48 protein-coding genes and 3 tRNA genes (1 of these 51 cut by a window edge) are annotated in these 57316 nt (G+C 67.4%); 32 read left to right on the top strand and 19 right to left on the bottom strand.

Going from position 1 to position 57316, the window contains the following annotated elements:
* Positions 1-107 precede the first annotated feature (107 nt).
* The 5 genes from AC3WTC_RS03870 (at position 108) to AC3WTC_RS03890 (ending at position 6487) form a co-directional block, all read left to right on the top strand.
* Positions 108-1394 (top strand): DUF445 domain-containing protein, encoded by a 1287-nt coding sequence (locus tag AC3WTC_RS03870; protein ID WP_025875354.1) that lies wholly within the window; start codon positions 108-110, stop codon positions 1392-1394.
* A 487-nt stretch (positions 1395-1881) separates the two neighbouring features.
* Complete coding sequence (locus AC3WTC_RS03875) at positions 1882-4107, top strand: TonB-dependent siderophore receptor (protein WP_492710671.1); 2226 nt, start codon at positions 1882-1884, stop codon at positions 4105-4107.
* A gap of 108 nt (positions 4108-4215) precedes the next feature.
* Complete coding sequence (locus AC3WTC_RS03880; RefSeq protein WP_025875358.1) at positions 4216-4536, top strand: DUF3649 domain-containing protein; 321 nt, start codon at positions 4216-4218, stop codon at positions 4534-4536.
* Positions 4533-6161, top strand: a complete 1629-nt coding sequence (locus AC3WTC_RS03885) for a PepSY-associated TM helix domain-containing protein (RefSeq protein WP_492710674.1) — start codon at positions 4533-4535, stop codon at positions 6159-6161. The genes AC3WTC_RS03880 and AC3WTC_RS03885 overlap by 4 nt, the downstream gene beginning before the upstream one ends.
* A complete protein-coding gene (locus tag AC3WTC_RS03890) occupies positions 6158-6487 on the top strand; it encodes a DUF3325 domain-containing protein (RefSeq protein WP_032975662.1) in 330 nt (109 codons plus the stop codon). Before AC3WTC_RS03885 ends, AC3WTC_RS03890 begins: the two co-directional genes overlap by 4 nt.
* A 121-nt stretch (positions 6488-6608) precedes the next feature.
* On the opposite strand, the gene rlmKL is transcribed toward AC3WTC_RS03890, so the two are convergent.
* Positions 6609-8747, bottom strand: coding sequence for a bifunctional 23S rRNA (guanine(2069)-N(7))-methyltransferase RlmK/23S rRNA (guanine(2445)-N(2))-methyltransferase RlmL (gene rlmKL, locus AC3WTC_RS03895; protein WP_080149528.1), 2139 nt, complete (start codon positions 8745-8747; stop codon positions 6609-6611).
* 144 nt (positions 8748-8891) lie between these two features.
* Positions 8892-9419: an alpha/beta hydrolase gene (locus AC3WTC_RS03900; protein WP_025875362.1), complete on the bottom strand. Its 528-nt coding sequence runs from the start codon at positions 9417-9419 to the stop codon at positions 8892-8894.
* A 72-nt stretch (positions 9420-9491) separates the two neighbouring features.
* Here AC3WTC_RS03900 and AC3WTC_RS03905 point away from each other — a divergent pair, with 72 nt between their 5' ends.
* Positions 9492-10058 carry an N-acetylmuramoyl-L-alanine amidase gene (locus AC3WTC_RS03905; protein WP_025875363.1) on the top strand — a complete coding sequence of 189 codons (567 nt, stop codon included), beginning with the start codon at positions 9492-9494 and terminating at the stop codon, positions 10056-10058.
* A gap of 174 nt (positions 10059-10232) precedes the next feature.
* Here AC3WTC_RS03905 and AC3WTC_RS03910 read toward each other — a convergent pair whose 3' ends face one another.
* The 3 genes from AC3WTC_RS03910 to AC3WTC_RS03920 all read right to left on the bottom strand — a co-directional run bounded on the left by AC3WTC_RS03910 (position 10233) and on the right by AC3WTC_RS03920 (position 12763).
* A complete protein-coding gene (locus tag AC3WTC_RS03910; RefSeq protein ID WP_093817787.1) occupies positions 10233-11132 on the bottom strand; it encodes a sulfurtransferase in 900 nt (299 codons plus the stop codon).
* The gene (locus tag AC3WTC_RS03915; RefSeq protein WP_025875365.1) at positions 11129-11932 is read right to left on the bottom strand and encodes a CoA pyrophosphatase; all 804 of its coding nucleotides are present in this window, start codon (positions 11930-11932) and stop codon (positions 11129-11131) included. Before AC3WTC_RS03915 ends, AC3WTC_RS03910 begins: the two co-directional genes overlap by 4 nt.
* Before the next feature lie 129 nt (positions 11933-12061).
* A complete protein-coding gene (locus AC3WTC_RS03920) occupies positions 12062-12763 on the bottom strand; it encodes an FKBP-type peptidyl-prolyl cis-trans isomerase (RefSeq protein WP_025875366.1) in 702 nt (233 codons plus the stop codon).
* 166 nt (positions 12764-12929) lie between these two features.
* Between AC3WTC_RS03920 and AC3WTC_RS03925 the strand changes: the two genes are divergently transcribed.
* From AC3WTC_RS03925 to rnt, 16 genes are all read left to right on the top strand, one after another.
* Positions 12930-13724 (top strand): enoyl-CoA hydratase/isomerase family protein, encoded by a 795-nt coding sequence (locus AC3WTC_RS03925; RefSeq protein ID WP_025875367.1) that lies wholly within the window; start codon positions 12930-12932, stop codon positions 13722-13724.
* Between the two features lie 4 nt (positions 13725-13728).
* Entirely contained in the window at positions 13729-14082 is a 354-nt protein-coding gene (locus AC3WTC_RS03930) for a hypothetical protein (protein WP_033830735.1), read from the top strand.
* The gene (gene nth, locus AC3WTC_RS03935; RefSeq protein WP_025875369.1) at positions 14082-14771 is read left to right on the top strand and encodes an endonuclease III; all 690 of its coding nucleotides are present in this window, start codon (positions 14082-14084) and stop codon (positions 14769-14771) included. Before AC3WTC_RS03930 ends, nth begins: the two co-directional genes overlap by 1 nt.
* A gap of 229 nt (positions 14772-15000) precedes the next feature.
* Positions 15001-16212 (top strand): OprO/OprP family phosphate-selective porin, encoded by a 1212-nt coding sequence (locus AC3WTC_RS03940; protein WP_025875370.1) that lies wholly within the window; start codon positions 15001-15003, stop codon positions 16210-16212.
* Between the two features lie 110 nt (positions 16213-16322).
* A complete protein-coding gene (locus tag AC3WTC_RS03945; RefSeq protein WP_492710680.1) occupies positions 16323-17102 on the top strand; it encodes a PA3715 family protein in 780 nt (259 codons plus the stop codon).
* Between the two features lie 136 nt (positions 17103-17238).
* Entirely contained in the window at positions 17239-18258 is a 1020-nt protein-coding gene (pstS, locus tag AC3WTC_RS03950; RefSeq protein WP_025875374.1) for a phosphate ABC transporter substrate-binding protein PstS, read from the top strand.
* A 380-nt stretch (positions 18259-18638) separates the two neighbouring features.
* Positions 18639-19727 (top strand): phosphate ABC transporter substrate-binding protein PstS, encoded by a 1089-nt coding sequence (pstS, locus tag AC3WTC_RS03955; protein WP_492710683.1) that lies wholly within the window; start codon positions 18639-18641, stop codon positions 19725-19727.
* Between the two features lie 82 nt (positions 19728-19809).
* Positions 19810-20778, top strand: coding sequence for a phosphate ABC transporter permease subunit PstC (gene pstC / locus AC3WTC_RS03960; protein ID WP_025875378.1), 969 nt, complete (start codon positions 19810-19812; stop codon positions 20776-20778).
* Positions 20778-21641 carry a phosphate ABC transporter permease PstA gene (gene pstA, locus AC3WTC_RS03965; RefSeq protein ID WP_032951813.1) on the top strand — a complete coding sequence of 288 codons (864 nt, stop codon included), beginning with the start codon at positions 20778-20780 and terminating at the stop codon, positions 21639-21641. The genes pstC and pstA overlap by 1 nt, the downstream gene beginning before the upstream one ends.
* A gap of 19 nt (positions 21642-21660) precedes the next feature.
* A complete protein-coding gene (gene pstB, locus AC3WTC_RS03970; RefSeq protein ID WP_025875381.1) occupies positions 21661-22491 on the top strand; it encodes a phosphate ABC transporter ATP-binding protein PstB in 831 nt (276 codons plus the stop codon).
* A 64-nt stretch (positions 22492-22555) separates the two neighbouring features.
* Positions 22556-23263, top strand: a complete 708-nt coding sequence (gene phoU, locus AC3WTC_RS03975; protein ID WP_025875384.1) for a phosphate signaling complex protein PhoU — start codon at positions 22556-22558, stop codon at positions 23261-23263.
* Positions 23264-23443: 180 nt separating this feature from the next.
* Positions 23444-23794, top strand: coding sequence for an HvfA family oxazolone/thioamide-modified RiPP metallophore (locus AC3WTC_RS03980; RefSeq protein ID WP_025875386.1), 351 nt, complete (start codon positions 23444-23446; stop codon positions 23792-23794).
* Entirely contained in the window at positions 23781-24656 is an 876-nt protein-coding gene (locus AC3WTC_RS03985) for an HvfB family MNIO-type RiPP peptide maturase (RefSeq protein ID WP_492710686.1), read from the top strand. The genes AC3WTC_RS03980 and AC3WTC_RS03985 overlap by 14 nt, the downstream gene beginning before the upstream one ends.
* Positions 24649-25404, top strand: a complete 756-nt coding sequence (locus tag AC3WTC_RS03990) for an HvfC family RiPP maturation protein (RefSeq protein ID WP_280884153.1) — start codon at positions 24649-24651, stop codon at positions 25402-25404. The genes AC3WTC_RS03985 and AC3WTC_RS03990 overlap by 8 nt, the downstream gene beginning before the upstream one ends.
* A 23-nt stretch (positions 25405-25427) precedes the next feature.
* Positions 25428-25949, top strand: coding sequence for an HvfX family Cu-binding RiPP maturation protein (locus tag AC3WTC_RS03995; protein ID WP_059063625.1), 522 nt, complete (start codon positions 25428-25430; stop codon positions 25947-25949).
* Positions 25950-26373: 424 nt separating this feature from the next.
* Entirely contained in the window at positions 26374-26958 is a 585-nt protein-coding gene (gene rnt / locus AC3WTC_RS04000; protein WP_032951815.1) for a ribonuclease T, read from the top strand.
* A gap of 285 nt (positions 26959-27243) precedes the next feature.
* On the opposite strand, the gene AC3WTC_RS04005 is transcribed toward rnt, so the two are convergent.
* The 3 genes from AC3WTC_RS04005 to AC3WTC_RS04015 all read right to left on the bottom strand — a co-directional run bounded on the left by AC3WTC_RS04005 (position 27244) and on the right by AC3WTC_RS04015 (position 32604).
* Complete coding sequence (locus AC3WTC_RS04005) at positions 27244-30264, bottom strand: two-component regulator propeller domain-containing protein (RefSeq protein ID WP_492710687.1); 3021 nt, start codon at positions 30262-30264, stop codon at positions 27244-27246.
* Positions 30265-30477: 213 nt separating this feature from the next.
* The gene (locus tag AC3WTC_RS04010) at positions 30478-31869 is read right to left on the bottom strand and encodes an ATP-binding protein (protein ID WP_025875397.1); all 1392 of its coding nucleotides are present in this window, start codon (positions 31867-31869) and stop codon (positions 30478-30480) included.
* Between the two features lie 6 nt (positions 31870-31875).
* A complete protein-coding gene (locus AC3WTC_RS04015) occupies positions 31876-32604 on the bottom strand; it encodes a response regulator (RefSeq protein ID WP_025875399.1) in 729 nt (242 codons plus the stop codon).
* A 205-nt stretch (positions 32605-32809) separates the two neighbouring features.
* On the opposite strand from AC3WTC_RS04015, the gene AC3WTC_RS04020 reads away from it, so the two are divergent.
* Genes AC3WTC_RS04020 through AC3WTC_RS04030 form a run of 3 tightly spaced genes read left to right on the top strand, consistent with a single transcriptional unit; the run spans position 32810 to position 37439 of the window.
* Entirely contained in the window at positions 32810-34048 is a 1239-nt protein-coding gene (locus tag AC3WTC_RS04020; RefSeq protein WP_025875401.1) for an efflux RND transporter periplasmic adaptor subunit, read from the top strand.
* The gene (locus AC3WTC_RS04025; protein ID WP_032975817.1) at positions 34045-36003 is read left to right on the top strand and encodes a MacB family efflux pump subunit; all 1959 of its coding nucleotides are present in this window, start codon (positions 34045-34047) and stop codon (positions 36001-36003) included. Before AC3WTC_RS04020 ends, AC3WTC_RS04025 begins: the two co-directional genes overlap by 4 nt.
* A complete protein-coding gene (locus AC3WTC_RS04030; RefSeq protein ID WP_492710689.1) occupies positions 36000-37439 on the top strand; it encodes an efflux transporter outer membrane subunit in 1440 nt (479 codons plus the stop codon). Before AC3WTC_RS04025 ends, AC3WTC_RS04030 begins: the two co-directional genes overlap by 4 nt.
* A gap of 146 nt (positions 37440-37585) precedes the next feature.
* On the opposite strand, the gene rlmB is transcribed toward AC3WTC_RS04030, so the two are convergent.
* The 3 genes from rlmB to rnr form a co-directional block, all read right to left on the bottom strand.
* Positions 37586-38329, bottom strand: coding sequence for a 23S rRNA (guanosine(2251)-2'-O)-methyltransferase RlmB (gene rlmB / locus AC3WTC_RS04035; protein ID WP_025875407.1), 744 nt, complete (start codon positions 38327-38329; stop codon positions 37586-37588).
* 129 nt (positions 38330-38458) lie between these two features.
* Positions 38459-38944 (bottom strand): GFA family protein, encoded by a 486-nt coding sequence (locus tag AC3WTC_RS04040; RefSeq protein WP_025875409.1) that lies wholly within the window; start codon positions 38942-38944, stop codon positions 38459-38461.
* Positions 38945-39111: 167 nt separating this feature from the next.
* A complete protein-coding gene (rnr, locus tag AC3WTC_RS04045; RefSeq protein WP_279208500.1) occupies positions 39112-41571 on the bottom strand; it encodes a ribonuclease R in 2460 nt (819 codons plus the stop codon).
* A 128-nt stretch (positions 41572-41699) separates the two neighbouring features.
* Between rnr and AC3WTC_RS04050 the strand changes: the two genes are divergently transcribed.
* Together AC3WTC_RS04050 and AC3WTC_RS04055 are read left to right on the top strand one after the other, a co-directional pair.
* Positions 41700-41784 (top strand) — tRNA-Leu (locus AC3WTC_RS04050).
* A gap of 159 nt (positions 41785-41943) precedes the next feature.
* Positions 41944-42030, top strand: a tRNA-Leu gene (locus tag AC3WTC_RS04055).
* A 60-nt stretch (positions 42031-42090) separates the two neighbouring features.
* Here AC3WTC_RS04055 and AC3WTC_RS04060 read toward each other — a convergent pair.
* Positions 42091-42837, bottom strand: coding sequence for a sulfite exporter TauE/SafE family protein (locus tag AC3WTC_RS04060; RefSeq protein ID WP_492710691.1), 747 nt, complete (start codon positions 42835-42837; stop codon positions 42091-42093).
* 96 nt (positions 42838-42933) lie between these two features.
* On the opposite strand from AC3WTC_RS04060, the gene AC3WTC_RS04065 reads away from it, so the two are divergent.
* Positions 42934-43845, top strand: a complete 912-nt coding sequence (locus AC3WTC_RS04065; RefSeq protein WP_033830728.1) for a LysR family transcriptional regulator — start codon at positions 42934-42936, stop codon at positions 43843-43845.
* Positions 43846-43895: 50 nt separating this feature from the next.
* A tRNA-Leu gene (locus AC3WTC_RS04070) sits at positions 43896-43982 on the top strand.
* A 181-nt stretch (positions 43983-44163) separates the two neighbouring features.
* Here AC3WTC_RS04070 and emrB read toward each other — a convergent pair.
* From emrB to emrR, 4 genes are read right to left on the bottom strand one after another with little or no spacing between them, the layout of a single operon-like run.
* Positions 44164-45750 (bottom strand): multidrug efflux MFS transporter permease subunit EmrB, encoded by a 1587-nt coding sequence (emrB, locus tag AC3WTC_RS04075; RefSeq protein WP_025877622.1) that lies wholly within the window; start codon positions 45748-45750, stop codon positions 44164-44166.
* Positions 45751-45758: 8 nt separating this feature from the next.
* The gene (gene emrA / locus AC3WTC_RS04080) at positions 45759-46937 is read right to left on the bottom strand and encodes a multidrug efflux MFS transporter periplasmic adaptor subunit EmrA (RefSeq protein ID WP_025877623.1); all 1179 of its coding nucleotides are present in this window, start codon (positions 46935-46937) and stop codon (positions 45759-45761) included.
* Positions 46938-46948: 11 nt separating this feature from the next.
* Positions 46949-48442, bottom strand: coding sequence for a multidrug efflux transporter outer membrane subunit EmrC (emrC, locus tag AC3WTC_RS04085; RefSeq protein WP_025877625.1), 1494 nt, complete (start codon positions 48440-48442; stop codon positions 46949-46951).
* Entirely contained in the window at positions 48439-48882 is a 444-nt protein-coding gene (gene emrR, locus AC3WTC_RS04090) for a multidrug efflux system transcriptional regulator EmrR (protein ID WP_025877626.1), read from the bottom strand. Before emrR ends, emrC begins: the two co-directional genes overlap by 4 nt.
* 145 nt (positions 48883-49027) lie before the next feature.
* Between emrR and AC3WTC_RS04095 the strand changes: the two genes are divergently transcribed.
* Positions 49028-49936 carry an AraC family transcriptional regulator gene (locus AC3WTC_RS04095; RefSeq protein WP_032975809.1) on the top strand — a complete coding sequence of 303 codons (909 nt, stop codon included), beginning with the start codon at positions 49028-49030 and terminating at the stop codon, positions 49934-49936.
* A 59-nt stretch (positions 49937-49995) separates the two neighbouring features.
* Complete coding sequence (parC, locus tag AC3WTC_RS04100) at positions 49996-52239, top strand: DNA topoisomerase IV subunit A (RefSeq protein WP_032975808.1); 2244 nt, start codon at positions 49996-49998, stop codon at positions 52237-52239.
* A gap of 253 nt (positions 52240-52492) precedes the next feature.
* On the opposite strand, the gene bfr is transcribed toward parC, so the two are convergent.
* Positions 52493-52981, bottom strand: coding sequence for a bacterioferritin (gene bfr, locus AC3WTC_RS04105; protein WP_025877631.1), 489 nt, complete (start codon positions 52979-52981; stop codon positions 52493-52495).
* A 125-nt stretch (positions 52982-53106) separates the two neighbouring features.
* Here bfr and AC3WTC_RS04110 point away from each other — a divergent pair, with 125 nt between their 5' ends.
* A complete protein-coding gene (locus tag AC3WTC_RS04110; RefSeq protein ID WP_492710697.1) occupies positions 53107-55437 on the top strand; it encodes a penicillin acylase family protein in 2331 nt (776 codons plus the stop codon).
* A 103-nt stretch (positions 55438-55540) separates the two neighbouring features.
* Here AC3WTC_RS04110 and AC3WTC_RS04115 read toward each other — a convergent pair whose 3' ends face one another.
* Together AC3WTC_RS04115 and asnB are read right to left on the bottom strand one after the other, a co-directional pair.
* Complete coding sequence (locus AC3WTC_RS04115; protein ID WP_492710698.1) at positions 55541-56929, bottom strand: cation:proton antiporter domain-containing protein; 1389 nt, start codon at positions 56927-56929, stop codon at positions 55541-55543.
* Between the two features lie 108 nt (positions 56930-57037).
* On the bottom strand, positions 57038-57316 hold the 3' portion of the coding sequence (asnB, locus tag AC3WTC_RS04120; RefSeq protein WP_492710700.1) for an asparagine synthase B. Its footprint extends 1413 nt past the window's final position; the window shows 279 of its 1692 coding nt (coding positions 1414-1692); the start codon falls outside the window, past its right edge; its stop codon occupies positions 57038-57040.

The raw sequence follows: 57316 nt of genomic DNA on the forward strand, positions 1-57316 counted from the left end.
CCCCCCCCCCCCCCCCCCCCCCCCCCCCCCCCCCCCCCCCCCCCCCCCCCCCCCCCCCCCCCCCCCCCACTACCGGGTACTCACCGGCCTGCGGGTAGACTTCGGGCATGACGTCTGCCATCGATCCGCGCCGCGCCCAGCTGCGGCGCCTGAAAACCCTCGCCCTTGGCCTGCTGCTGCTGATGCTGGCCGGTTTCGCGGTCAGCCACTGGCAGGGCGAGCGTGGCATCTGGGCCTGGGTCTCGGCCTTCTGCGAGGCCGCCGCGGTTGGCGCGCTCGCCGATTGGTTCGCGGTGGTTGCCCTGTTCCGGCGGCCGATGGGCCTGCCGATTCCGCATACGGCGATCATTCCGCGCAGCAAGGAACGCATCGGCGACAGCCTGGCCCTGTTCGTGCGTGACCAGTTCCTGGAACCGACGGTGCTGCTGGCCAAGCTGCAGGTATTCGATCCAGCCAGCCGCCTCGGCAGCTGGCTGGCCGATCCCGCGCGTTCACGGATGCTGGCCGACATGGCCCGTGGCTGGGCGCTGCAGGCGCTGGACTTCTTCGATGAAGCTGCGGTGCGGCGGCAGCTGCACAGCTTCGTGGTGCAGCAGCTGCGGCAGTGGAACGCCGCAGCCACCGCCGGCGAACTGCTGGGCCTGCTGACCGCCGACGGCCGCCATCAGCGCGTGTTGGACGAAGGCCTGCAACGGCTGGGGCGTTGGCTGGAGCAGCCGGAAGTGAAGGAACGCGCCTCGCAGCTGATCGTGCGCTACATCCAGCGCGAATGGCCGACGCTGTCGAGCACGGTGAACTGGGTCAAGCCGATCGATGAGATCGGCGACAGCCTTGCCGAACGCCTGGCGCGCGCGGTGCTTGAGGAACTGCAGCAGGTGCTGGCCGAGCCGCAGCACCCGCTGCGCCAGGACTACGAACAATGGCTGGGCAACTACGTGCAGCGCCTGCGCGAAGACCCGGCACTGGCCGAGCGCATCGAGCAGCTCAAGCAGGAAATGATCGACCACCCTGCCCTGCAGGACTACGTGCAGGGCCTGTGGTCGCGCATCCATGCCAGCCTGCGCGGCGATCTGCAGCGCGAGGATTCGGCACTGGTCGGTCATCTGCAGCGCAGCCTGGCTTCGCTGGGTGACAGCCTGCAATCGGACCCGGCGTTGCGCGAGGCATTGAACCAGCACCTGCTGGAAGGCGCGCAGCGGCTCACCGGGCGCCTGCGCGAGGGCGTCACCACCCATATCGCGCAGACGGTGAAGAGCTGGGACGAGCGTCATCTGGTCGAGCAGCTGGAACTGAGCGTGGGCCGCGACCTGCAGTTCATCCGCTTCAACGGCACCCTGGTGGGTGGGCTGATCGGGCTGCTGCTACATGCGGCTACGGTGCTGTTCCGGTTCTGAGGGGGGTTCCCGGCCGGGCTGCGCCCGGCACCCGCAGAGGCGGGAGCCAGAGCAACAGCCACAGCTGGTTTCCTGCGGGATGGCAGGGCGCTGTGGGTTTGCGGGGCCGCCGTGTACCCATCCCTGGGGCTTGGTCGCCGCATCCATGCGGCTCACACCCCGCAAACCCACAGCGCCCCGCCTTCGACCGTTTCCCTCGATCTGCCTGGATCCACATGTTCGGGGGACGAATGGGGCTGTCACACTTGCTTAACGAAATGCGAATGCCTATCATTTACTGATCGGTTGTACGCTTAGCCAAGCGGGGCACGGAAGCACGCGCCCACCCGCCCCTTCGCCCGTGTACATCCCCCGACCACTGGGTCGCCTGCCTGCCGCAGGTGGCGCGCCGTCGATGGGAATCACGCTGGGTGACGTGCGCGGAGCGCATGGCTGCCATGGGTGCGTTTGCCATCGCCTGTTTTTTGTCCTGCATGGAATCGCACCGATGGCTTCTCCCCTGAATACTCCCCGCCCAACCCTGCTGGCCCTGGCCCTGACCGCTGTGATGATCGCTCCGCTGGCCCACGCCGATACCCCGCTCGCTGCCGATGCGCGCACGCTGGACACGGTGAAGGTGACCGCTGACGGCGAGATCGCAAACGGCTACACGGTGAAGAACACCCGCAGCGCGACCAAGCTGGATCTGTCGCTGCGCGAGACGCCGCAGTCGGTCACCGTCATCACCCGGCAACGGCTGGATGACATGGGGCTGTTCTCGTTGTCCGACGTGATGGGCCAGGTCACCGGGGTCAGCGTGTCGGTCACCGACAGCGAGCGCATCAGCTATGTTTCGCGTGGCTACACGATCGAGAACTTCCAGATCGATGGGATGCTCAACACCTTCGGTGGGTCGATCAAGACCAACACCGACAACGTCATCTACGAACGCATCGAAGTGATCCGCGGCGCCACCGGCCTGACCACGGGCGCCGGTGATCCGTCCGGCACCATCAGCATGGTGCGCAAGCGCCCCACCGACACCTTCCAGATGAGCAGCAACCTGACCGTGGGGCGCTGGGGCAACCAGCGCCTGGAAGCCGACCTGGGCGGTCCCGTGGCGTGGGACGGGCGCATCCGCGCACGCGTGGTCGCGGCCAAGCAGCAGAGCGATTCGTTCCGCGATGTCTACAAGCTCGACAAGGACGTGTTCTACGGCATCGTCCAGGCCGACCTGACCGACAGCACCCTGTTCGAACTGGGCTATGAATACCAGTCACCGCACACCACGGGCGTGACCTGGGGCGTGGTGCCTTACTGGGGTGCTGACGGCAACCCGGCCAACCTGCCGCGCTCGACCAATCTGTCGGCGTCGTGGAGCGAATGGCCGATCATTGAAAAGACCACCTTCGCCCGCCTCGAACAGCAGCTGGGCAGCGGCTGGTCGCTGAAAGGCAACGTCAGCCATGCCGTGCGTGATACCGATGGCAGCGTCTGGTACGGCGCAGCCGGCTACCCGCGCGCGGACGGCACCGGCGTCACCGCCTACGTCTCGCACTTCAACGAACACAGCACGATGGACGTGTTCGACGTCAACGTCGGCGGCCCGTTCCAGCTGTTCGGCCGCGAGCATGAACTGGTGTTCGGGCTGGGCCAGTCCGTGCGCAAGGGCGAATCCGAAGCGACCAGCTTCGACACCAGCGCACCGGGCTACATGCAGGTTCCCGACTGGCGCAACTGGACCGGCAAGGTGCCGGTCCTGCCGGTGACACGCTACGGCCGTCTTTCCTCGGAAAACGAGCTGCGCCAGCGCGCCGCCTACATCGCCGCGCGCCTGCGCCTGGCCGACCCGCTGCTGGCCGTGGTCGGCGCCCGCTATGGCAGCTGGGAAACCCGCCAGTGGGGCTACGGCTACGACACCAACGGCAACCGCAACCGCACCACACGCACCGGCTACAAGCCCGACGACACGCTGACCCCGTATGCCGGCCTGGTCTACGACTTCAATTCGATGTTCAGCGGTTATGTCAGCTACACCGACATCTTCAAGCCGCAGAACTACCGCGACCGCAACGGCAACTACCTTGAGCCGGTGGTCGGCGACATGTACGAGGCGGGCGTCAAGGCTGAATTCTTCGGTGGCCTGCTGAACGCCTCGGCCGCCGTGTTTGAAGGCAAGCAGGACAACGTGGCCGAGATCGATGATTCGGTGCCGCTGAACTCGCTGCCCGATGGCGGCCAGGCCTATCGCTCGACCGGCAAGGGCAACAAGGTGAAGGGTTGGGAACTGGAAACCCAGGGCAGCATCGGCGAGCAGTGGAACATCTCGGCCGGTTTCGCCCGTACCCGGATCCGCAACGCCGCGGGTGTGCTGCAACGGACCACCACCCCGCAGGAAACCTTCCGCCTCAACACCAGCTGGCGGCCGGGCGGCATCGAAGGCCGCTTCTGGCTGGGCGGTGGCGTGACCTGGCAGAGCCGCATCTGGAACAACAGCACCAAGCCGACGGCCGACTACCTGACCACCGGCCGCACCGAAAGTGCGCGCATCACCCAGGACGCGTTCTACCTGCTGAACCTGGCCGGTGGCTACCGCTTCAACGAGAACTTCAGCGCCCAGCTCAACATCAGCAACCTGCTGGACAAGAAGTACTACAACAACGTCGGCTTCTACCAGGGCGTGTACTGGGGCGAACCCCGCAACGTCAGCGTGACGCTGCGCTGGAAACTCTGATGATCTGATGGATGGTGCCGGTTCTGCGACCGGCATCCGGCCACGGATGGCCAACCCCGGCGCGCTTCGGTGCGCCGGCCTTCTCTTCATTCAACCTGCAGGACCGCCGTGGACCGCTCGCCCGCAACCGCCAGCCCCCGCCTCAGCACCTTCTTCGCCAACCCGCGATGGGGCGTGCTGTCCCGATCCCTTGCCGCCATCTTCGGCGGCTACGCGCTTGCCTCGATGACCACGGTGTTCTGTGCGCTGGCGCTGCCGGGCGCGCGCGGCCAGGCCGTGCTGACCGGCATGCTGCTGGCGATCCTGGTCGCCGCCTGCGCCGCGCTGTGGGCGTTCGCCACGCGCAGTGCGCTGCGTGCCTGGGTCGGCATTCTCGCCCCCACCCTGCTGATGGCCGGCATTTCGCGCCTGCTGGGGGCGTGGGCATGAAGAATGGATTCCGCCAATCCATGGCCTGGCTGCATACCTGGACCGGCCTGCTGGTCGGCTGGTTGCTGCTGCTGATCTTCATGGCCGGCACCGCCAGCTACTACCGCGAGGAAATCAGCCGCTGGATGCGCCCGGAGCTGCCGCGCAGCACGGTCAGCACCGACGAAGCGGCGCAACGCGCGGCCGACTACCTGCTGGCCAACGCACCGCAGGCCGAGAGCTGGTTCGTCACCCTGCCGCAGCCACGCAATCCGGCCATGCAGATGTTCTGGCGGTTGCCGGCCGAGCTGGCCGACCCCAGCAAGGGCCGGCGCGGCGCCTTCGGTGATGCCACCCTGGACCCGAACACCGGCACCGAGCTGAAGGCCCGCGAGACCCGTGGCGGCGACTTCTTCTACCGCCTGCATTTCGACCTGCACTACATTCCCGTGCTGTGGGCGCGCTACCTGGTGGGCTTCTGCGCGATGTTCATGCTGGTGGCCATCATCACCGGCGTGATCACCCACAAGAAGATCTTCAAGGACTTCTTCACCTTCCGGAAGGACAAGGGCCTGCGTTCCTGGCTGGACTTCCACAACGTCAGCGCGGTGATGGCCCTGCCTTACCACGCGATGATCACCTACACCGGCATCGTCACGTTGATGATCATGTACCTGCCGTGGGGAGTGAACGTGGCCTACGGCACCGACCAGGATGCGTTCTATGCGGAGGCCTTTGGTGGCCTGCCCGAGGTCACCGCGCCCGCCGAAGGCAAGGCTGCCCCCCTGCCGCTGCGGCAGCTGCTGGACAGTGCCCGCACGCATTGGCACGGCACCGAGGTCGCCGGTTTCAGCGTTGCCAATCCCGGTGCCGCCAATGCAGTGATCGACATCCGCCAGCGCGATGGCAAACGCCTGTCCATCGATACCCCGGCGCTGCGCTATGACATGGTCACTGGCGCGCTGCTGCAGGAAACGCCGCCCTCCGGTGGCGCCACCGCCACCCGTGGCGTGCTGTATGGCCTGCACCTGGCCCGCTTTGCCGATTGGGGCCTGCGCGCGTTGTTCTTCCTGTCCGGCCTGACCGGCTGCCTGATGGTGGCCAGCGGCGTGGTGCTGTGGGCGGTGAAGGAGCGGCCGAAGCATGCCAAGAGCGGTCGCACCGGCTTCGGCCTGCGCCTGGTCGATGCACTGAACATCGGCGCCGTGGCCGGTCTGCCGATCGCCTTTGCCGCCTATTTCTGGGGCAACCGGCTGCTGCCGCTGGGCCTGGCCGAGCGCCCCAACGCCGAAGCGAACGTGTTCTTCTACGCGTGGGGCGCCTCGCTGCTGGCAGCCTTCATCTGGCCCAAGCGGATGATGTGGGCCTGGCAGCTGTACATCGGCGCGGCCGCGTTCGCGCTGATTCCGGTAGTGAACGCGCTGACCACCCACGCGCACCTGGGCGTCACCTTGTTCAACGGTGACTGGGCATTGGCCGGTTTCGACCTGTCGATGATCGCCTTCGGCGCGATGCTGGCCCTGTGCGGCTGGCGCATGCAACGCTGGACGCCGCCGCTGACTGCCGCCGAGAAGAAGAAACGCGCGGCGGCCGCTGCAGCGACGAAGGCACCGGCCGATGCAGTGGAAGCGGAGGCCAGCGCATGATGCTGCTGGTACTGGGGTTGTCGTTCACGGCGTTCACCGCGCTGTCGCTGGCGATGGAAAAGCATCAGCAGGAACTGCACGGCAAATCCGCGGCATCACCGGCACGGCGCACGCAATGGCGGGTGCTGGGCTGGGTGCTGCTGACGGTGGCTTTCGCACTGTGCGTGGTCGACCACGGCTGGGCGATGGGCCCGGTGCTGTGGCTCGGCGCACTCACCCTGGGTGGAATCGTGCTGGCGTTCGCGCTGTACCCGTACCGGCCGAAATGGATCGCGCCGCTGGCGATCGCGTTGCCGGTGATCGGGCTGGTGGTGGCGCTGTTGTAACCCGTGCGGTGTACCGCATCCACGCATGGCGTGGATCTACCGGACCCACGCTCGCCGGGCATGGCCCGGCGCTACCGTTCTGCGCGCACGTGGGTAGCGCCGGGCCATGCCCGGCGACGCGTCACGCCAGGCGCTTCAGCTCCCACGCACGATGGATGCGCGCATTGCGCTCGAAATCCGGGCCGATGGTGCTGGCGCTGATCTCGCGGCACTGGGCGAATTCGGCGATGGCGTTCTCTTCCAGCTTGAAGCGGCGGAAGTTGTTGGAGAAGTACAGCACGCCACCCGGCGCCAGTCGCGCGACGGCCGCACGCAGCATCTTCACCTGCTCGCGCTGTACGTCGAAGTCCTCGGCGCGGGCCGAGTTGGAGAACGTCGGCGGGTCGCAGAAGATCACGTCGTACTGGCCGCGATCACCTTCCAGCCATGCCATCGCATCGGCCTGCACCAGCAGGTGCTGATTGCCGCCCTGCCCGTTCAAGGCCAGGTTGTCGTAGCACCACTGCAGGTAGGTGGCCGACAGGTCGACGCTGGTGGTGCTGGCCGCACCGGCCACCGCCGCCTGCACGCTGGCCACGCCGGTGTAGCAGAACAGGTTGAGGAAGCGCTTGCCGCGCGCCTGCTCGGCCATCAGCCGGCGCAGCGGGCGATGGTCGAGGAACAGACCGGTATCGAGATAGTCGAACAGGTTCACCTGCAGCAGCGCGTTGTTCTCGCGCACCACGAGGAACTCATCGCGCTGCTCGAAACGGCCGTACTTGCTGCCGCCCTTGCCACGTTCACGCGATTTCATCGATACCTGTTCCGGCGGCACACCGAACACCTCGCGCGCAGCGGCCAGCAGTTCATTGCGGCGGCGGCGCACGTCGTTCTCGGGAATCGCGGCCGGTGCAGCGTATTCCTGCACATGCAGGAACGTGCGGCGCTGGCCGCCATCTTCCTCGTACACGTCGATGGCCGCTGCGTATTCCGGCAGATCGGCATCGTAGGCACGGAAACAGGTGATGCCTTCGCGCGCGCGCCAGCTCTTGAACTTCTTCAGGTTCTTGCGCAGGCGGTTGGCCACCATCTGCGCGCCTTCGCTCAGCTCGCGCACCTGTGCCGGGTCGCGGCCCGGCACCGCGATCGGATCGCAGACGATCAGTGCGCATTCCAGCGCACCATTGAACATCTGGTATTTCTTGCCCGCACGCAGGCCGGTGGCGAAGGCCAGTTCGTCATTGCCGCACAGCAGGCTGGCGCGCCACTGCGGCACGGCCTTCTGCAGGGCATTGCCCAGCTTGCGGTACAGCGCCGGATCGGCGGCCAGGCGCTCGTCATACGGCGGGTTGCAGACCACCGCGCCGATCTCCTGCTCCGGGGTGGGCAGGTCAGCCACATCGGCGCGGGTGAAGCGGATGGCATGGGCGACGCCGGCAACTTCGGCGTTCTCGCGCGCGGCCTGGATCGCCACCGGGTCGATGTCGCTGCCGTGGATGACCGGCTTCAGCGCGGCAAGGCCGGCCGCTTCGCGATCACGTGCTTCGCTCTGGATGGTTTTCCAGGCGGCCTTGTCGAAGCCCAGCCAGCGGCTCGGCGGCAGGCTGCCATGGCGCATCAGGCCGGGGGCGACATCGGCCGCCATCAGCGCGCCTTCGATCAGCAGGGTGCCGCTGCCGCACATCGGGTCCAGCAGGCCGCCACCGGCAGCGTGCAGGCGCGGCCACTGCGCGCGCATCAGCAGCGCGGCAGCCAGGTTTTCCTTCAACGGCGCGTCATGCGCCGCACCGCGCCAGCCGCGGCGATGCAGCGGGCCGCCGCCGAGGTCGATCGACAGCGAGGCGCGGCCCTTGCGCAGCGACAGGTTGACGCGCACGTCCGGCAGGTCGGTGTTGACCGAAGGGCGCTCCAGGCCTTCGTCACGCATGCGGTCGACGATGGCGTCCTTGATCCGCTGCGCGGCGAAACGGGCATGGGTGATCTTGTCGCCGGACACATGCGCGTCCACCGCCAGGGTCATCTCCGGCTTGATGTGTTCGTGCCACGGCAGCGCACGCACGCCGTCGTACAGCGCCTGCTCGTCCGGGCATTCGAATTCGTCGATCGGCCACAGCACGCGGCTGGCCAGCCGCGACCACATCACGATCCGCAGCGCCTGCTCCAGTTCGCCATCGGCGTTGACGCCGGCGATGGTGGCAGTGGCCTTTTCCAGGCCCAGGGCCGACAGCTCATCGGCAAGCAGGTATTCCAGGCCCTTGGCGCAGGAGACAAAAAATTTCACGGGATCGGTTCGCAGGTGGTCAGGCACGGCAGGGGGCCGGGCCATTCGGAAGGGAGGGCCGTGGACACGGCCGGCAGGCCCGCGCCGGGGGCGGCGGGGCTGCCATTGTAGTCAATGCGGGCGGGCGCGCCGTGCGCCCGGGCTTCACAGCTGGCGCAGCAGGCGCTCGAAGGCCTGCGCAGAGGCTTCCACGTGGTGCTCCAGGCGATGGCCATCGTCCACCAGCAGCAGCTGCGCCGAGCGCGCCTGCGCCCAAGCGATGACTCCGGCGGCCGGCACCACCTCGTCATGCCAGGCCTGCACCACCGTGGTCGGCACCGGCGCGGCATCCAGCGCCGGCATCGGGCCCATGGTGGTGGGCGGCACCATCAGGAACAGGCCGGCCACCGGCACCTGCAGCGAGGCGATGGCAGAGATGTAGGCGCCCAGGCTGGAGCCGGCCAGCACCACCGGTCCCTGCGCAGCGGCAGCGGCCGTGCGCTCGATCAGGCGTTGCAGGCGTGTGCGCACATCGCCAACGCGGCTGACCTGGCTCATCGCGTCCAGGTCGGTGTAATCGGGGCGCTCATGGGTCCAGCCCAGTCGCTCGGCGACTTCGGCCAGCGCGGTGACCTTGGTCGCCTCCGGGCCGCTCTCGAAGCCGTGGGACAGGATGCAGTGACCGCGGCTCATGCGTGCGCTCCCACGGAGCGGATCGACAGCAGAAGGGAAGGCAGTTTCATCCGGCAATGCTAGCATCGCCGCATGCCCAAACCGCTCCTGCCCGGCCTGCAGCTGCAGCCGTTGCCCTACCACGACCGCCTGCCACTGCGCGATCCATCCAGCCTGGCGATGGTGGTGATCCACTGCACCGAACTGCCCGACCTGGCGACCGCCCGGGAGTACGGCGAGCGCGTGCTGTACGACAGCGGCGCAGGCAACAGCGGGCATTTCTACATCGACCGCGACGGCAGCGTGGTGCAGTACGTGGCGCCGGAGCGCATCGCCCACCACGTGCGCGGCATGAATGCCGATACCGTGGGCATCGAACTGGTCAATTCGGGGCGCTACCCGCACTGGCTCGACAGCCGCCACCAGGCTATGGACGAGCCGTACACCGAAGCGCAGCTGCTGGCGCTGGAACAGCTGCTGCAGGCACTGGTGGCTCGTTACCCGTCGCTGCGGCGGATTGCCGGACATGACCAGTTGGACCTGGAGCAGGTGCCGGCCAGTGATGACCCGGCGGTGACCGTGGCGCGCAAGCGTGATCCGGGCCCGTTGTTCCCGTGGGCGCGGGTGCTGGCGAAGGTGCCGTTGCAGGGGTTGGAGTAAGCGTCGGCAGGGCTGCGCCCTGCACCCGCAGAGGCAACAGCCGAAGCAACAGCAAACACTGGGTATCCTTGGATGGCGGGGTGGGTCCCGCGGCTGTTGGTAGGTGTCGACCTTGGTCGACACGTAGATCCACGCCATGCGTGGATGAACGTCAAATCGACCAACCCGCTTTGCTCAGGCGCCGGTGGCGACCGGGCGGCTGCTGTCGCTGACCCAGCCACTCCATGAGTCCGCGTAGATGCGTGCGCCGGACAGGCCCGCGCTTTCCATCGCCAGCAGCAGGTGGCAGGCGGTCACGCCCGAGCCGCACATCAGCACCACGCGTTGCGGGTCCTGGTTGCCGATCACGCCCTGCAGTTCGGCACGCAGTTCCTGTGCATCGCGCAGGCGGCCGTCCAGCACGTTCAACGCAAACGGGCGATTGACCGCGCCCGGCACATGGCCGGCGACCGGGTCCAGCGGCTCCACCTCACCGCGGAACCGCTCGCCCGCGCGGGCATCGACCAGCCAGCCCGGCGCATGCTTGAGGCGTGATTCGATCTCGTCCGCGCTGGCAACCTGGCTGCCATCGAAGCGCCCCGGATACGCGGGCAACGCGGTGACCTCGCTGCTGCCGGTCGCCAGCGGCTGGCCGGCGGCCTGCCAGGCGGCGATGCCGCCATCGAGTACGGCCACGTTCGCATGCCCGATCAGGCGCAGCAGCCACCACAGGCGCGCGGCGGCCATGCTGCCATCGCTGCCGTCATACACCACCACCTGCGTGTCGGTGCCGATGCCCCATTGCCCCAGTCGTGCGGCGAACGCATCGCTGTCGGGCAACGGATGGCGGCCATGACCCACCCGCGTCAGATCGGACAGGTCGCGGTTGAGATCGGCATGCACTGCGCCGGGAATGTGTCCCTGCGCGTAGAGGCTGTTGCCCGCCTGCGGGTCGGCCAGCGATGCACGCGCGTCGACCACGCGCACGGTACTTGCGGTCGCGCGGGCATCGACCACGCGTACCCCATCGCCCAAGGCCGCAGCCAGGGTCGCAACATCGACAAGGGTGGTCCACGGCGGGTCGATCGGCTTCATTGCACTTGCTCCAGGCGGCGACGCAGGTTGTACAGGATGGCCGCGGTGGCGCCCCAGATGCGCTGGCCGGGCCAGCCATATTCAAGGACATGGCGGACGCGGCCGCGATGGTTGATTTCGACCTGGCGCAGGTTGTCGGCGGCCATCAGATAGTCCAGCGGCACTTCGAACACCTCGGCCACTTCGCTGGGCTGCGGGACCGCCACGAAATCCGGATCGATCACTGCCACCACCGGGGTCACGCGATAGCCGGTGATGGTCACGAACGGATCGAGATATCCCAGTGCCTGCACCTGTGTCGGTGCCAACGCGATTTCTTCCTGGCTTTCGCGCAGTGCGGCAGCCAGCGCATCGCGATCATCGGGCTCGGTACGGCCGCCGGGGAAGCCAACCTGGCCACCATGTTGCCGCAGGGTTTCGGTACGCCGGGTCAGGATCACCTGCGCACCGTTGGCGCGCGGCACGATGCCAGCCAACACCGCCGCCTCGACCGGTGGGCCCGGAGGCAGCAGGTCATCCAGTTCACTGCGGTTCCAGCCGTCACCTGCCGGCGGCTCGGCCAGCGGATGCAGCGCGCGCAGCAGCCGCTCATGATCGGCCAACGACCCTCGCAGCGACTGCTGCAGCTGTTGGCGCAGGGGCAGCACACGCTGCAGGATGTGGCTGCGTTCGCTGTCGCTCATCGACGACCACCGTGCGATTTCGTCGATATGCCGCCCGCACCCGGCGCAGAGCCGGTTGCGATCCAGCTTGCAGACGTTGATGCAGGGGCTTGCGACAGCACGCGCCGTTTCTTCCATTATTTGCACCGGTCAACAGTAGCGCGAATGGGCTGAATTTGGGATGGGCCCCGCACGGCTGCAGCCTGGTGCAGAAACAAAAACGCGCCGGTGGGTTCACCGGCGCGTTGATGTTGACGCTGTTTCTTCTTACTTGACGCTGATCAGCTTGATCTCGAACTGCACAGCCACGTTCGGCGGGAACGGGGTGCGCGGGTCGGCGCCGTAGGCCTGATCCGGCGGCAGCGAGACTTCCCACTTCGAGCCTGCCGGCATCTGCAGCAGGGTCTCACGCATGGCCTTCATTTCGACTTCGCTGACCTTGATCGACGGAATCTGCTGAGCCGGACGGGCTTCGGTCGGGCGCTGGCCGTACGGGAATGGACCGGCCACTTCCAGCTGCACGGTGCTGGCCTGGGTCGGCTTGGCACCCTTGCCGGCTTCGATCACACGGTACTGAACGCCGCTCGGCAGGGTCTGCACGCCCGCCTTTGCCTTGTTCTGCGCCATGAACTGATCGCTCTTGGTCTTGTTTTCGGCAGCAGCCTTTTCGTACTCGGCCTTGGCGGCCTGGGCACGGCCCTGCTCGCGCTTCTGGAACGCTTCAACGGCCGGCTTCAGCTGCTCGGCGGTGATCGCCGGCTGCTTCTTGGCGTAGGCGTCCTGCAGACCCTTCACCACCGAGTTGATGTCCAGCTGCTCACCGCGACCGGTCAGCTCCGCCAGGTTGTTGCCGTAGTCGTAACCGAAGTAGTAGCTCAGCTTGCCCTTCTCGGACGCGATGTCCTGGGCGAAGGCATTGCCCGTCAGGGCCAGGGCCGCGACGGCGACCGCGATAGAACGCAACTTCATCAAACAGTTCTCCAGGGGTGGTAACTCAGGGACGTTCTGCGCCGCCCTGAGGCGACGGGTTAGGATAACGGCCACAACGTGTAACCGCTACTCACCACGCAGGCTATGACCTGTCTGCGTTTACAGAGTTCAATCTCACTTTTTTTTAACGTTCCAGGAGTTTCCCGTGGTCGAGGCCCCCGCTCCCCACCCGGTCGACGTCAGCGATGATGGCGCCGTCCGCACCATTACCGTGCAACGCCCGGACAAGCTCAACGCCCTCAACGCCGCCACCCTGCAGGCCCTGGCCGAGGCGTTTGGCGACGCCGCCGCCGACCCGGCGGTACGGGTGGTGGTGCTGACCGGGGCTGGCCCCAAGGCGTTCGTGGCCGGGGCCGACATCGCCGAAATGAACACCTTGAGCGCGGTTCAGGGACGTGATTTCTCTCTGCTCGGCCAGGCCCTGATGCGCCGCATCGAACGCATGCCCAAGCCGGTGATCGCCCGGGTGAATGGATTTGCGCTGGGCGGCGGGCTGGAACTGGCCATGGCCTGCCATCTGCGCATCGCCGCCGATTCGGCCAAAGTCGGCCAGCCGGAGATCAACCTCGGCCTGATTCCCGGCTTCGGCGGCAGCCAGCGCCTGCTGCGCCTGTGTGGTCGCGCGGCCACGCTGGAGCTGTGCCTGCTGGGCACCCCGATCGACGCCGCACGCGCACTGGCCCTGGGCATCGTCAACGAAGTGGTACCCGCCGCCGAGCTCGACGCCCGCGTGCAGGCCCTGGCCCGGCAGCTGGCACAGTCGGCGCCGCTGGCGCTGCGTGGCCTGCTCGACGCGGTGCACGTGGGCGGCGAATGCAGCCTGGAAGCCGGCCTGGAATACGAAAGTGCGCAGTTCGGCCTGCTGTTCGCCACCGAGGACATGCGCGAAGGCACCAGCGCCTTCCTGCAGCGCCGCCCCCCCGCCTTCCAGAACCGCTGACGCCATGGCATCCCGACCCAACCCCGTGCTGCTGTTCGCCCGGGTCCAGGCAGACGATCCCGATGGTGCGCTGCAGGCTGGACTGATGGACTACGTGGTGCGGCCTGGCGATGAGCGGCTGCTGCCCGATCATCCGGACCTGCCCGACCGCCTGTGCCAGATGCAGTTGCAACTGCAGCGTGCATGGGCGGCGCGCGAACGTTTCCGCGCTCGCGCCGTGCGCCTGGCCCGCCGCGAGGCCGAGCGTGATGCGCGCCGGACGCCCGCGCCGGCACCGGACGTAAAACCCGCCCTGCCTGCTGCCGCGGCCGCCATCCTCGCCCGGGCCAAGGCCCGCGCCGCCGGCAAGGAGCAGTAATGGCGACCGCGAAGAAGACCGCGCGCGCACCTGCGCGCCGCGGCGGTACGATGCCGCGTGCCGACGTGGTGGAAATGTTCACCCGCCTGCGCGAGCTCAACCCGCATCCGAAGACCGAGCTGGAATACAGCTCGCCGTTCGAACTGCTGGTGGCGGTCGCGCTGTCTGCACAGGCCACCGACGTCGGCGTCAACAAGGCCACCCGACGCCTGTTCCCGGTTGCCAACACGCCGGCGAAGATCCTCGCCCTGGGCGAAGAGGGACTGAAGAAGTACATCGCCACCATCGGTCTGTTCAACGCCAAGGCGAAGAACGTGATCGCCACCTGCGCGCTGCTTCTGGAGAAGCACGGTGGCGAAGTGCCACGCGATCGCGACGCACTGGAAGCCCTGCCCGGTGTCGGCCGCAAGACCGCCAACGTGGTGCTCAACACCGCCTTCGGCGAACCGGTGATGGCGGTGGACACGCACATCTTCCGTGTCGCCAACCGCACTGGACTTGCGCCCGGAAAGAACGTGCGCGAGGTTGAAGATCGACTGGTCAAAGCGATTCCCGCCGAGTTCCTGCTCGACGCGCACCACTGGCTGATCCTGCACGGCCGGTACGTGTGCAAAGCGCGCAAACCGGATTGCCCGGGCTGCGTGATTGCCGACCTGTGCCGGTTCAAGGACAAGACCCCCGCAGAATGACGGCGCCATCCACGCATGGCGTGGATCGGCTGGAAAATCCATCCACGCATGGCGTGGATCTACTGCAACCGGGGCGCAATCCGCGCGTCATACGTAACCGGTTTCAATGGCAGGCCCAGCCGTGACGGGGCCTGCGGCGGATCGCCGCCGTGCGCGAACTGTCACATTTACGCAATCTTCACGTTTTAGCCTGCGCGCATCTTCCCACCTGCCTGCAAGGCTCCTCTCCATGAAACTGCATCACCAGCTCCTGACGATCGCCGTGGCTGCTGCGCTGTACGTGCCGGCCGCCCACGCCGAAGTCGCCATCGATGTGATCGGCGGTTCGGAAATCACCTTCGAAGGCCTGGTCCAGGCCGACGGCAACTGGTACGACAATGACGTCGTGGACCTCAACGGCGGTGACGCCGGCAACGGCAAGAACAGCGAATTCGAACTGCGTCGCGCCGAGCTGGTGCTGAAGGGCAAGGGCCCGGGCAACGTGGAATGGGTCGTGGGCTACGACGCCAAGGCCGACAAGTTCCTCGACACCAACGTGAAGTACAAGCTGCTGGGCAACGCCAACCACTTCATCCAGGTCGGCCAGTTCAAGCAGCCCAACAGCCTGGAAGAACTGTCCAGCACCAAGAACAACGACTTCATCTCCAAGGCTGCGGTCACCAACACCTACGCTGTCGCCCGTCGCCTGGGCGGTGCCTACAGCTACGGCCAGGACAACTGGTCGGTCACCGCCAGCGCCTTCGGCCGCGAACTGACCCGCAACCTGGCCCACGGCAGCGGCTACGGCGCACGTGGCACCTGGGCCCCGATCAACGAGAAGGGCCAGGTCCTGCACTTCGGCCTGAGCTACGTCGACTACGACACCGACGCGGACACCCTGCGCGTGCGTGCCCGCCCGAACGCCGACCTGGCCACCGCGCGCCTGGTCGATGGCGGCAACATGACCGACACCGACCGCGTCAGCACCATCGGCGCCGAAGCGATGTACTTCCAGGGCCCGTTCAAGGCCCAGGCCGAGTACTACACCAGCAAGGCCAAGCGTTACGCCCATGACAACTACACCACCGACGGCTACTACGTCAGCGGCGTGTGGAATGTCACCGGCGAAAGCTGGAGCTACAAGGGCGGCACTCCGGGTACCGGCCTGCCGAACAACCCGGCCGGCGGCCAGTGGCAGCTGGGCGTGCGCTATGACCACATGGATCTGAACGACGGCAACCTCGCCGCCAACCCGGTGGCCGGCCGTCCGCCGATCGTCGATGGCGTGCTCGGCGGCAAGATGGACATCTGGACCGTCGGCGCGAACTGGTACTGGCGCTCGAACTTCAAGCTGATGCTCAACTACGTGATGGTCGACAGCAAGAAGTACAGCTCGACCGCCCGCGGCTTCGTCAACGACGATCCGAACATCCTGGAAGCCCGCGCGCAGTTCTTCTGGTAAGTCCGGAAGCACGCGTTCGAACGAAGGCACGGCCCAGGCCGTGCCTTCGTCGTTGTGGGCAGGCGGTGGCCGCGCGATGATGCCCTGCCCTGTCGACAAGGACCTTCGGGATGCCTTCTTCGCTCCGCCTGCGCCGCCTGCTTTGCGGTGTCCTGCTCGCTGCCCTGCCCGCCACTGCGTTCGCCTGTGACGATGCGGAGGCCGTGCGCGAGGCCGCGTATCGGCAGTTGCCGGCCGGCGCCCTGCCGGTCACGGCACGTTTCACCGATGCGGACAGCACGGCCTGCCGTGCGTGGCCCGCACAGCCCGGCACGACCCTGCTGGCCGTCGCGCAATGGGCCGCCCCCGCCTCGGAAGAGGCGCGCGGCGGCGACCTGGACCTGCTGCTGATCGATACCGCCAGTGGCAGGCCACTGGCCTGGACCCGCGTGGCCGACGCGGTCAGCAGTGATGCGCTGCGTTTTACCGGCCTGCGCCTGGATACGGCACGCTGGCAGCTGGATCCGGCCACCCGCGCGTTCGGCGTGCGCATGGACTACAACGGCAGCTCAGGCCCCAACCCGTTCGCGCAGACCGAGCTGCAGTTGTTCGTACGCGAGGGCCGGCAGCTGCGCCGGGTGCTTGCCCCGCTGGCCGTCAGCGGCAGTCGCGGCGAATGGGATACGCGGTGCGCCGGCGAGTTCAGCCGCTTCGAGCGCACGCTGGAGATGGGCAGTGCCAATGCCGCTGGCCTGGCGCCGATCGTGGTGCGCGAAAAACGCACTGATACGATCAGCGTCGCCGCCGGTGACGACTGCCACGCCACCGACACGACGGCACCCGCACAGCGCTGGACACTGCAGCCCCGCGACGGTCGCTATGCCGTTCCGGAGGCGCTGCGCGGGCTCTGAAGGGCGGGCTTGGGCACCGCCATGACGGCTGTCACGTTCGCGTCATATGACAGACGCGGGCGTGTCATGGAACCGTTATGGAATGTGCACCGAAACGTCGGGCAGCCGCCCCTCGACCACCCCAGGAGTCTCTCCCGTGATCCACGCCTTCAAGTCGCGCGCCGCCGTCGCCATTCTGGCCGCGTCGTCCGTGTTCGCCGCCAACGCCGCCGATGTCACCGGCGCGGGCGCCTCGTTCATCTACCCGGTGATGTCCAAGTGGTCGGCCGACTACAGCACCGCCACCGGCAAGAAGGTCAACTACCAGTCGATCGGTTCCGGCGGTGGTATCGCCCAGATCAAGGCAGCGACCGTGGACTTCGGCTCGTCCGACGCGCCGCTGAAGCCGGAAGAGCTGGCTGCCGCCGGCCTGGCCCAGTTCCCGTCGGTGATCGGTGGCGTGGTGCCGGTGATCAACGTTGCTGGCGTCGCCCCCGGCGCGCTGAAGCTGGACGGCCCGACCCTGGCCAACATCTTCCTGGGCAAGATCACCACCTGGAACGACCCGGCCATCGCCGCCCTCAACAGTGGCCTGACCCTGCCCAGTGGCAAGATCACGATCGTTCATCGTTCGGACGGCTCGGGCACCACCTTCAACTTCGTCAACTACCTGTCCAAGGTCAGCCCGGAGTGGAAGAGCAAGGTCGGTGAAGGCACTTCGGTACAGTGGCCGGCCGGCATCGGCGGCAAGGGCAACGAAGGCGTTGCTGCCTACGTGAAGCAGATCAAGGGCGGCATCGGCTATGTCGAACTGTCCTACGCGCTGCAGAACAAGATGTCCTACGCGGCGATGAAGAACGCGGCCGGCAAGATCGTGCAGCCGTCGGACGCCTCGTTCTCGGCCGCTGCGGCCAGCGCCGACTGGGCCAACGCCCGTGACTTCTACCTGGTGATGACCAACGCCCCGGGCGCTGATGCATGGCCGATCACCGCCACCAACTTCATCCTGGTGCGCAAACAGCCGAAGAACGTGGCGGGCGCCAAGGCCACGCAGGAGTTCTTCCGCTGGGTCTACAAGAATGGCGATGCGCAGGCCAAGCAGCTGGACTACGTGCCGCTGCCGGACGCGCTGGTGCGCCAGATCGAGACCTACTGGACGCAGAACCTGAAGTACTGAGTTCGTTGCAAGGCGTTCCCCCGCAGGAACGGGGCCGGCGGGTCCTCTCTCCCCCGCCGGCCCCACCGGGCGCTGGATCCTTCGGGGTCCGGCGCTCTTCTTTTTTGCAGGGTTGTCTGTTGCGGTTGGTCGTGAAAGGCGCTGCGCCTCCTCGAATGTGGCATTGCGGCGATGGGCCGGACCTCCGCCACGCTGGGGATCGCGCAGAAGCGCAGTTGGGGCTGTCAGCCGACCCGGCAGCCAACCGTGAATCCCGCGAAACCCTTGCCAGAACGTGATCCAGGACACCTCTGTCATGGACGTCATACGGCTGTAACAAAAACATCATTTCATAGCCGCATCCGCCGACACCGTCGGCTCTACCCCGCTATGGAGTGACCATGAAACTGCACTCGGCCAGCCTTGCCGCCCTTTCCCTGGCCATCGCCCTGGGCCTGTCTGCCTGCGGTGGCGACAAGCAGGCCGCACAGCAGCCGGCCGCTGACGGCGCCGCTGCTCCGGCCGCTGCCGGCGACAAGGTGACCGCTGAGGTCTCCGGTGCCGGCGCCTCCTTCATCTTCCCGCTGGTGTCCAAGTGGTCGGCCGACTACAACACCGCCACCGGCGCGAAGATCAACTACCAGTCGATCGGTTCCGGTGGTGGCATCGCCCAGATCAAGGCCGGCACCGTTGATTTCGGTTCGTCCGACAAGCCGCTGAGCAGCGACGAGCTGGCCCAGGCTGGCCTGGCCCAGTTCCCGTCGGCCATCGGCGGCGTGGTGCCGGTGGTCAACATCGACGGCCTGGAAGCCGGCAAGCTGCGCCTCAGCGGCGCCCTGCTCGCCGACATCTTCCTGGGCAAGGTCAAGACCTGGAACGACCCCTCCATCGTCGCCGCCAACCCGGGCGTGACTCTGCCGGACGGCAAGATCACCATCGTCCACCGTTCGGATGGTTCGGGCACCACCTTCAACTTCTCCAACTACCTGTCCAAGGTCAGCCCGGAGTGGAAGAGCAAGGTCGGCGAAGGCACCTCGGTGCAGTGGCCGGACGGCGTGGGTGGCAAGGGCAATGAAGGCGTTGCTTCCTACGTGAAGCAGATCAAGGGCTCGATCGGCTACGTCGAACTGGCCTATGCCCTGCAGAACGCGATGCCGTACACCTCGCTGCAGAACGCGGCCGGCACCTGGGTGCAGCCGAACGCTGAAACCTTCGCCGCCGCTGCCGCCAGCGCCGACTGGGCCAGCGCCAAGGACTTCAACCTGGTCATCACCAACGCCCCGGGCGAGCAGGCGTGGCCGATCACCGCCACCAACTTCATGCTGATGCAGAAGAAGCCGAAGGATGCCAAGCGCAACCAGGATGCCCTGGCCTTCTTCAAGTGGGCCTTCGAAAGCGGCCAGACCCAGGCCAACGAACTGCACTACGTGCCGCTGCCGGCCGAGCTGGTCAAGCAGATCGAAGCCTACTGGGCGACCGAACTGAAGTGATGGACCCGACGGTGCCCGCCACGTGCGGGCACCGTCTCCTGCACATCGTGCTGCCCCGCCCCTTCTTGGCCCTGCCGTCCCCATGAATGCCATCGCCCAGCCTGTAGCCGCCCCGTCCACGCGTGACACGCGTGATGCCCGCAACGACAAACTGTTCCGATGGGTGCTGGTCGGCACCGTCATCTTCGTCCTGATCGCGCTGGCCTGCGCCGCACTGTCGATGCTGTGGGGTGGTCGCCACGCTCTGCAGATGCAGGGCCTGAGCTTCTTCTTCTCCTCCGACTGGAATCCGGTCGAAAACAAGTTCGGCGCCCTCGCCCCGATCTACGGCACCCTGGTCACCGCGCTGATCGCGATGGTCATCGCCGTACCGGTCAGCTTCGGCATCGCCTTCTTCCTCACAGAAGTGGCACCGCGCTGGCTGCGTGGCCCGGTCGGTACCGCCATCGAACTGCTGGCGGGCATTCCCTCGATCATCTACGGCATGTGGGGCCTGTTCGTGCTGGTGCCGGTGATGACCGAGTACGTCACCCCGTTCCTCAACGAAACCCTGGGCGAATGGCCGATCATCGGTCCGGTGTTCCAAGGCCCGCCGCTGGGCATCGGCATGCTCACCGCCGGCTTCGTGCTGGCGATCATGGTCATCCCGTTCATTTCCTCGGTGATGCGCGAAGTGTTCCTGACCGTGCCGACCCGCCTGAAGGAATCGGCCTACGCGCTGGGTTCCACCAAGTGGGAAGTGAGCTGGGACATCGTGCTGCCCTACACCCGCTCGGCGGTGATCGGTGGCGTGTTCCTCGGCCTCGGCCGCGCACTGGGCGAGACGATGGCGGTGGCCTTCGTGATCGGCAACAGCGTGCGCCTGTCGCCGTCGCTGCTGGAACCGGGCACCACCATCGCCGCACTGATCGCCAACGACTTCGGCGAAGCCACTGAAACCTACCGCTCGGCGTTGCTGCTGCTCGGCTTCGTCCTCTTCATCGTCACCTTCGTGGTGCTCGCCATCGCCCGCCTGATGCTGATGCGCCTGTCCCGCAAGGAGGGCAACTGATGTCCAGCACCGCTGACTCCCTGTACCTGCGCCGCCGCATCGGCAACGTCATCGCCATCGCGATGTCCTGCGCCACTGCGCTGTTCGGCCTGTTCTTCCTCGGCTGGATCCTGTTCACCCTGGCCTCCAAGGGCCTGGCCGGCATCAACCTGGATCTGTTCACCAAGATGACACCGCCGCCGATGCAGGAAGGCGGCCTGGCCAACGCCTTCTTCGGCAGTGCGGTGATGTGTGCGCTGGCGATCGGCATCGGCACCCCGCTGGGCGTGCTGGCCGGCACCTGGCTGGCCGAGTACGGCAACGCCCGCAAGGCCGGCACCGTGGTCCGCTTCGTCAACGACATCCTGCTGTCGGCCCCGTCCATCGTGCTGGGCCTGTTCGTCTACACCCTGTACGTGATGCAGACCGGTGGCAGCTTCTCCGCCTTCGCAGGTGCACTGTCGCTGGCCTTCATCGTGCTGCCGGTGGTGGTGCGTACCACCGACGAGATGCTGCGCCTGGTGCCTTCGCAGATGCGCGAAGCCGCGCTTTCGCTGGGCATTCCGCAGTGGAAGGTGATCGTGCAGGTGCTGTACCGCAGTGCCTCGGCCGGCATCATCACCGGCATCCTGCTGGCGCTGGCCCGCATTTCCGGCGAGACCGCACCGCTGCTGTTCACCGCCTTCGGCAACCAGTACTGGAACAGCAACGTGTTCCAGCCGATGGCCTCGGTGCCGGTGGTGATGAACCAGTTCGCCGGCAGCCCGTACGAATCCTGGCAGGTGCTGGCCTGGGCCGGCGCGCTGGTGCTGACCGTGTTCGTGCTGCTGGTCAGCCTCTCTGCACGCGGCATCCTGCTGCGCAACCGTATCTCCCATGACTGACCTTTCCGTGGATACCGCCATGAACGACCTTTCCAACGCCGTGCCGATGCAGCGCATCGTCGTGCCGGCCTCGCACGAGAACCTGCACGCTCCGGCCCCGGTCAAGCTCGCCGCGCGTGGACTGGACTTCTACTACGACAAGTTCCACGCCCTGAAGGGCATCAACCTGGAGATCCCGGAAAAGCGCGTGACCGCGCTGATCGGTCCCTCCGGTTGCGGCAAGTCGACCCTGCTGCGCATCTTCAACCGCATCTACGCGCTGTACCCGAAGCTGGAAGCGCGCGGTGAGGTGATCCTCGACGGCGAGAACATCCTGTCGCCGAAGTACCCGATGAACCGCCTGCGCAGCAAGGTCGGCATGGTGTTCCAGAAGCCGGTGCCGTTCCCGATGACCATCTTCGAGAACGTGGCCTACGGCATCCGCCACCACGAGAAGCTGTCCAAGGCGGACATGGCCGACCGTGTCGAGCACGCGCTGCGCCAGGGCGCGCTGTGGGACGAAGTGAAGGACAAGCTCAACCAGAGCGCGCTGGGCCTGTCCGGTGGCCAGCAGCAACGTCTGTGCATCGCCCGTGCCGTGGCCCTGCGCCCGTCGGTGCTGCTGCTGGACGAGCCGACCTCGGCGCTGGACCCGATTTCCACCAGCCGCATCGAGCAGCTGGTGGAAGAGCTCAAGCATGAGTACACCATCGTGATCGTCACCCACAACATGCAGCAGGCCGCGCGCGTGTCCGATTACACCGCCTTCATGTACCTGGGCGACCTGATCGAACACGACCGCACCGAAGTGATCTTCTCGCAGCCGTCCAAGCAGCAGACCGAGGATTACATCACCGGCCGGTTCGGCTGATCGGCGCTGACGCTTCGTCACCTGTCCCAGCCAGGCGCGCCTGGCTCTACCTGGATTGCAGAACATGAACCTTCCCAACGACCACATCGTCAAAAGCTACGACGAAGAGCAGCAGCGCCTGGTGGCCGAAATCGTGCGCATGGGCGAGATGGCCGTCGCCCAGCTGGAGGCGTCGATGGACGTCATCGAGAAGCGCGATGAGAACGCCGCCCATCGCATCATCGCCAACGACGAAGCGATCGATTCGCTGGAACAGCAGATCAGCCACGACGTGATGCGCCTGGCGCTGCGTGGCCCGATGGCCCGCGACCTGCGCGAGATCCTCGCCGGCCTGCGCATTCCGGCCGATATCGAACGCATCGGCGACTACGCGGCCAACGTCGCCAAGCGCTCGATCGCGCTGGGCAAGGTGCCGCCGCTGCCGCAGATCCAGGGCCTGCGCGCCCTCGGCCGCCTGGCCGCACAGCAGGTCCGCCGCGCCATCGCCGCCTACCGCGACAACGACGCCGATGCCGCGCTGGAACTGCGCGAGGACGACGCCCGCCTGGATGCGCAGTACACAGCGCTGTTCCGCGAGCTGCTGACCTACATGATGGAAGACCCGCGCAACATCACCCCGTGCACCCACCTGCTGTTCATGGCCAAGAACCTGGAGCGCGTGGGCGACCATGCCACCAACATCGCCGAGAACGTGTGGTTCCTGGTGCACGGCGAACAGCCGCTGCCGCCGCGCCAGAAGCGCGACGAGACCTCCAGCGCGGGCGATATCTGATACTGCACTGCAACACCGGATTCGACTCCAGGGTGGCCGCTGTCCTCGTGACAGCGGCCTTTTTGTTGGCGCTGCAATACTTCTCACGAAAATTTGAATTCCCGGCGAGGATTCGTTGAGTAGGATCGCTGCACCATCGCTTCACCACGGGCACCCGCCCACCACCCAGGAGCACGACCGATGAGCACCTCCAACAAGACGCTGTCCCTGCTGACCGCCACCGCCCTGGCCGCAGGCCTCGGCATGACCGCCTCGGCCTCGGCACTGAGCATGACCGACCTCGCCCAGGGCTACCTGGTGGCCGGCCAGGCGGCCAAGGCCACCGACGCGAAGGCGACCGATGCAAAATCCGCCGATGCGGCCAAGCATGCCGAAGGCAAGTGTGGCGCCGACGGCAAGAGTGCTGAAGGCAAGTGCGGCGGCGACAAGGGCAAGGCAGCGGCCGGTGCGGACACCAAGGCCAAGACCGGCGGTGACAAGAAGTCGGCCGAAGGCAAGTGCGGCGAAGGCAAGTGCGGTGGCAAGCACTGACGTCCGCGCCGGCGTCGTCCACCCGCGGTCGCCGCTTCCTGCGGCGGCCGTGGGCCTGGGCCTGCGCCGTGCCCTGCTGCAGGACCTGCGCGATGCACCGGCCGGCGATTTCGATTTCCTCGAATGCGCGCCGGAGAACTGGATCGGTGTCGGTGGTCCCGCAGGTGACGCGTTGGCCGAACTGGCGGCGCGCCATCCGCTGAGCTGCCACGGCCTGTCGTTGTCGCTGGGCGGCAGTGCCCCCCTGGATACCCAGCTGCTGGCGCAGGTGGCTGCGTTTCTGCACCAGCATCAAGTGCCGCTGTACAGCGAACACCTGAGCTACTGCAGCGACGAGGGCCACCTCTACGACCTGCTGCCGATTCCATTCACCGATGAAGCGGTACGCCACACCGCTGCCCGCATCGCCCGGGTGCAGGACATTCTCGGCCGCCGCATCGCCGTGGAAAACGTGTCGTACTACCTGGCGCCGGACCCGACGATGGACGAACTGGCCTTCACCACTGCCGTGCTGGCCGAGGCCGACTGCGATCTGCTGCTGGACGTCAACAACGTCTACGTCAATGCCTGCAACCATGGCTACGACGCCGATGCCTTCATCGCCGGCCTGCCCGCACAACGCATCGTCTGCCTGCACGTGGCCGGGCACCTGGACGAGGCGCCGGACCTGAAGATCGACACCCACGGCAGCCCGGTGATCGACCCGGTGTGGGACCTGCTGGCACGCACCTACGCCCACATCGGCCCACGCCCCACCCTGCTCGAACGCGACTTCAATTTCCCGCCCTACGCCGAGCTGCGGGGCGAACTGCAGACCATCCACCGCCTGCAGGCCGCGCATGCCGGAGCCGCCCATGGCTGACGCCCCCGAACGCCTGCGTGCGCAGCAGCACGCGTTCACCGCGCACCTGCGCGACCCGGCACAGGTACCGGCGCCGCCCGGCATGGACCCGCGTCGGGTGGCCGTGTACGAACGCCTGCTGTTCAACAATCTGCTGGGGTTGTTGAGCAATGGCTTCCCGGTCTGCGTGCGCCTGCTGGGCGAACCGGACTGGAGTGCACTGGTGCGCCACTATTTCGCCAGCCACCATTGCCACACCCCGTTGTTCACCGAACTGGCTGCCGAGTTCGTGCAGTGGCTGCAGGTGCAACCGGAGCTGCCGCATCCGGCGCTTGCCGAACTGGCCCACTACGAGTGGGTGGAGACCGCGCTGTACCAGCTGCAGGCCGATCCGCTGCCGGAACCGGGCAACATCGATCCGCTGCAGGTGCCGCTGCGCCGCTCACCGCTGGCCTGGCCGCTGCTGTACCGCTGGCCGGTGCATCAGCTGGGTAGCGAAGATGCACCGTCGCAACCACCGGCAGAGCCCACCGGCCTGCTGGTACGGCGCGACGCTGATGGCGCGGTGCGATTTGCCACCCTGACCAGCCTCGCAGTGCATCTGCTGACCCTGATCGGCGAGTCCCCCGGGGCCACCGGCCAACAACAGCTGCAGCAACTGGCCGCCCTGCACCACCTCGATCCTGGGACATTGGCCGCCCCTGGCGCGCACCTGCTGCAGCAGTTCCTGCGTGCTGGCGTGATCGGTCCGCTCCCCGCTTCACCCTGACGCCCCTTCCAGGAGATACACCGATGAAGACCCCGACCCTGGCCGCCGCACGCGGCCAGCTGGACCGTTTCGCCCCGTGGTTGGCCCCGCTTGGCCTGCGCCTGCTGCTTGCCTGGGAATTCTTCGAATCCGGGCGCGAGAAGCTGCACGGGCAGAACTGGTTCGCCGATCTGCAGGATGCTTTCCCGTTTCCGTTCGACCAGCTGCCCGCTGCGCTGAACTGGCAATTGGCCACCTGGTTCGAACTGGTGGGCGCAGCGTGCCTGCTGTTGGGCTTCGGCACCCGCGTTGCGGCCGCCAGCCTGCTGGTGCTGACGGCTGTGGCAACGTACGCGGTGCACTGGCCGGCCGAATGGAGCTCGCTGGGCGATCTGGCGATGGGCTATGCGATCAGCGATCAGGGCTTTGGCAACTTCAAACTGCCGGTGCTGTTCATGGCGATGCTGTTGCCGCTGCTGTTCACCGGTGCTGGGCGCCTGAGCGTGGATGCGGTGCTGGCGCGCTGGTATCCGTCGGGCCCCACGGCGCGGCCTGCGCTCCGGTAGACGCCGTCCTTGGTCGGCGCGCAGGGTGCCAACCAAGGTTGGCACCTACCAGGATCCCGGGCGCCCTGGTCGGCGCACGTCGCGCGGTCCGGTAGATGCCGACCTTGGTCGGCGCACGTCGCGCGGTACGGTAGATGCCGACCCTGGTCGGCGCACGTCGCGCCGTCCGGTAGACGCCGACCTTGGTCGGCGCGCAGGGTGCCAACCAAGGTTGGCACCTACCAGGATCCCAGCGCCCTAGTCGGTGCACGTCGCGCGGTCCGGTAGATGCCGACCTTGGTCGGCGCGCAGGGTACCAACCAAGGCTGGCACCTACCGCGATCCCGGGCGCTCAGGGTCGCTCTGCTAGAATCCGTACATGACCGACCCCACTTCCGCACCTGCCGCCCTCCCTGTTTCCGACGTACCCCAGGCGCAGCGCGCGATGTCACAACGCTTCCGCGGCTTCCTGCCGGTGGTGGTGGATGTTGAAACCGGCGGCTTCGACAGCCAGCGCAACGCGCTGCTGGAAATCGCCGCCGTGCCGATCGAGATGGACGAGAACGGCCTGCTCTACCCCGGCCAGACCGCCAGCGCCCACGTGGTGCCGGCCGAGGGACTGGAGATCGACCCGAAGTCGCTGGAAGTGACCGGCATCATCCTCGACCACCCGTTCCGGCTGGCCAAGGAAGAGAAGGCGGCGTTGGACCACGTCTTCACTCCGGTGCGTGCAGCGATGAAGAAGTACGGCTGCCAGCGCGCGATCCTGGTCGGCCACAACGCGCATTTCGATCTCGGCTTCGTCAACGCCGCGGTGGCCCGTACCGGGCACAAGCGCAACCCGTTCCACCCCTTCAGCGTGTTCGACACGGTCACCCTGGCGGGCATTGCCTATGGCCAGACGGTGCTGGCACGCGCGGCCACGGCGGCCGGGCTGGGCTGGGATGCCAACGAGGCGCACAGCGCGGTGTATGACACCGAGCAGACGGCGCGGTTGTTCTGCACGATCGCCAACGCCTGGCCGCGGTGAAGCAGCCAACGGCGAAGCCCCTCGTGGCGAATCGGCATTGCGGGTGAGGCCGGGCAGGATGGATTCGCGGGGGACGCCGTAAACCCATCCTTGGGGGCTTAGCCGCGCCATCCATGGCGCGGATACCCCCGCGAACCCACCCTGCCCGGCCTTTGACAGTTTCCCGGGCGCCACGGGAAGATCAGAAAAGCGGGAGCAACAGCGGGTCGCTGCGCTCGATGGGTGCCGACTGTTGGTACGGCAATGCCAGTAGATCCACGCCATGCGTGGATGCTTTGCATTGGATCAACCGATGCTCGTGCGATCCCTGCCGTCACTCTTCGCACGGTACAACGCGCGGTCGGCGCGCTGGTACAGCAGTGCCGGGGTGCGGTCGTCGCCGTCCAGTTCCACCAGGCCGGCGCTGAAGGTCACCCGCAGGCCGGGGATGCCGGCCCAGTCCGGATGGTCATGGAACAAGCCACGCAGGCGCGCGCACAGCTGCGCCGCCTCCTCCAGCCGGGTGTCATTGAGCAGCAGCGCGAATTCTTCGCCGCCGGTGCGTGCCGGCAGGTCCGAATCACGGCTGGCGGCGGCGATCACCTGGGCCACTTCCACCAGTACCGCATCACCGATGCTGTGGCTGTGCTGGTCGTTGACGTCCTTGAAGTGGTCGATGTCCAGCACCACCAGGCACAGCGGATGGCCGCTGCGCTGGGCGCGGGCGAAGTCGCGGGCCAGCGCCTCGTCGAAGCCGCGACGGTTGGCCAGCCGGGTCAGCGCGTCTTCGCGGGCCTGCCGTTCGAACGCCTCGGCCTGCCGCGCCAGACGCTCGGCCAGCTCGGTCTTCTCCTGGTTCAGCGCCTGCAGGTGCACGGTCTGCGCCTGCAGGTCGAAGGTGGCCTCGTCCACGCGCCGTGCCAGGCGCAGGTTGCTGGCCTTGTACTGCTGCAGCAGGAAGCGGTACAGCGCCACCAGCGCGGACAGCAGCACCAGCCCGATCAGCGCCTGCACGCTGTGCCGCTGCCACCAGAACGGCTCGACAGTAAAGCTCCACACTGCTTCCTGATGCCCCCAACTGCCACCCGGGTGCGCGGCGGCCACGTGCAGCGTGTAATCACCCGGCGGCAGGCCGACGAATTCCACGCTGCGCTGCGGGCCACGTTCCACCCAGCCGTTGTCCAGCCCCTCCAGCCGTGTGCGGTAGCGGATGCGGTCGGACATCAGGTAGCTCAGGCCCACGTAGCTCACCGCAAGCCGTCGCCCACCGGGAATCAGGTTGCGCTCGGGGCCTTCCCAGTGCACCGGCGCACCGTCGACCTGTACGTTCTCGATTGCCGCAGGCGGTGCCGGGCGTTCACGGAAACGCTGCAGCCGCTGCGGATCGACCGTGCTCAAGCCGCCGGCGGTCACCACCCAGAAGGTGCCGTCCTGGCGCAGGATCGCCGAGGGACCGGAGCTGCCGTTGGCCTGCGCATTGGCCATGCCGTCGATCTCGTTGTAACGCTCCACCGTGACCCGCGGCGCGCGTCCGTCGGCCACGGCGTTGAGCGTGGCCATGTCGGTGCGCAGTACTCCACGGTTGCTGCTGATCCACACGTTGCCCAGTCGGTCGGGCACCAGCTGGAACACCGCGTCCACCGGCATGCCCTGCTCCAGGCCCACCCGTGCCAGCGTCCCCGCCTGCCAGCGGTACAGCCCACGGTCACTGCTGATCCACATCGCATCGCCGATCTGGTGGAAGCCGAACACGCTGCGGCCACCGCCCAGCGGCGCCAGGTCGATCGACTGCACCTGGTCACCGCGCAGCACGCGGACGCCTTCAATGGTGCCGATCCACAGATTTCCCTGGTGATCGTGTTCCAGCGCGGTGGTCAGGCCTCCCGGCATGCCAGCAACGGTGGGCACGGTTACCTGGTCACCCTCGATGCGGACCACGCCCTTCTGCGTCCCCGCCCAGACCACGCCGTCAGGCGCGATGCTGATCGCACGGATGTTGCCGCCAGGCAGGCCATCGGCCGCCGCGTAGTTGTGGCGAAGCCGTCCATCGGCGTGCAAGCGGTAGATGCCGTCGCCGAAGGTGCCCACCCACAGATCGCCGCCGGCATCCTGCGCCAGGCTCAGCACCGAAGGCGCCTTGCCACCGCGGTTGTGCAGCGGTATCGCACGGAATCGACCATCGGCGGTCTGCAGGTCCAGGCCGCTGGCGCTGCCCACCCACAGGTGACGGTCACGGTCTTCGAGCACCGTGCGCACGTAGTCGCCGCTGAGGCCATCGCGTTCGGTGTAACTGCTGAACAGGGTTTCGCGCAGGCGGTACAGGCCGCCATTGGCACCCACCCAGATGCTGCCCTCGGCGTCTTCACGCAGGCTGACCACGCGCCCGCCGGGCAGGTTCAGGCCCGCCGGCAGGCGCTCCAGGCCATGTGCCGAGATGCGCAGCAGGCCCTGGTTCTCGGTGCCCAGCCACAGGTCGCCATGGCGGTCCTGCAGCATGGCGGTCAAATGCAGCTGGCCAGGCAGCCGGTGCACCAGCACCAGGCGATCATCCTCCACCCGGTACAGGCGCTCGCCCGCGACGATCCACAGCGTGCCATCGGGTGCGCGATAGGGCCACGACAGGCCCTTGTCCACGCCCCACGCTGCTGGCGCGCGCTGCAGCACGCCGGCAGTGTCGCGCAGCACCAGGCCGTCGAGGGTGCCGATCCAGACCCGGTCCTGCGCGTCGACCGCCATCTTGGTGAAACTCATCGCCAACGGCAGGTCCGGCGGCGGGCGCTGGTAGACGATGCCCTTGTCCGGGGTCAGATAGCCGATGCCCTTGCCCTCGTACAACAGCCACAGGCGCCCTTGGCTGTCCATCTGCATGGACTGGATCAGCACCTGCGGCGTATCCGGTTGATGTTCCCAGACCCGCCACTGGCCGTCGCTGCCGCGGTGGCTGACATTGCCGCGCGAATCGCTGATCCACAGACCGCCCTGCGGGTCGACCAGCAGCGCGCCGATGCCGTTGTCGCGCAGCCCCGGCCGGGTGCTGCGGTCGAACACGGTGAAATCCAGGCCGTTGTAGCGCACCAGGCCTTCCCAGGTGGCGAACCACAGGTGGCCTTCCGGGGTCTGCGCGATGTCGCGCAGCGAGTTGTGCGGCAGACCATTGCGCGAGGTCCACACGTCGATGGCGTAGTCGCGCAACGGCGGCGCGCCACTCTGCGCGGCCAGTGGCGTGGCAATCGCCAGCAACAGCCACAGCACACCCACCCGCAGCAGGCGACTGATGTTCTCCGCGTGGCGCCCCGCCCGGCGCCTGCCCGCCCCCTGTCCGCCCATCAGCGCAGCGGCGGCGGCCAGCTGCGGATGCCGGTGGCGGCAGCAGACGCGAACAGGGACAGCCGCACCGCGCAGGGCGGCATGCCGGCAGGAACAGGCAGGCTCATCGGACGAAGAATGGGGAAGTACGCAGATGATAGGGCAAACCCTGTCACCGGCGTCACCGCGCCCGGGCAGCCCGGCGCAACCGGGCCGGGTCCGGGATCGATGCCGCTACCGCGCCTCGGCGCTGGTCGACCACTGCACCACCGCTTCCAGCCCACCTTCGGGGCGGTTGCGCAACCACAGTCGGCCCCCGTCCTTCTCGGCCAGCGCCCGGGCGATGGTCAGGCCCAGGCCGGCACCGCCGGTCTCGCGCGAACGGGATGTCTCCACGCGCACGAACGGGTCGAACACCGCTTCCAGCTGGTCATCGGCCAGCCCGGGGCCATCATCGGCGATGACCACCGTGATCGTGCCCTCGCCGCGCTCGACACGTACCCGGGCGCGTTGCGCATACATCACCGCGTTGTCCACCAGGTTGGAGAACAAGCGATGCATCGCCAGCGGGCGCAGCATCAGCACCGCGCCGCTGCGGCCTTCAAAGACGACGTCGGCGCCGTCCTCGGCAGTGTCCTCGACGATGCTCTCCAGCAGCGAATCCAGGTCCAGCGCGGCGCGCTGTTCGGCACTCTCCGCACTCCGGGCCAGTTCCAGCCCCTCGCGTACCAGTGCCTGCATCGCAGCCAGGTCGCCGATCAGGCGCTCGCGCAGCGTCTCGTCGGTCACGTTTTCCAGGCGCAGGCGCAGCCGGGTCAGCGGCGTCTGCAGGTCGTGGGTGATCGCCGCCAGCATCTGCGTACGTTCGGCCAGGTGGCGCTGCAGCCGATGCTGCATGGCATTGAAGGCTTCGGCGGCGCGCTGCACTTCACGCGGCCCGCGCAGCGGCAAGGGTGCCCGCTGCAGGTCATCGCCCAGGTCCTCGGCGGCGGCCGCCAGCTCCTGCAGCGGCGCACTGGCCATGCGTGCAACCACGTAGGCCAGCACGGCGATGGCCAGCACCAGCAGGGTCAGGAACAGCGGGTCCACGGCGAGGATGCCGTTGTGCGCGATCGCTGGCGAATCCAGGGCGAGCTTCAGCAACGTGCCGTCGTTGAGCACCACGTCCACCGCCCGGCACTTGGGCGGGATGAAGGTGGGATCGCGTTCGTGTGGCGGCTTGCGGTGGCCCGGCGGCGGTGGCGGCAGCAGGTCCTGCAGCTTGGGAATGCACGAACGGAACGAGGCGAAGTGCACATGCGCCCGCGACACCGGGCCCGGGCGGTCCTCCAGTACTTCCATCAGCGCCTTGTCGGCCCGCCCGATGCGCGCACCGGGCTGCAGTGCCCGCACGCTGGGGCCACCGATCTCCAGCAGGCGCTCGCGCAGCTCCGGGTTGCCGTCGAGCAGGTTGATGTAGCCCTGCAGGCGGTCGGCGATGCGGTTCAGGTTCTGCCGCTCGAATTCCTGCTGCCGCTTGGAACTGGCCAGCATGGTCGCGCCGATCGCGGCCACGCTCATGCCCAGCAGCAGGATCACGAACAGCCGTCCGACCATCGAGGACAGGAAGTGGCGCAGGCGCTTCATCGCGGCTTATTCCAGGTTGACGGCCGAGGCCAGCACATAGCCTTCGTTGCGCACGGTCTTGATCAGGCCATCGGGGCCACCATCATCGGCCAGCTTGTTGCGCAGCCGGCTGACCTGCAGGTCGATCGCCCGGTCCTGCGCTTCGTAGTTGCGGCCGCTGCTGAGGGCCACCAGCTGCTCGCGCGAGAGCACCTTGTTGGCATGGGCGATGAACACCCGCAGCAGGCGGAATTCGGCGCCGGACAGCACCACCACGCGCCCGTCCGGATCGACCAGGTGGCGATGCTCCAGGTCGAAGATCCAGCGTGAGAAACGCGCACGGCGCACCGCCAACGGTTCCAGGTTGGCCGGCAGCGCTTCGGTACGGCGCAGCACGTTGCGGATGCGCGCCAGCAGTTCACGCGGCTCGAACGGCTTGGCCAGGTAGTCGTCGGCGCCCATTTCCAGGCCGAGTACGCGGTCGATCGGCTCGGCGCGCGCGGTGAGCATGATCACCGGCGTGTTCGAGCGCGCGCGAAGGTCGCGACACAGGGTCAGGCCATCCTCGCGCGGCAGGTTGAGGTCGAGCACGATCAGGTCCACGTGTTCGCGTTCCAGCAGCTGGCGCATGCTGGTGCCATCGGCGGCGGTGCTGACCTGGTAGCCAGCACGGCCGAGCTGCTCGGCCAGCAGGGTGCGGATATCGTTGTCGTCATCGACGATCAGCAAACGGTGCATCGGGTTTTCAGTCTCCATGTCGCGAATCATCCCGTGTCGGCAGCTGAACCGCATCCAGGCCAATGCGTACCACTGTATCCCCTGCAGTGCGGGATACCTGCCGATACGCAGTCTCGCAGACAGTGTTACATAGAGACACACCCCGAGGATTGAGCACAGCGTCGCTCGATCTTCACAATGCCCACCAACGCCGCCGCTGCGGCCCCCAGAGTGAAGCCGCCACGTGATCTCCCGCCTGTTGCCCGCGACCCGCAAGGGTCGCCTGATGTTGATCGCCCTGATTGTCCTGATCGCCGCTGTATCCGCTTGGTGGCTGCTGCGCAAGCCTGCCGCACCGGCGCTGGCGACCACCCCGGTCAGCCGCGGCGACATCGAGCAGACGGTGGAAGCTACCGGCGTGATCGACGCCTACAAGCTGGTCAGCGTCGGCGCGCAGGCCTCTGGCCAGATCAAGTCGCTGAAGGTGCAGCTGGGCGATACGGTGAAGGAAGGCGACCTGATCGCCGAGATCGACGCCACCACCCAGCAGAACCAGGTGCTCAACGCGCAGGCCTCGCTGGACCAGGTGACCGCGCAGCGCGCAGTGCAGCAGGCCACCCTGCGCCAGGCCGAACTGGAGTTCGCACGCCAGCAGCAGATGCTGGCTGCCGAAGCCACCTCGCGTCAGGAATACGACGCCGCCGAGGCCCAGCTGAAGACTGCGCGTGCGCAGCTGCAGTCCTACGAGGCGCAGATCAAGGGCCGCGAAACCGAGCTGGGCACTGCCCGTGCCAACCTGGCCTATACCCGCATTGTCGCGCCGATGGACGGCACCGTGGTGGCGGTGGTGGCCGAGGAAGGCCGCACGGTGAACGCCAACCAGACCGCGCCGACCATCGTGATGCTGGCACGGCTGGACGTAGTGACTGTCAATGCCGAGGTGTCCGAGGCCGACGTGGTCAAGATCAAGGCCGGCATGCCGGTGTACTTCACCACGCTGGGTGACCCGGACCGCAAGTACCACGCCACGCTGCGGCAGATCAATCCGGCACCGGCGTCGATCGCCAACGAAAGCTCGTCCAGTTCCAGCAGCTCGTCCAGTTCCAGCTCCAGCAGCGCGGTTTACTACAACGCGTTGTTCGACGTCGAAAACCCCGATGGCACCCTGCGCATCGATATGACCGCACAGGTATCGGTGCTGCTCAAGCAGGCCAAGGGCGTGCTGATGGTGCCGGCCGTGGCACTGGGACCGAAGTCGCGCGATGGCGAGCGCATCGTGCGGGTGGTCGATGACAAGGGCCAGCCGCAGCCGCGCAAGATCAAGGTCGGCATCAACAACGGCGCCAACGTCGAGGTCCTGTCCGGCCTGAAGGAAGGCGAGCGCGTGGTGGTCGGCGAAGGCGGCGCTGCGGCAGCCGCTGGCGGCGGCAACCGTGGCGGCATGCAGATGCGGGTCGGCGGCCCGGGCATGGGGCGCCGATGAGCATGACGGCGCCACTGCTGCGCCTGCGCGACCTTCGACGCGAATTCCCGGCCGGTGAAGATGTCATCGCCGTGCTGCGCGACGTCAACCTGGACATCCATGCCGGGGAGATGGTGGCGATCGTCGGCCAATCCGGGTCGGGCAAGTCCACGTTGATGAACATCCTCGGCTGCCTGGACCGCCCGACCCGTGGCAGCTACCAGGTGGCGGGCCGCGAGACCGGGAAAATGGCGCCCGACGAGCTGGCCGAGCTGCGCCGCGAGCACTTCGGTTTCATCTTCCAGCGCTACCACCTGCTGGGTGATCTCGACGCACGCGGCAATGTGGCCGTGCCGGCGGTGTATGCCGGCAGCCCCGGCCCGGTGCGCACCGCCCGTGCCGAACAGCTGCTGCAGCGGCTGGGCCTGGCCGACCGCATGCACCACAAACCCGGGCAGCTGTCCGGTGGCCAGCAGCAGCGCGTGTCGATCGCGCGCGCGTTGATGAACGGTGGCGAGGTGATCCTGGCCGACGAACCGACCGGCGCCCTGGACACGAAATCCGGCGAAGAGGTGATGGCCATCCTCGGCGAACTGCATGCCGAAGGACACACCATCATCATCGTCACCCACGACATGAGCGTGGCCGAGCACGCACAGCGCATCATCGAGATCCGCGACGGCGAGATCATCGCCGACCGTGCCAATCCGGCCGCCCCCAGCTACCGTGCGCAACGCGAGCCGAGCGCTGGCGTGGCCCATGGCAGCAGCTGGCAGGCCGCCCGCGACCGCTTCACCGAAGCGTTCCGGATGGCCCTGCTGGCGATGAACGCCCATCGCCTGCGTACCTTCCTGACCATGCTCGGCATCATCATCGGCATCGCTTCGGTGGTCTCGGTGGTGGCACTGGGCAACGGTTCGCAGCAGCAGATCCTGCAGAACATCAGCGCGCTGGGTACCAACACCATCGACGTCTACCCCGGTCGCGGCTTCGGCGACATGCGTTCGGCGCGGGTGCAGACCCTCAAGGCCAGCGATGCCGATGCCCTGTCACGGCAGAGCTACGTCGACAGCGCCACCCCCAGCGTGTCCAGTTCGGTCACCGCGCGCTACCGCAACCAGTCGGCCACCGCGCAGATCAGCGGCGTCGGCGAGCAGTACTTCCGGGTGAAGGGCGTGAGCCTGCTCAGCGGCAGCTTCTTCGACACCGACGCGGTGAAAGGGCTGGGCCAGGTGGCGGTGATCGATGAGAACACCCGGACCCAGTTCTTCCCCGACAGCGACCCGATCGGCCAGGTGATCCTGCTTGGCAACGTGCCGGTGCGCGTGGTCGGCGTGGCCAAGAAGCAGAGCTTCGGTTTCGGCGGCAGCACCAGCCTGAGCGTGTTCGTGCCTTACACCACGGTGATGTCGCGCATGCTCGGGCAGAGCCACGTTTCCAGCATCACCGTGCGGGTGAACGATGAAACGCCGATGGATGCGGCGCAGGAAGCGATCACCCGGCTGCTGACCATGCGCCACGGCACCGAGGACTTCTTCCTCAGCAACAGCGCCGAGATCCGCGACACCATCGAACAGACCACGCGCACGATGACCCTGCTGATCGGCGCCATTGCCGCCATCGCGCTGCTGGTCGGTGGCATCGGCGTGATGAACATCATGCTGGTCTCGGTGACCGAGCGCACCCGCGAGATCGGCGTGCGCATGGCGGTGGGGGCGCGGCAGAGCGACATCCGCCAGCAGTTCCTGATCGAAGCGGTGCTGGTATGCCTGCTCGGCGGATTGCTCGGCATCGGCCTGGCACTGCTGATGGGCGTGTTGATCGGCCGTTTCGCCAGTGATTTCCAGGTGCTGTTCTCCACCGCTTCCATCATTGCCGCCTTCGCCTGCTCGACCCTGATCGGCGTGGCGTTCGGCTTCCTGCCGGCACGCAGTGCCGCCCAGCTCGACCCGGTGGAGGCCCTGGCCCGCGAATGAAGATGATGACCCGACTGCCCTTCCCCGCTCTTTCGCGCCTGCTGCTGTCCGGCGCCGTGCTGCTTGCACTCTCCGCCTGCGCTTCCGTGGGCCGCTATCCGGTCGAAGACCCCAGCGTTGCCGCCACCTATGGTCGTGGCGATGCGACCCTCAACGCACCGGCCGACGACCCGCGCAGCGGCCTGGACAGCCCGGCCCGTGACGTCCGCCAGGACAACTGGTGGACCGGCTTCGGCGACGAGCGCCTCGACCGCCTCGTCGCGCAGGCGCTTGCCGCCAACAGCGACCTCGGTGCGGCCGGCCTGGCGGTGCAGCGTGCACGCCTGCAGGCCGGGCTGGCCAGCAACGCGCTGTGGCCGCAGCCTTCGTCGTCGGGCGTGAGCGGCAGCGGCAGCCGCGCCACCGACCAGGCCGACGACTGGCGCCGCAGCTATTCCACCGGCGTGTCGCTGGGGTGGGAGATCGATCTGTGGGGCCGCCTGCGCACCCAGCGCGACATCGCCCGCTGGGAGGCCAACGCCAGCGAAGAGGACCGGCAGAACACCGCCCTGCTGGTGATCGGCGATGTCATCAACCAGTACTGGGCACTGGCCTACCTCAACCAGTCCATCGCCACCGGCCAGGCCAACCTTGAGCGGCTGCAGCGCACGCACGAACTGGTACAGGCGCGGTTCGATGCCGGTGCGGTTTCGCGCCTGGAAGTACGCCAGGCCCTGCAGAACCTGCAGTCGCAGCGTTCGGCGCAGAGCGCGCTGGAACAACAGCGGGTGGAGGTGCGCAACGCGCTGACCGTGCTGCTGGATGGCACGCCGTGGCCGCAGCACGACGAACCGCAGAACCTGCTGGAGGCGCAGAGCCCGAGCATTGCCGAAGGCCTGCCCGCCGACCTGCTCGGGCGCCGGCCCGACCTGCGCGCGGCCGAACTGCGGCTGCGCAACAGCCTGAAGACGATCCGGGTGACCGCCACCCAGTACTACCCGGCACTGAGTCTTACCGGCAGCCTGGGTTCCAGCGCCACCTCGCTGGGCGATGTGCTGCGCAATCCGGTGGCGACGCTGGGAGCCGGGCTGTCGCTGCCCTTCCTCAACCTGCAGCGCGCGCAGCTGGATACGGACGTGGCCGGCACCAACTACCAGATCGCCGCCACCAACTTCCGCAAGACGCTGTACACCGCGCTGTCGGAGGTGGACAACGCCTTGTCCGCACGCGAGCAGCTGCTGCGCCAGGTAACCGCGTCGCAGGCGTCCTACGATGAAGCGGTGGAAGTGGAACGTGCGCAGGAAGTGCGCTATCGCGTGGGCGCCACCGATCTGCGCACCTGGCTGGAAGCACAGCAGACCCGGCGCGACGCGGAACTGTCACTGGCACGGGTACGGCAGAGCCAGTTGAACAACGACGTGACGCTGTTCAAGGCGCTGGGAGGCAGCGCGGGGTAAGGCATCCGGAGCGCCAACCAAGGTTGGCGACTACCGCCTGCCCGGTAGGTGTCGACCTTGGTCGACACGGCAGATCAGAAAAAAGGGTCAGATCCCTTTCCCGTGGGAAAGGGTTCTGACCCCGATCGGGTCTCCGCAGCTGCCGATCAACCGCGCTGGCGCACGGCCTCGAACAGGCTGACGCCGGCAGCAACCGAGACGTTCAGGCTCTCGATCTCGCCCGGCATCGGAATCTTGACCAGGCCATCGCAGTTTTCGCGGGTCAGTCGGCGCAGGCCGTCGGCTTCGCCGCCCAGCACCAGGGCGATGTTGCCCTTCAGGTCCAGCTGGTACAGCGACGCAGTCGCCTCACCGGCCAGGCCGTAGATCCACACGCCCTGCTTCTGCAGGTCCTTCAGGCAGCGCGACAGGTTGGTCACCGCCACCACCGGAATAAGGTCGGCAGCGCCGGCCGAGGTCTTGCGCACGGTGGCGTTGACCGTGGCCGACTTGTCCTTGGGAATGATCACGGCGGTGGCGCCGGCAGCGGCGGCCGAGCGCAGGCAGGCGCCGAGATTGTGCGGGTCCTGCACCTCGTCCAGCACCAGCAGCAGGGCCTTGCCTTCCGCAGCCGTGACCAGGCCTTCCAGCTCGTTCTCGTTGTAGGTGCGGGCGGCGGCATAGCGTGCGGCCACGCCCTGGTGGCGCACCGAACCGCCCACGCCGTCCAGCGCCTGGCTGTTGACCTTGCGCACGTCGATGCCCTTGCGGCGGGCGTTTTCCTCGATTTCGACCAGGCGCGGGTTCTTCGCACCGGCCTCGACCAGCACTTCGCGGACGTTCTCAGCGTCGTTCTCGATGGAGGAGGCGACGGCGTTGACGCCGACGATCCACTGGCTGTTCTTGCTCATGCGGGCAGGACCGGAAAGGGGGTGGCTATGGTAGAGCATCGGCGGACGCGGCGCTGCGGCGGCTGGCCGGTAGCGCCGGGACATGCCCGGCAACCGTTGTCCGTCGCCCCCGCCGGGCAAGGCCCGGCGCTACCCGCGCGTGCGCGGCGGCCAGTGCGGGGTGTCGTGGTCGGGATGCTGGTGGGAAACGACCGTGGCCAGGAATTCCAGCGCGGCCATGTCCTGTTCCGTACGGCGTGCCGGCAGCCGGCCCAGCCCATCGACGAAGGGCAGCTTGCGCTCGACGCCGTACTGAAGGGTTGGCGGCAGTCGTTCAGGCTGGTCGAACGCACCGGCGGCCACCGCCACGCCATCGGGGGCCTCATAGGTCAATGGCGTGCCGCAATCGGCGCAGAAGCCGCGCCGCACTACGTTGGACGACTGGAAATAGCGCGGTTGGCCACGGGTCCAGCTGAACTGCACACCGCGCACCGACACCAGTGGCGCGTAGTAGGCGCCGAAGGCTTTCTGGCACATCCGGCAGTGGCAGATCGAGCTGTCGGTCAGCTCGCCCCGCGCCTGGAAGCGGATCGCGCCGCACTGGCAGCCGCCGCTGTATTCGGGTTGGCCCTGCATTGCTGCATTCCTCCGGAACCTCGTGTCGACCAAGGTCGACACCTACCGATGGGGAGCGTGTCGAGCAAGATCGACACCTACCGATGGGGACGTGCCGCCCGGGACCGGCGCCTACCGGGATGGGCGGCGCCGGCGTGGCAGGTGCCGACCGTTGGTCGGCACACCGTTCAGTACTTCTTCTTCGTGCGCTTGGCCGGCTTGCCGCGCTCGGGCAGCGGGGCCGGGCCTGCTTCCTCTTCCTCGCCCTTGTGCTCGACCAGGCGGAAGTCGATCTTGCGTTCTTCCATGCTGGCCTTCAGCACCAGGATGCGCACCTGGTCTCCCAGCCGGTAACTGCTGCCGCGGCGCTCACCGGTCAGCGTCTTGCGGGTCGCGTCGAACTTGTAATAGTCCTGCGGCAACTGGGTCACGTGCACCAGGCCCTGCACCTTCGAGTCGGCCAACTCCACGAACAGGCCGAAGCTGGTCACGCCGCTGATCACGCCGTCGAACTGGCCACCGACGTGTTTTTCCATCCACGCCGCGCGGTAACGCTCATCCACTTCGCGTTCGGCCTCATCGGCGCGACGCTCACGCTCGGAACACTGCAGTGCCAGTGCTGCCATCTCGCGGGCGGTGTAGGTGAACTTGTCCAGCGGCTTGCCCGACAGCGCATGCTTGATCGCCCGGTGCACCAGCAGATCCGGGTAACGACGGATCGGCGAGGTGAAGTGCGCATACGCTTCCAGCGCCAGGCCGAAGTGGCCGTTGTTGTCGGGGCTGTACACGGCCAGGCTCTGGCTGCGCAGCAGCACCGATTCCAGCAGCGTGGCATCGGGACGGTCGCGGATCTTCTTCAGCAGCTTGGTGTAATCACCCGGGCGCACCTTCGACCACGGCGGCAGGCTCAGCTTGAACTCCTTGAGGAATTCCAGCAGATCGGCGTACTTGGTCTCCGGCGGCTTCTCATGCACGCGGTAAGGCGCCGGCACATGGCGCGACAGCAGGTACTTGGCCGCCTCCACGTTGGCCGCGATCATGCATTCCTCGATCAGCTTGTGCGCATCGTTGCGCACCAGCATGCCGGCCTGGGTGACTTCACCGCGGTTGTCGAGTACGAAGCGGACTTCACTGCTTTCAAACTCGATCGCGCCACGCTTGCTGCGCGCCTTGGACAGCACCTTGTACAGCTGGTGCAGTCGCTGCACCTGCGGCAACAGGTCACCGATGAAGGCCTTGGCACCGGCATCGTCCTCGCCCACCGCCTGCCACACCTGGGTGTAGGTCAGGCGCGCATGCGAATTCATCACCGCCTCGTAGAAGCGCGAGCCGGTCACCTGACCCTCGCGGTCGATCTGCATGTCGCAGACGAAGCACATGCGGTCGACCTTCGGCATCAGCGAGCAGATACCGTTGGACAGCGTTTCCGGCAGCATCGGCACCACGAAGCCCGGGAAGTACACCGAGGTGGCGCGCTTCTGTGCTTCATCGTCCAGCGGCGTGCCGGGACGGACATAGTTGGAGACATCGGCAATGGCCACCACCAGGCGGAAGCCATCGGCGTTCGGCTCGCAGTACACCGCGTCGTCGAAGTCCTTGGCGTCCTCGCCATCGATGGTCACCAGCGGCGTGCTGCGCAGGTCGACGCGGCCGCCGATCATCGCCGGCTCGACCACCAGCGGTACCGAGGCGGCTTCGTCCAACACCTCCTGCGGGAACTCGAACGGCAGCTCGTGGCCGTGGATCGCGGTTTCCACCACCAGCGAGGCAGTCAGCTTGTCGCCGAGCACGGCGATGATGCGGCCGATCGGCGGACGGCGGCTGTCCGGCGCCTGGGTCAGTTCGCAGACGACCAGCTGGCCATCGTTCGCGCCGCCGGTCTGGTCCGGCGGTACCTGCACGTTGCGCTGGATGCGCTTGTCATCGGGCACTACGTAATTGATGCCCATCTCGACGCTGAAGCGGCCGATCAGGCGCGTCATGCCGCGCTCGAGCACGCGGGCGATGCTGCCTTCGCGACGGCCGCGGTGGTCAATGCCGGTGACACGTGCCAGCACCTTGTCGCCGTGCATCACCTTGCGCATTTCATAGGGCGGCAGGAACAGATCGTCACCGCCCTCGACCGGGCGCAGGAAGCCGAACCCTTCTGGATTGGCGATCACCACGCCGGTGACCAGGTTCAACGTCTGGATGGGCGCGAAGCCGCCGCGGCGGTTCTGCACCAGCTGGCCGTCGCGGACCATGGCGCCAAGACGGCGCGAAAGCGCTTCGGCACGGTCCGGTGCGGTCAGGCCCAGGCGCGCGCCGAGTTCCTCAGCCGTCTGCGGCCCTTCGCAGCGTTCCAGCAGGGCCAGGATGGCCTCGCGGCTGGCAATGGGTTGTTCGTACTTTTCCGCTTCTCGGGAGGCGTAGGGATCATCGATCACCTTGCCCGCCGGTGGCAGCTTGCGACCCGTTGCCGGGCCCGGCGGCTCGGCGTTGCGGCGGCCACGCCCCGGAGGCGGTGCACCGCCTTCGGCCAGTGCGGGGAGCCAGCCCGGCAACGGCTTGCCCGGCTTGTTGTTGCGGGCAGTGCCCTGCTTGGTGCCCTTGTTGGGGGCTTCACTGCGGGACTTGCTCCCGCCCTTGCTTGGTTTTTTGGTAGTCATCGCCCTCCATGGTAGCCGCTGTGGGCGTGCAGAACGGGTCAGCGCCCGTCTTTGAACAATCGGGTGAAAAACGTTCACAAAATCGTTGACAGCCTGCGTGTTCATCTTCACAATTGCGCCTCTGGAACGCCCAGATGGCGGAATTGGTAGACGCACTAGTTTCAGGTACTAGCGGGTAAAACCGTGGAGGTTCGAGTCCTCTTCTGGGCACCAACGAAAAAACTCCTCGCTTCGGCGGGGATTTTTTTTGCCTGTAATCCGGCTGCCGCATCCATCCACGCATGGCGTGGATCTACTGAGCGCGTTGGACGCAGGAATTTCAGAAGGGTGTTGACACCCCCGTCACGGCACCCCATAATTCTCCTCCTCGACGCCCAGGTGGCGGAATTGGTAGACGCACTAGCTTCAGGTGCTAGCGGGGGCAACTTCGTGGAGGTTCGAGTCCTCTCCTGGGCACCATGTCGAGAATGAAAAACACCCGCGAAAGCGGGTTTTTTCTTGTCTGGCGTCCGGTCGGCATCACCACCACGAACGCAGCATCAGCTCCAGGCCCAGCAACAGCAGGAAGCCGAGGAAGCAGGCACGGAACACGCGCGCACTGATGCGCTGGCGGATCAACTGCCCCAGCCACATGCCCAGCAGCGCCGGCAGCACCGCCAGCGCGCTCAATCCCAGCTGCTGCACGCCAAACGCACCGTTGAGCACCAGCCCGGTGGTCAGCGAGATCGTCGATACGGTGAATGCCAGGCCCAGCGCCTGCACCAGCTCCTCGCGCTGCAGGCCCAGCGACTGCAGGTACGGCACCGCCGGCATGACGAACACGCCGGTGGCGCCGGTGACCACGCCGGACACCGCCCCGACCAGCGGCCCGAGCCAGCGCTCGCGCCGTTGCGGTACGCGGAACACCGGCGCCACCAGCGCGTACAGCGCATACACCACCAGCGCCACGCCCAACGCGGCGCGCGAGGCATCACGATCCACCCGTACCAGCAGCGCGGCCGAGCCCAGCGTCACCACCACCACGGCCAGCATCATCGGCCACAGCCGCCGCAGGGTGCGGCCCAGTGATGGCCCGGACAGCAACTGCCAGGCATTGGTGACGAAGGTGGGAATGAACAGCATCGAGGCCGCCGCCACCGGCGACAACGCGCCGCCCAGCAGTCCCATCGCCACCGTCGGCAGGCCCATGCCGGTCACGCCCTTGACCACCCCAGCCAGCACGAACACCGCCACCAGCAATCCATAGAAGTATGTCGTCTCGTTCATGCCGCCATTGGAGCCGGCGCCGCAGGCGCGCACAATGCGGTCTTCCCGCCTGCGCCTTCGGACCAGCCGAAGGCAGGGCCGAGCGGAGCAAACGACATGCGCTTGGACATTGCCGATCTGCGCCTGTTCCTGGCGGTGGCCGAAGCCGGCAGCATCACCGCCGGTGCGGTGGAGGCGAATCTGGCACTGGGATCGGCCAGCGAACGCCTGCGCGCCATCGAAACCGACGCTGGCACGGCGCTGCTGACCCGTCACCCGCGCGGCATCAGCCTCACCGAAGCGGGTGCCGCTCTGGCCCATCACGCGCGGCTGATCCTGCAGCAGCAGGCGCAGCTGCGCGGCGAACTGCAGGCGTTCGCCCACGGTGCGCGCGGCACGCTGCACCTGTACGCCAACACCGCGGCATTGACCAACTACCTGCCCGCGCGGCTGGCCCCATGGCTGGCAGAGCGCCCTCGCCTGCGCGTGGAACTGCACGAACGCACCAGCAATGAAGTCGTGCGCGCGATCCGTGCCGGCCAGGCAGAGGCCGGCATCATCAGTGATGCCGTTCCCGCCGATGGACTGCACCGCCATGTCGTTGCCGAAGACCCGCTGATGATGCTGCTGCCGGCCGGCCACCGCTTCGCCGCGCGGCGCTCGCTCGACTTCAGCGATGTGCTGGGCGAGACCTTCGTTGCCCTGGCCGACGGCAATGCGCTGCAGACCTATATCGAAGAACTGGCGGCAGAGGCCGGACGCACGCTCGACGTGCGCATCCGCATGAAGACCTTTGAAGGCCTGTGCACGATGGTGGGCCATGGCATCGGCGTGGGCATCGCGCCGCGCACGATCGCGCGGCAACATCGGCGGGCCACCGGCATCGTCGCCGTTGCACTCGGCAACGCATGGGCACAACGCCGGCTGTGCGCCGCATTCGCCGACTGGAAATCGCTCTCGCCACCGATGCGCAGCCTGCTGCTGCATCTGGATGTGCACGCGGAAGCCGGTGCAGAAAAAAATGTGTGAAATGGTGTTGACACATATCCAGCCTTCCTGCAAAATTCTCCTCCTGAGTCGCCCAGGTGGCGGAATTGGTAGACGCACTAGCTTCAGGTGCTAGCGGGGGCAACTTCGTGGAGGTTCGAGTCCTCTCCTGGGCACCATGACTCAGACAATGATCAAACCCGCGCAAGCGGGTTTTTTCATGTCCGGCGTTTGCCGGGATCACGCGATTGTGGCGTCCATCCACGCATGGCGTGGATCTACTGGAATTCGCATGCATGCACTGCAAACAAAAACCCCGCCTTCCGGCGGGGTTTTGTTTTTTTCAGCAACAGCGATCGATCAGTGCCCGCCACCGGCGGCGGCACCCGCGCCCGCACCGAAGGGCGGCTTGGCCAGCCACAGGAACGAGATGATCGCCAGGAAGATCCAGCCCAGCAGGAAGAAGATGTCGTTGAAGCCCATCTGCGATGCCTGGTGGTTGATCATGTTGTTCAGCACCGCCGCGCCATGTTGCAGGTCGCCCTGCCCCATCGCCGCCACCTGGTCCTGCATGCCCGGCTGATAGGCCGAAATGTGCTCGGTCAGGTCCGCGTGATGCACCTGCGTGCGACGTGCCCACAGCCAGGTGGTCAGCGACGCCGCGAAGCTGCCGCCCAGCGTACGCAGGAAGGTGGCCAGGCCCGAGCCGGCCGCGATCTCACGACCATCCAGGTCCGACAGCAGGATCTGCAGCACCGGCATGAAGAACAGTGCCACGCCGATGCCCATGATCAGCTGCACGCCGGCCACATGGTGGAAGTCCACCTGCAGGTTGAAACCCGAACGCAGGAAGCTGGTCATCGACAGCACCACGAACGCGATGGTGGCCAGCATGCGCATGTCGAAACGCGATGCGTACTTGCCCACGAACGGGGTCATGATCACCGGCAGTACACCGATCGGTGCCGTCGCCAGGCCGGCCCAGATCGCGGTGTAACCCATGTCGCGCTGCAGCCACTGCGGAATCAGCAGGGCCACGCTGAAGAACGCCGCGTAGGCCACCACCATCGCCAGCGTACCGGCACGGAAGTTGCGGTGCCGGAACAGCTTCAGGTCGACGATCGGGTCCTTGTCGGTCAGCTCCCAGATCAGGAACACGGTCAGCGCCACCACGGCCACGCAGGCCAGCACCACGATCTTCATCGACGAGAACCAGTCTTCGTCGTTGCCCAGGTCGAGTACCAGCTGCAAGGCGCCCACGCCGATCACCAGGGTGACCAGGCCGACGTAGTCCATCTTCGGCTTCTCGACGTGCTCGGGGCGACCCTTCAACTGGTTGCCCACTACCAGCGCAGCGAAGATGCCCAGCGGCACGTTGATCAGGAAGATCCATTCCCAGCTGTAGTTGTCGGTGATCCAGCCACCGAGGATCGGCCCGCAGATCGGCGCCACCACGGTGATCATCGCCAGCAGCGCCAGCGCCTGCCCGCGTTTCTCCCGTGGATAGATCGAGACCAGCAGCGACTGGGTGATCGGGTACATCGGGCCGGCGACGAAGCCCTGCAGCGCACGCGACAGCACCAGCATGCCCATGCTCTGGGCCAGGCCGCACAGCAGCGAGGTGATCACGAAGGCCAGCGTGGCCCACACGAACAGCTTGCGCTCGCCGAAGCGACGGCTGAGCCAGCCGGTCAGCGGCAGCGCGATCGCGGTGCTGACCGCGAACGAGGTGATGACCCACGTCGCCTGCTGCGAACTGGCGCCAAGATTACCGGCGATGGTCGGCAGCGAGACGTTGGCGATGGTGGTGTCGAGCACCTGCATGAACGAGGCCATCGCCAGGCCCACGGTGCACAGGGCCACACTGGGTGGCAGGAAGCCGGCGGCCGCACCCGGCGCCGCCGGTGCGCCCGGAGAGCCGGGCGCAGCTGGAGCTTGTGCGGACATGGCCGACCTCAGCTCGCCTTGGACTGCTGCGGCAGGTTGCCCTGGATGATCGTGTGGATCACCTCATCGGCATCGTGCAGCTGCTTGGCGTACACGTCGGTGTCAAACACCGTGCCCTTGGCGGCTGCGCTCGGCAGCACTTCGCCCTTCTGGTCGCGCAGGCTCACCTCGGCCTTCATCGACAGGCCGATGCGCAGCGGGTGTTCGGCCAGCTGCTTGGCATCGATGGCGATGCGCACCGGCACGCGCTGCACGATCTTGATCCAGTTGCCGCTGGCGTTCTGCGCCGGCAGCAGCGAGAACGCCGAGCCGGTGCCCAGGCCCAGGCTGTCGATGCGGCCCTTGTACTTGACGTCGCCGGCATACAGGTCCGACTTCAGCTCCACTTCCTGGCCCAGGCGCATGTGCCGCAGCTGGGTTTCCTTGAAGTTGGCTTCGACCCACATCTGCTCGGTCGGCACCACCGCCATCAGCGCATTGCCCGGCTGCACGCGCTGGCCGACCTGCACCGAACGACGGGCGACATAGCCGGTGACCGGCGCGACGATGCCCGAACGTGCATTGTTGAGGAAGGCCTGGCGCAGCTGCGCGGCGGCAGCCTGCACATCCGGCTGGGTGGCGATCACGGTGTCATCCACCAGTGCGCGGTTGCGCTCGACGGTCTCGCGCGAACCGGCCACGGCCGCTTCGGCAGCTGCCAGCTCGTCGCGGGCGTGGGCCAGTTCTTCGTTGGAGATGGCGCCGGTGGCGGCCAGGCCCTTGCGGCGTGCGAAGTCGTCGCGCACGCGCTTCAGGGTCACCTGGCGTGCGTTCAAGTCCGCCTGCGCACCTTCGACGCTGCGGTACAGGCCGCGGGTCTGGCGCACGGTCTTGGCCAGGTTGGCTTCGGCCTGCTGCAGGGCCACCGAGGTATCGGCCGGGTCCAGCTGCACCAGCAGCTGGCCGCGCTCCACGCGCATGCCGTCATCGGCGTTGATGGCGACCACGGTACCGGCCACCAGCGGGGTGATCTGCACCTGGTTGCCCTGCACGTAGGCGTCGTCGGTCTCTTCGAACCAACGGCCGAACATGAAGTACCACAGCGCCAGTGCCGCCAGCAGCAGCACGACGATCACGAACAGGCCGCGCAACAGCTTGCCGCGGCGGTTGGGGGCGGCGGGGGCCGCAGTGTCTTGGGTCTGGCTCATGGCAGGGGTCTTCAGGAATGCGAGGAATCGGAATGGGAAGCAAGCGGTGCGGCATCAGCGTCACTGGGCTGGAAACCACCGCCGAGCGCCTTGCTCAGGCGCACCGAGGTCTGCAGCTGCTGCGACTGCAGGCCGGCCAGCTGCTGCTGCGACTGCAGCAGGGTGGACTGCGCGGTCAACACGTCCAGGTAGCTGCCGATGCCAGCGCGATAGCGCTGCTGGGCCAGGTCGAATGCAGCGCGTGCGGTATCCACCGCCTGCTGCTGCGACTGCGCCTGCTGCGCCAGTGAGCGCACCGCGTTGACCTGGTCGGCCACGTCGCGCAGTGCATCGAGCACCGCCTGGTTGTAGTTCGCCACGGCCAGGTCGTACTGCGCATCGGTGTTGGCCAGGTTGGCCCGCAGCTTGCCGCCTTCGAAGATCGGCAGGCTCAGCGCCGGGCCGATGTAGGCGAAGCTGGAACTGCTCTGCAGCAGGTCGCCGACATTCGGTGCGACCACGCCGGCCAGCGCGGTCAGGTTGAGGCTCGGGTAGAACCGGGTCTTGGCGACCTTGATCTGCTTGTCGGCCGCTTCCACCCGCCAGCGCGCGGCGACGATGTCGGGGCGACGGCCGAGCAGTTCACTGGGCACTACGCCCGGCAGCTGCAGGGCCAGCGGGTTCATCGCCCGCGGGCGTTCGATCGACAGGCCACGGTCCGGGCCCTTGCCGACCAGCGCGGCCAGCGCCGTGCGCCCGGCATCGATGCGCTGCTGCGCCGCCAGCAACTGCTGCTGTGCGGCCGGCACGCGGGCTTCGGCCTGGCGCACCTGCAGGTCGCTGTCGATGCCGGCACTACGACGCTGCCGGGTCAGCTGCAGCGACTTCTGCGAGCGCGCCAGTTCTTCTTCGGCCACGTCGTTGAGCTGCCAGGCGTAGGCCAGGTCGGTATAGGCCTGGGCGATGCCGGTGGACAGGTTCAGGCGCGCGGCCTGGGCTTCGACAGTCGCGGCGTGGGCGCCATCCACGGCAGCCTCCCAGGCGGCGCGCTTGCCGCCCCAGAGGTCGATGCCGTAGCTGAAGTCGAACGCGATCTGGCTGCTGCCGGCGTAGTGGCCGCCGATTTCATCGCCAGCCATCGATTCGGGCAGGCGCAGGCCGGTGTAGCCACCGGACACGGAGAGGCTGGGCAGGCGATCGGCGCGCGCGGTGCCGACCTGCGACTGTGCCTGGCGCAGGCGCGCGTCGGCGGCGTCCAGGCTCGGATGGCCGGCCAGGCCTTCGGCGATCAGCGCATCCAGTTGCGCATCGCCCAGTGCCTTCCACCAGTCCTGGGCAGGAAAACCGGCTGCGCTCAGGTCGCTGTCGGCCAGGGTACGTTCGCTGTGCAGGCTGTCCACGTCGAGCACGTGGCCCTGCGGGTCAAGGCCACGGCTGCTTGCGCAGGCGGCCAGCGCCAGGGCCAGCGCCGACAGCAGCAGCGCGCGCCCGGAGCGGCGGAGAGTGGGATGCGGGATCGGGTTCATGGGGTTGTCAGGGAATCGCGGATTCGGGTCAGGAGGGACAGCAGCTGCGTGCGTTCGTCGGCGGACAGATCGCGCAGGGCGTAATCCATCACCGCGTCGCCGCGCAGCTTCAACCGCGCCCACAGCGCGCGGCCTTCATCGGTCAATACGATCTGCAGTGCACGCCGGTCCTGCGCATGCGGCTCACGGCGCACGCAACCGAGCGCTTCCAGCTTGTCCAGCAGGCGGGTGACCGCGCTGGGCACCTGGTCGATGGCCTGGGCCAGCTCGTTGGCCGTGCACGGCGCCATGTTCGAGAGCACCTTCAGCCCGATGTAGTGGGTGAAGCCGATGCCGAGGTCTTCTTCGGCCATGGACGCGTCGAGCTGGCGGACCAGGCCGTCACGCACCTGGCGCAGCAGCAGGCCGAAGCTGGGGGGAGTGGTTGCAGGACAGATCATGGGGGAGCATTCTCTTCCAAAAAAAATATTTCTCAATGGAAATATTCGATCTGGCATCAAATGCTGTGTTGCAGCAGTGGGCTGGATCAGGTGAAGGCGCCACCTTAATGGCGCTCCCAACTGGCCCGGTAGTACAATCCAGCCAATGAATGTCACATTCAAGCCACCCCCGGCCCACGTGAAGGCGGGCGAACCCGGCCCTGCCACCCTGCTGCGCGAAGAAGCACTGGACTGGTTCGAGCGCAATGACGGCCCACCGGTCATCGCCTTCCGCTTCGACAGCCCGCAGGGGCTGGCCCGCGAAGTGGACTGGCATCACCACGTCCGCGCGCAGCTGATCTGCGTCGAACGCGGCCTGCTGACCACCCGCACCTCCCATGGCACCTGGTCGCTGGCGCCAGGTTCGGCGGGCTGGATGCCGCCAGCCGAGCCGCATACGGTCCACATCGATGGCCCCCTGCGCGGCTGGGGCATGGTGCTGGCCGCACCGCTGTGCGCCGAACTGCCCGCCGACCCGTGCGTGCTGGGCATCTCGCGGTTGGCGCAGGCAGTGGCCGAACGCATCTGTGACTGGCCGCAGGACTACGAAAGCACCAGCGAACGGCAGCACATCATCAACGTGCTGCTGGACGAGATACGCGCCGCGCCGCGCCAGCGCATGCACCTGCCGATGCCGCGCGACCGGCGCCTGCTGAAGATCGCCTCGCAGCTGCTGGCCGACCCGGCCGACGAGCGCGGCCTGGCGCAGTGGGCGCATTGGGCCGGCCTGTCGCCGCGCAGCCTGACCCGCCATTTCCGCGACGAGACCACCCTCAGCTTCGCGCAATGGCGCCAGCAGGCGCGGCTGGCCGAGGCGCTGCGGCAGCTCAGCGAGGGCCGCAGCGTGGCCGACATCGCCCACGCACTTGGCTTCAGCAGCGCCAGCGCCTTCGTCACCGTGTTCCGGCGACACTTCGGGCTACCGCCCGGACGCTACCTGGCACGGGCCGGCCACGGCCTGGAACCGGGCCTTGACCCTGCACGCGGCTTGGCATCCCCCGCCGCATCCGGATAATCACTGGATTGAGAGCGGCGACCGCCGTCACCGCCTCCCGACATAGGTAACAACGCCGCATGACCGATCTTGCCCGCCCCGTGTTCCACGGTTTCGAACAACTGCCGCTGCGCGAGTACGCCGAACGCGCCTACCTCGACTACTCGATGTACGTGGTCCTGGATCGCGCCCTGCCGTTCATTGGCGACGGCCTGAAGCCCGTGCAGCGCCGCATCATCTATTCGATGAGCGAGCTGGGCCTGAATGCCGCGTCCAAGCCGAAGAAGTCCGCACGCACCGTCGGTGACGTCATCGGTAAATACCACCCGCATGGCGACAGTGCGTGTTACGAAGCGCTGGTGCTGATGGCACAGCCGTTCTCGTACCGTTATCCGCTGATCGAAGGCCAGGGCAACTTCGGTTCCAGCGACGATCCGAAGTCGTTCGCGGCGATGCGTTACACCGAATCCAAGCTGACCCCGATCGCCGAAGTACTGCTGGGCGAACTGGGCCAGGGCACCACCGACTGGGCACCGAACTTCGACGGCACCCTGCAGGAACCGACCTGGATGCCGGCACGCCTGCCGCATCTGCTGCTGAACGGCACCACCGGCATCGCCGTGGGTATGGCCACCGATGTGCCGCCGCACAACCTCAACGAGATCGTCAGCGCGCTGCTGCACCTGCTGGACGATCCGGATGCCAGCGTGCGCGACCTGTGCGAGCACGTGAAGGGTCCGGATTATCCGTCCAACGCCGAGATCATCACCCCGGCCAACGATCTGCGGAACATGTACGAGACCGGCAACGGCAGCGTGCGTGCGCGTGCCACCTACATCAAGGAAGCGCACAACGTGGTGGTCACCGCGTTGCCGTTCCAGGTGTCGCCGTCGAAGGTGATCGAGCAGATCGCCGCACAGATGCGCGCCAAGAAGCTGCCGTGGCTGGAAGACATCCGCGATGAGTCCGACCATGCCAACCCGGTGCGCGTGGTACTGGTGCCGCGCTCGAACCGCGTCGACGCCGAGCAGTTGATGGGGCACCTGTTCGCCACCACCGACATGGAGCGCAGCTACCGCGTCAACCTCAACGTGATCGGGCTGGACGGCCGTCCGCAGGTGAAGAACCTGAAGACGCTGCTCAGCGAATGGCTGGCATTCCGCAGCAGCACCGTCACCCGCCGCCTGCAGCACCGCCTGCAGAAGGTCGAGCGTCGCCTGCACCTGTTGGAAGGCCTGCTGGTGGCGTTCCTCAACCTGGACGAGGTGATCCACATCATCCGTACCGAGGACGAACCGAAGGCGGCGCTGATCGCACGCTTCGGCCTGTCCGAAGACCAGGCCGAGTACATCCTGGAAACCAAGCTGAAGCAGCTGGCCCGCCTGGAAGAAATGAAGATCCGCGGCGAGCAGGACGAACTGGCCAAGGAGCGCGACAAGATCCTCAGCATCCTCGACAGCAAGGCCAAGCTGAAGAAGCTGATCCGCGACGAGCTGCAGGCCGATGCGAAGAAGTTCGGCGACGAGCGCCGCTCGCCGCTGGTGCAGCGCCAGGCCGCCCAAGCCATCGACGAGACCGAGCTGGTGCCGAGCGAGCCGATGACGGTGGTGATGTCCGAGAAGGGCTGGATCCGCGCCGCCAAGGGCCACGACATCGATGCCTCGACCCTCTCCTACCGCGATGGCGATGCGCTGCAGGGTGCAGTGCGTGCGCGCAGCACCCAGCAGGTCGCGTTCCTGGACAGCGAAGGCCGCGCCTACTCCACGCCGGTGCATACCCTGCCCTCGGCACGCGGCAACGGTGAGCCGCTGACCGGCCGCTTCTCGCCGGCCGCAGGCACCAGCTTCGTGACCCTGGCCAGCGCCGAACCGGATACCCGCTTCGTGCTGGCCTCGACCCACGGCTATGGTTTCGTCACCCGCTTCGAGAACCTGATCGGTCGCAACAAGGCCGGCAAGGCGATGCTGAACCTGTCGGCGGGCTCGTCGGTACTGACCCCATCGGTGGTGGCCAACGTCGCTACCGACCGCATCGTCGCGGTGACCAGTTCGGGCAACCTGCTCGCGATCGCCGCCAACGACCTGCCGGAACTGGACAAGGGCAAGGGCAACAAGATCATCGAGATCCCCAAGGCCAAGCTCGCCACCGAACGCGTGGTCGCCATCGTGGCAATCAGCCCGGGCCAGACCCTGCAGGTCCGCAGTGGCCAGCGCACCATGGGCCTGAAGTTCAACGAACTCGACGCCTATCTGGGCGCCCGCGCCACCCGTGGCCATCTGCTGCCGCGTGGCTGGCAGAAGGTGGAAGGGTTGTCGGTCGAGTGACGGTAGGTGTCAACCTTGGTTGACACGCCTTGCCCGGCAACCGGGAACCCGCCGGGCATGGCCCGGCGCTACCGGGATCGGAGCATCAGACACAAAAAAGCCGGGGCATTCCCCGGCTTCTTTGTTTGTCGGCTGGCGGGCGGTGGAGCAGCTGGCGGGCGAAGGCTGGCTGGCGGTGCTCCGGTGCTGGCGGGCGACGTTGCTTTGCGCTCCTGGTAGAGCCGGGCATGACCCGGCGCTACGACAATCGTGGTCAGTGCGCCGGGGCGCCGCTGCCGTCGATCTTGCTCAGCTGGTACAGCTCCAGGCCGATGCGCTTGATCAGGCCCAGCTGCTGCTCCAGCCACCAGGCGTGGTCTTCCTCGGTGTCCTTCAACTGCGCCAGCAGCATGTCGCGGCTCACGTAGTCGCCCTTCTCCTCGCACAGCTTCATGCCGGCGGCGAGGTTGTTGCGCACCGCGTATTCGGTGTCCAGGTCCTTGCGCAGCATCTCCTCCACGGTCTTGCCGGGCTCGGTGGCATGCGGGCGCATGTCCGGGTCGCCGCCCAGGAACAGGATCCGGCGCAGCAGCGCGTCGGCATGCTGGGTCTCTTCCTCCATCTCGTGGTTCAGGCGTTCGTACAGCGCGAACAGGCCCTGGTCCTCGTAGCGGCGGGAGTGGATGAAGTACTGGTCGCGGGCGGCGAGTTCGCCGCGCAGCAGTTCCTTCAGGCAGGCGATGACGTCCGGGTTGCCTTTCATGGGGGGAGCTCCTGTGAATCGATGGCGCCCATGGTGCCCCATCTGGAAATACGGTGATCTAATCGGAATCAGTCGCAGTTGCGCCTGCGGCTACAATCGGCCGACCTGCTCGGAAAGGACCTGTAATGCGTCGTACGTGGCGGTGGATTCTGGGTGTGCTGGTGGCAATCGTGCTGCTCGCGGTGCTGGTCCTGTGGTTGCTGCTGCGCGGCAGCCTGGCCGAACTGGACGGCGAGCGCCCGCTGCCCGGGCTGGCCACCAAGGTCACCGTGGAGCGCGATGCGCTGGGGGTGGTCACCATCACCGCCGGCAACAAGACTGATGCCCTGCGGGCGCTCGGCCGTGTTCACGCGCAGGAACGTTATTTCGAAATGGACCTGATGCGGCGCAGTGCCGCAGGTGAACTGTCCGCCCTGTTCGGGGCGAAGGCGATCGAAGCCGACAAGCGCATGCGCGTACACCGCCTGCGCGCGCGTACCGAGGCCCATCTGCAGGACGCACTGGGCAGCGACCCTGCGGCCGTGCGCGCCTATGTGGACGGGGTCAACCAGGGCCTGGGCAGCCTGGCGGTGCGGCCATGGGCCTATCTGCTGCTGCGGCAGGCGCCCCAACCCTGGCGGGCCAGCGACAGCGTGCTGGCAGGCCTGGCCATGTACGCCGACCTGCAGGACCCCAGCAACCAGTCCGAACTCGCCCTGGAGCGCATCCGCGCGGTGGTGCCACCGGCACTGTATGCGCTGCTGGCGCACGACGGCAGCGAGTGGGATGCGCCGCTGGCCGGCGCTGCCCGTGGCAACGCCCCCCTGCCTGATGCCAGCCAGCTGGACCTGCGCACGCTGAAGGCCGCGACCGGCGCGGCTGCCGAGGATGCCGACGCGGTCGGCAGCAACAATTTCGCCGTGGCCGGCGCGCTGACCGCCGATGGCCGTGCGATCGTCGCCGACGACATGCACCTGGGCCTGCGCGCTCCCAGCCTGTGGTTCCGTGTGCGCCTGCGCTACCCCGATCCACAGGCCGCGGGTGGCCAGGTCGATGTCAGCGGATTCTCGCTGCCGGGCGTGCCGGCGGTGATTGTCGGCAGCAACGGCCACGTGGCCTGGGGCTTCACCAACAGCTACATCGACACTGCCGACTTCCGCACCGAGCCAGCGGACGCTGCAGTGACCGTGCACGAGGAACGGATCGTCGTGGCCGGCGGTGCCGACGTGCGTTTCCCGGTACGCGAAACCGCGTGGGGACCGATCCTGCACACCCACGCCGATGGCAGCGGCGACGCCTTGCGCTGGGTCGCGCAGTTGCCGGGCGCGGTGCGCATGGACTTCGCCGACATGGCACGGGCCGCCGATCTGGACCAGGCCCTGCAGATTGCCGACCATGCCGGCATTCCCGCGCAGAACCTGGTGATCGGCGACCGCAGCGGGCGTATCGCGTGGCGCCTGATCGGCGCGCGGCCTGACCGTGGCCCGGGCTGTACACCGCTGGGCTTCAATGACAATCACCGCAACCGGGGCTGCGCGCCGTGGCCGATCCGCAGCGACGCCGCGCCGAGCCTGGTCGACCCCGCCTCGCATCGGCTGTGGACGGCCAACAGCCGCGTGGTGGACGAGGCGACGCTGGCCACGATCGGCAATGGCGGCTACGACCTCGGCGCGCGCGGACGGCAGATCCGCGACCTGCTGGCCACGCAGGCGCATTTCGACGAGCACGACCTGCTGGCGATCCAGCTCGACGACCGCGCGGTGTTCCTGCAGCGCTGGTGGGTGCTGCTGCACCAGGTGGTCGAGCACAGCGACGATCCGGCACTGAAGCGGTTGGGCACGGCCAGCAGCCATTGGGACGGTCGCGCCGCGATCGATTCGGTCAGCTACCGGGTGGTGCGCGAGTTCCGCACACAGGTACTCGACACGTTGACCGATGCGCTGCTGGCACCGGCCCGGGCACCGCTGGGCGGGGATTTCCTGGCACCGCGCCTGGCGCAGCTGGAAGGCGTGGCCTGGCCGATGCTGCAGCAACGCCCCGCCAACCTGCTGCCCCCCGCCTACACGAGCTGGGATGCACTGCTGGCCGATGCGGCGCGCCGTACCGACGCGGAGCTGTCCGCGCAGGGGCCGCTGGCGCACCGCAGCTGGGGCGAGCGCAATACCGCAGCGATCTGCCATCCGGTCGCGCGCGCCCTGCCCGCCTTCGCCAGCCGCTGGTTGTGCATGCCGGCCGATCCCCTGCCCGGCGACCGTGACATGCCGCGTGTACAGACGCCGGCGTTCGGCGCCTCGCAGCGCATGGTGGTCTCGCCCGGCCACGAGGCCGATGGCATCGTGCACATGCCGGGTGGGCAGAGCGGCCATCCGCTGTCGCCTTACTGGGGCGCTGGACATGAGGACTGGGTGCACGGCCGCCCCACCCCGTTCCTTCCCGGCAAGGCGCAGCACACGTTGACGCTGTTACCGGCCAGGTAATTGCTCGCCGGGCATGGCCCTGCGCTACCAGAGCAACGAGCCCGCGCACAGTGGATCCGAACGATATGGTAGCGCCGGGCCATGCCCGGCGGGATTCACCGCGTCAGGCCTTGCGGCGCTCGATCAGGTTCAACAGCGGCCCGGTCATCGCGGTCGTCACCAGTGCCATGATCACCAGCACCGCAAACAGGCGGTCGCCCAGCAGGCCCAGCTCGTAGCCGAGGTTGAGCACGATCAGCTCCATCAACCCGCGGGTATTCATCAGCGCACCCAGTCGCCACGCTTCGCGCGAGGCCATGCCGGTACTGCGCGCCGCACTCCAGGTCCCCAGCAGCTTGCCCACCGTGGCCACGGCGATCACCACCACGCACAGCAGAATGTCGCTGCTGTGCAACGCGTCGGCGCGCATGCGCAGGCCGGTCATGGCGAAGAACAGCGGCAGCAGCAGCGTCACCGCGAACGGTTCGACCCTGGCCACCAGCAGTTGCCGCAGCTGCGCGTTGGACGACACCGCCACGCCTGCAGCGAAGGCGCCGAACAGCGCATGGATGCCGAGCACTTCGGTGACCAGCGCACTGGCCAGCGACAGCAGCAGGATGCCCAGCAGCCAGCGCCCTTCGCGACCCGGCGCGATGGTCTGGCGGGCAAACCACGGCTTCACCAGTCCCAGCATCAGCGCGATGAACGCCACCACGCACAGCAGGTTGAGGCTGGCCGGCAACCAGCCGGTGGCCTGCGCTGCCGCCACGATCAGCGCCAGCAGGCACCACGCGGTCGCATCGCCCAGCGCCGCGCAGGCGATGGCAGTCTGCCCCAGCGGGGTGTGGGTGATGCCGCGATCAGCGAGGATGCGCAGCAGCACCGGGAAAGCGGTGATGCTCATCGAAATACCGACGAACAGCGCGAACGCGGTGAAACCCACGCCCTGCGGGCCATGCTGCGGGTACAGCCAGATGGCCAGGACCACACCAAGCACGAACGGCACCGCGATGCCTGCGTGGCTGACGGTGAAGGCGAATCGACGGCGCCCACGCAGCGCGCCCAGATCAAGCTCGGCACCGGCCACCAGCAGGAACATCAGCACACCCAGTTGGCTGAGCATGCCCAGCGGCCCGAGCGAAGCGGCCGGGAACAGTGCACCGTGCACCTGCGGCAGCAGGCTGCCCAGCAACAGCGGCCCCATCATCAGGCCGGCGGCCATTTCGCCGATCACGGCCGGCTGGCCGAAGCGCTTCAACAGCGCACCGGCGCCCTTGGCGACCAGCAGCAACACCAGCAGCTGCAGCAGGAACAGGCCGAGCGGCGAGGCCAGGTGATGCGCCCAGTCACTGCCGACCACGGCTTCGGCCTTGCTGGCCACCGTCGGCAGCCCGGGCCCCGCATAGCGCGCCAGCAGCAGGCCGACCAGCAGCGGCACGCCGGCCCACACCAGGTAGCGCCAAGCCCACTTCGTCGGCCTCACGGGACCTCCGGTCTGTACGTCCATGAACATTCCCCAATGTGCAGGGGGCTGATGATACGTCCCTCGCTGCCCATGCGCTGCAGGGCTCGCCGGGCATGGCCCGGCGCTACCCGTGTGGCTGCCGCTCGGCGCGGCCGATCAGGCCAACGCTTGCTCGTGCACGCCGGCGATGGCGCGGCCCGATGGGTCGGCGGCGGCGGCGAAGCTGGCATCCCAGGCGATCGCTGCCGGCGAGGAACAGGCGATCGACTTGCCGCCCGGCACGGTTTCAGCCGCCGCATGGCTGGGGAAGAACTGCTCGAACAGGTGACGGTAGTAGTACGCCTCCTTGGTCTGCGGCGGGTTGTGCGGGAAGCGCTTGTCGGCCGCAGCCAACACGCGGTCGCTGACCTGTGCTTCGGCGTGCGCCTTCAGGCC

It is taken from the genome of Stenotrophomonas sp. FW305-C-20-S1 (assembly GCF_058783335.1).

Bases quoted from the DNA above. Each gene is read 5' to 3' on its own strand.
- AC3WTC_RS03875 (WP_492710671.1), top strand. From the start codon at position 1,882: ATGGCTTCTCCCCTGAATACTCCCCGCCCAACCCTGCTGGCCCTGGCC.
- AC3WTC_RS04060 (WP_492710691.1), bottom strand. From the start codon at position 42,837: ATGAACGAGACGACATACTTCTATGGATTGCTGGTGGCGGTGTTCGTG.
- AC3WTC_RS04030 (WP_492710689.1), top strand. From the start codon at position 36,000: ATGAAGATGATGACCCGACTGCCCTTCCCCGCTCTTTCGCGCCTGCTG.
- AC3WTC_RS03940 (WP_025875370.1), top strand. From the start codon at position 15,001: ATGAAACTGCATCACCAGCTCCTGACGATCGCCGTGGCTGCTGCGCTG.
- emrB (WP_025877622.1), bottom strand. From the start codon at position 45,750: ATGTCCGCACAAGCTCCAGCTGCGCCCGGCTCTCCGGGCGCACCGGCG.
- AC3WTC_RS04005 (WP_492710687.1), bottom strand. From the start codon at position 30,264: ATGGGCGGACAGGGGGCGGGCAGGCGCCGGGCGGGGCGCCACGCGGAG.
- AC3WTC_RS03920 (WP_025875366.1), bottom strand. From the start codon at position 12,763: ATGAAGTTGCGTTCTATCGCGGTCGCCGTCGCGGCCCTGGCCCTGACG.
- AC3WTC_RS03900 (WP_025875362.1), bottom strand. From the start codon at position 9,419: ATGAGCCGCGGTCACTGCATCCTGTCCCACGGCTTCGAGAGCGGCCCG.
- rnt (WP_032951815.1), top strand. From the start codon at position 26,374: ATGTCACAACGCTTCCGCGGCTTCCTGCCGGTGGTGGTGGATGTTGAA.
- AC3WTC_RS03885 (WP_492710674.1), top strand. From the start codon at position 4,533: ATGAAGAATGGATTCCGCCAATCCATGGCCTGGCTGCATACCTGGACC.
- AC3WTC_RS03930 (WP_033830735.1), top strand. From the start codon at position 13,729: ATGGCATCCCGACCCAACCCCGTGCTGCTGTTCGCCCGGGTCCAGGCA.
- emrR (WP_025877626.1), bottom strand. From the start codon at position 48,882: ATGATCTGTCCTGCAACCACTCCCCCCAGCTTCGGCCTGCTGCTGCGC.
- AC3WTC_RS04065 (WP_033830728.1), top strand. From the start codon at position 42,934: ATGCGCTTGGACATTGCCGATCTGCGCCTGTTCCTGGCGGTGGCCGAA.
- AC3WTC_RS03990 (WP_280884153.1), top strand. From the start codon at position 24,649: ATGGCTGACGCCCCCGAACGCCTGCGTGCGCAGCAGCACGCGTTCACC.
- AC3WTC_RS04015 (WP_025875399.1), bottom strand. From the start codon at position 32,604: ATGGAGACTGAAAACCCGATGCACCGTTTGCTGATCGTCGATGACGAC.
- pstC (WP_025875378.1), top strand. From the start codon at position 19,810: ATGAATGCCATCGCCCAGCCTGTAGCCGCCCCGTCCACGCGTGACACG.
- AC3WTC_RS03980 (WP_025875386.1), top strand. From the start codon at position 23,444: ATGAGCACCTCCAACAAGACGCTGTCCCTGCTGACCGCCACCGCCCTG.
- nth (WP_025875369.1), top strand. From the start codon at position 14,082: ATGGCGACCGCGAAGAAGACCGCGCGCGCACCTGCGCGCCGCGGCGGT.
- AC3WTC_RS03890 (WP_032975662.1), top strand. From the start codon at position 6,158: ATGATGCTGCTGGTACTGGGGTTGTCGTTCACGGCGTTCACCGCGCTG.
- AC3WTC_RS04010 (WP_025875397.1), bottom strand. From the start codon at position 31,869: ATGAAGCGCCTGCGCCACTTCCTGTCCTCGATGGTCGGACGGCTGTTC.
- pstS (WP_492710683.1), top strand. From the start codon at position 18,639: ATGAAACTGCACTCGGCCAGCCTTGCCGCCCTTTCCCTGGCCATCGCC.
- AC3WTC_RS04110 (WP_492710697.1), top strand. From the start codon at position 53,107: ATGCGTCGTACGTGGCGGTGGATTCTGGGTGTGCTGGTGGCAATCGTG.
- AC3WTC_RS03915 (WP_025875365.1), bottom strand. From the start codon at position 11,932: ATGGAAGAAACGGCGCGTGCTGTCGCAAGCCCCTGCATCAACGTCTGC.
- rnr (WP_279208500.1), bottom strand. From the start codon at position 41,571: ATGACTACCAAAAAACCAAGCAAGGGCGGGAGCAAGTCCCGCAGTGAA.
- pstA (WP_032951813.1), top strand. From the start codon at position 20,778: ATGTCCAGCACCGCTGACTCCCTGTACCTGCGCCGCCGCATCGGCAAC.
- AC3WTC_RS04095 (WP_032975809.1), top strand. From the start codon at position 49,028: ATGAATGTCACATTCAAGCCACCCCCGGCCCACGTGAAGGCGGGCGAA.
- AC3WTC_RS04115 (WP_492710698.1), bottom strand. From the start codon at position 56,929: ATGTTCATGGACGTACAGACCGGAGGTCCCGTGAGGCCGACGAAGTGG.
- rlmB (WP_025875407.1), bottom strand. From the start codon at position 38,329: ATGAGCAAGAACAGCCAGTGGATCGTCGGCGTCAACGCCGTCGCCTCC.
- AC3WTC_RS03910 (WP_093817787.1), bottom strand. From the start codon at position 11,132: ATGAAGCCGATCGACCCGCCGTGGACCACCCTTGTCGATGTTGCGACC.
- AC3WTC_RS03995 (WP_059063625.1), top strand. From the start codon at position 25,428: ATGAAGACCCCGACCCTGGCCGCCGCACGCGGCCAGCTGGACCGTTTC.
- AC3WTC_RS03905 (WP_025875363.1), top strand. From the start codon at position 9,492: ATGCCCAAACCGCTCCTGCCCGGCCTGCAGCTGCAGCCGTTGCCCTAC.
- AC3WTC_RS04025 (WP_032975817.1), top strand. From the start codon at position 34,045: ATGAGCATGACGGCGCCACTGCTGCGCCTGCGCGACCTTCGACGCGAA.
- pstB (WP_025875381.1), top strand. From the start codon at position 21,661: ATGAACGACCTTTCCAACGCCGTGCCGATGCAGCGCATCGTCGTGCCG.
- bfr (WP_025877631.1), bottom strand. From the start codon at position 52,981: ATGAAAGGCAACCCGGACGTCATCGCCTGCCTGAAGGAACTGCTGCGC.
- parC (WP_032975808.1), top strand. From the start codon at position 49,996: ATGACCGATCTTGCCCGCCCCGTGTTCCACGGTTTCGAACAACTGCCG.
- AC3WTC_RS03870 (WP_025875354.1), top strand. From the start codon at position 108: ATGACGTCTGCCATCGATCCGCGCCGCGCCCAGCTGCGGCGCCTGAAA.
- emrA (WP_025877623.1), bottom strand. From the start codon at position 46,937: ATGAGCCAGACCCAAGACACTGCGGCCCCCGCCGCCCCCAACCGCCGC.
- emrC (WP_025877625.1), bottom strand. From the start codon at position 48,442: ATGAACCCGATCCCGCATCCCACTCTCCGCCGCTCCGGGCGCGCGCTG.
- AC3WTC_RS04040 (WP_025875409.1), bottom strand. From the start codon at position 38,944: ATGCAGGGCCAACCCGAATACAGCGGCGGCTGCCAGTGCGGCGCGATC.
- phoU (WP_025875384.1), top strand. From the start codon at position 22,556: ATGAACCTTCCCAACGACCACATCGTCAAAAGCTACGACGAAGAGCAG.
- AC3WTC_RS03945 (WP_492710680.1), top strand. From the start codon at position 16,323: ATGCCTTCTTCGCTCCGCCTGCGCCGCCTGCTTTGCGGTGTCCTGCTC.